The 56979-nt window shown below is 71.3% G+C and carries 50 protein-coding genes (1 of these 50 only partly in view); 29 read left to right on the forward strand and 21 right to left on the reverse strand.

What is annotated here, in order from left to right:
* Positions 1-540 precede the first annotated feature (540 nt).
* The 4 genes from ACIQZN_RS02635 to ACIQZN_RS02650 form a co-directional block, all read right to left on the reverse strand.
* The gene (locus ACIQZN_RS02635) at positions 541-1104 is read right to left on the reverse strand and encodes an SLATT domain-containing protein (RefSeq protein WP_403987413.1); all 564 of its coding nucleotides are present in this window, start codon (positions 1102-1104) and stop codon (positions 541-543) included.
* Entirely contained in the window at positions 1094-1969 is an 876-nt protein-coding gene (locus ACIQZN_RS02640; RefSeq protein WP_403987416.1) for a nucleotidyltransferase, read from the reverse strand. The genes ACIQZN_RS02635 and ACIQZN_RS02640 overlap by 11 nt, the downstream gene beginning before the upstream one ends.
* A 187-nt stretch (positions 1970-2156) precedes the next feature.
* The gene (locus ACIQZN_RS02645; protein ID WP_403987419.1) at positions 2157-2339 is read right to left on the reverse strand and encodes a DUF397 domain-containing protein; all 183 of its coding nucleotides are present in this window, start codon (positions 2337-2339) and stop codon (positions 2157-2159) included.
* Positions 2336-3190 carry a helix-turn-helix domain-containing protein gene (locus tag ACIQZN_RS02650; protein WP_403987423.1) on the reverse strand — a complete coding sequence of 285 codons (855 nt, stop codon included), beginning with the start codon at positions 3188-3190 and terminating at the stop codon, positions 2336-2338. Before ACIQZN_RS02650 ends, ACIQZN_RS02645 begins: the two co-directional genes overlap by 4 nt.
* Before the next feature lie 125 nt (positions 3191-3315).
* On the opposite strand from ACIQZN_RS02650, the gene ACIQZN_RS02655 reads away from it, so the two are divergent.
* The 4 genes from ACIQZN_RS02655 to ACIQZN_RS02670 all read left to right on the forward strand — a co-directional run bounded on the left by ACIQZN_RS02655 (position 3316) and on the right by ACIQZN_RS02670 (position 6305).
* Positions 3316-3804 (forward strand): hypothetical protein, encoded by a 489-nt coding sequence (locus ACIQZN_RS02655; RefSeq protein WP_403987426.1) that lies wholly within the window; start codon positions 3316-3318, stop codon positions 3802-3804.
* Complete coding sequence (locus tag ACIQZN_RS02660; RefSeq protein ID WP_403987429.1) at positions 3801-4331, forward strand: hypothetical protein; 531 nt, start codon at positions 3801-3803, stop codon at positions 4329-4331. Before ACIQZN_RS02655 ends, ACIQZN_RS02660 begins: the two co-directional genes overlap by 4 nt.
* A 429-nt stretch (positions 4332-4760) precedes the next feature.
* Positions 4761-5213, forward strand: coding sequence for a DUF6082 family protein (locus ACIQZN_RS02665; RefSeq protein ID WP_403987432.1), 453 nt, complete (start codon positions 4761-4763; stop codon positions 5211-5213).
* A 72-nt stretch (positions 5214-5285) separates the two neighbouring features.
* Positions 5286-6305, forward strand: coding sequence for a hypothetical protein (locus ACIQZN_RS02670; RefSeq protein WP_403987435.1), 1020 nt, complete (start codon positions 5286-5288; stop codon positions 6303-6305).
* Here the strand turns inward: ACIQZN_RS02670 and hemC (ACIQZN_RS02675) are convergent.
* Positions 6292-7224 (reverse strand): hydroxymethylbilane synthase, encoded by a 933-nt coding sequence (gene hemC / locus ACIQZN_RS02675; RefSeq protein WP_403987438.1) that lies wholly within the window; start codon positions 7222-7224, stop codon positions 6292-6294. The two genes, ACIQZN_RS02670 and hemC (ACIQZN_RS02675), sit on opposite strands and share 14 nt — an antisense overlap.
* A 98-nt stretch (positions 7225-7322) precedes the next feature.
* Between hemC (ACIQZN_RS02675) and hemC (ACIQZN_RS02680) the strand changes: the two genes are divergently transcribed.
* A complete protein-coding gene (gene hemC, locus ACIQZN_RS02680) occupies positions 7323-8237 on the forward strand; it encodes a hydroxymethylbilane synthase (RefSeq protein ID WP_403987441.1) in 915 nt (304 codons plus the stop codon).
* Positions 8238-9215: 978 nt separating this feature from the next.
* Here hemC (ACIQZN_RS02680) and ACIQZN_RS02685 read toward each other — a convergent pair.
* Positions 9216-10322, reverse strand: coding sequence for a hypothetical protein (locus ACIQZN_RS02685; protein WP_403987444.1), 1107 nt, complete (start codon positions 10320-10322; stop codon positions 9216-9218).
* Positions 10323-10775: 453 nt separating this feature from the next.
* Between ACIQZN_RS02685 and ACIQZN_RS02690 the strand changes: the two genes are divergently transcribed.
* Positions 10776-11297 (forward strand): hypothetical protein, encoded by a 522-nt coding sequence (locus ACIQZN_RS02690; protein WP_403987447.1) that lies wholly within the window; start codon positions 10776-10778, stop codon positions 11295-11297.
* Between the two features lie 44 nt (positions 11298-11341).
* Here ACIQZN_RS02690 and ACIQZN_RS02695 read toward each other — a convergent pair whose 3' ends face one another.
* The 4 genes from ACIQZN_RS02695 to ACIQZN_RS02710 all read right to left on the reverse strand — a co-directional run bounded on the left by ACIQZN_RS02695 (position 11342) and on the right by ACIQZN_RS02710 (position 15886).
* Complete coding sequence (locus tag ACIQZN_RS02695) at positions 11342-13036, reverse strand: relaxase/mobilization nuclease domain-containing protein (protein WP_403987450.1); 1695 nt, start codon at positions 13034-13036, stop codon at positions 11342-11344.
* Positions 13026-13574 (reverse strand): hypothetical protein, encoded by a 549-nt coding sequence (locus tag ACIQZN_RS02700; RefSeq protein WP_403988427.1) that lies wholly within the window; start codon positions 13572-13574, stop codon positions 13026-13028. Before ACIQZN_RS02700 ends, ACIQZN_RS02695 begins: the two co-directional genes overlap by 11 nt.
* A 315-nt stretch (positions 13575-13889) precedes the next feature.
* Positions 13890-15173 carry a DUF3631 domain-containing protein gene (locus ACIQZN_RS02705; RefSeq protein WP_403988429.1) on the reverse strand — a complete coding sequence of 428 codons (1284 nt, stop codon included), beginning with the start codon at positions 15171-15173 and terminating at the stop codon, positions 13890-13892.
* 518 nt (positions 15174-15691) lie between these two features.
* Complete coding sequence (locus tag ACIQZN_RS02710; RefSeq protein ID WP_403987453.1) at positions 15692-15886, reverse strand: helix-turn-helix domain-containing protein; 195 nt, start codon at positions 15884-15886, stop codon at positions 15692-15694.
* A gap of 121 nt (positions 15887-16007) precedes the next feature.
* Here ACIQZN_RS02710 and ACIQZN_RS02715 point away from each other — a divergent pair, with 121 nt between their 5' ends.
* Both ACIQZN_RS02715 and ACIQZN_RS02720 read left to right on the forward strand, forming a co-directional pair.
* Positions 16008-16508 (forward strand): helix-turn-helix transcriptional regulator, encoded by a 501-nt coding sequence (locus ACIQZN_RS02715; protein WP_403987456.1) that lies wholly within the window; start codon positions 16008-16010, stop codon positions 16506-16508.
* Between the two features lie 24 nt (positions 16509-16532).
* A complete protein-coding gene (locus ACIQZN_RS02720) occupies positions 16533-17687 on the forward strand; it encodes a tyrosine-type recombinase/integrase (RefSeq protein WP_403987459.1) in 1155 nt (384 codons plus the stop codon).
* 7 nt (positions 17688-17694) lie between these two features.
* On the opposite strand, the gene sodN is transcribed toward ACIQZN_RS02720, so the two are convergent.
* On the reverse strand, positions 17695-18090 hold the full coding sequence (sodN, locus tag ACIQZN_RS02725) for a superoxide dismutase, Ni (protein WP_073963998.1): 396 nt from the start codon (positions 18088-18090) through the stop codon (positions 17695-17697).
* Positions 18091-18240: 150 nt separating this feature from the next.
* Between sodN and sodX the strand changes: the two genes are divergently transcribed.
* The gene (sodX, locus tag ACIQZN_RS02730) at positions 18241-18699 is read left to right on the forward strand and encodes a nickel-type superoxide dismutase maturation protease (protein ID WP_403987464.1); all 459 of its coding nucleotides are present in this window, start codon (positions 18241-18243) and stop codon (positions 18697-18699) included.
* Here sodX and ACIQZN_RS02735 read toward each other — a convergent pair.
* Positions 18603-19232, reverse strand: coding sequence for a CGNR zinc finger domain-containing protein (locus tag ACIQZN_RS02735; RefSeq protein WP_403987467.1), 630 nt, complete (start codon positions 19230-19232; stop codon positions 18603-18605). The two genes, sodX and ACIQZN_RS02735, sit on opposite strands and share 97 nt — an antisense overlap.
* A 211-nt stretch (positions 19233-19443) precedes the next feature.
* Between ACIQZN_RS02735 and ACIQZN_RS02740 the strand changes: the two genes are divergently transcribed.
* Together ACIQZN_RS02740 and ACIQZN_RS02745 are read left to right on the forward strand one after the other, a co-directional pair.
* Positions 19444-19932, forward strand: a complete 489-nt coding sequence (locus ACIQZN_RS02740) for a SigE family RNA polymerase sigma factor (protein ID WP_403987470.1) — start codon at positions 19444-19446, stop codon at positions 19930-19932.
* Entirely contained in the window at positions 19929-20702 is a 774-nt protein-coding gene (locus ACIQZN_RS02745) for a hypothetical protein (RefSeq protein ID WP_403987473.1), read from the forward strand. The genes ACIQZN_RS02740 and ACIQZN_RS02745 overlap by 4 nt, the downstream gene beginning before the upstream one ends.
* A gap of 61 nt (positions 20703-20763) precedes the next feature.
* On the opposite strand, the gene ACIQZN_RS02750 is transcribed toward ACIQZN_RS02745, so the two are convergent.
* The 3 genes from ACIQZN_RS02750 to ACIQZN_RS02760 are packed head-to-tail and all read right to left on the reverse strand — an operon-like array spanning position 20764 to position 23478.
* Positions 20764-21516 (reverse strand): amino acid ABC transporter ATP-binding protein, encoded by a 753-nt coding sequence (locus ACIQZN_RS02750; RefSeq protein ID WP_403988431.1) that lies wholly within the window; start codon positions 21514-21516, stop codon positions 20764-20766.
* A 5-nt stretch (positions 21517-21521) separates the two neighbouring features.
* The gene (locus tag ACIQZN_RS02755; protein ID WP_403987476.1) at positions 21522-22478 is read right to left on the reverse strand and encodes an amino acid ABC transporter permease; all 957 of its coding nucleotides are present in this window, start codon (positions 22476-22478) and stop codon (positions 21522-21524) included.
* A gap of 28 nt (positions 22479-22506) precedes the next feature.
* Positions 22507-23478, reverse strand: a complete 972-nt coding sequence (locus ACIQZN_RS02760; protein WP_403987479.1) for an ABC transporter substrate-binding protein — start codon at positions 23476-23478, stop codon at positions 22507-22509.
* A 526-nt stretch (positions 23479-24004) separates the two neighbouring features.
* Here ACIQZN_RS02760 and ACIQZN_RS02765 point away from each other — a divergent pair.
* The 4 genes from ACIQZN_RS02765 (at position 24005) to ACIQZN_RS02780 (ending at position 27214) form a co-directional block, all read left to right on the forward strand.
* Positions 24005-25216 (forward strand): NADP-dependent malic enzyme, encoded by a 1212-nt coding sequence (locus tag ACIQZN_RS02765; RefSeq protein WP_403987482.1) that lies wholly within the window; start codon positions 24005-24007, stop codon positions 25214-25216.
* A gap of 207 nt (positions 25217-25423) precedes the next feature.
* Entirely contained in the window at positions 25424-26395 is a 972-nt protein-coding gene (locus ACIQZN_RS02770) for a zinc-binding dehydrogenase (RefSeq protein ID WP_403987485.1), read from the forward strand.
* Between the two features lie 31 nt (positions 26396-26426).
* Positions 26427-26636: a helix-turn-helix domain-containing protein gene (locus tag ACIQZN_RS02775; protein WP_018102716.1), complete on the forward strand. Its 210-nt coding sequence runs from the start codon at positions 26427-26429 to the stop codon at positions 26634-26636.
* A complete protein-coding gene (locus ACIQZN_RS02780) occupies positions 26636-27214 on the forward strand; it encodes a Clp protease N-terminal domain-containing protein (protein ID WP_403987489.1) in 579 nt (192 codons plus the stop codon). The genes ACIQZN_RS02775 and ACIQZN_RS02780 overlap by 1 nt, the downstream gene beginning before the upstream one ends.
* Before the next feature lie 96 nt (positions 27215-27310).
* On the opposite strand, the gene ACIQZN_RS02785 is transcribed toward ACIQZN_RS02780, so the two are convergent.
* Positions 27311-28303: a helix-turn-helix transcriptional regulator gene (locus ACIQZN_RS02785; RefSeq protein WP_403987492.1), complete on the reverse strand. Its 993-nt coding sequence runs from the start codon at positions 28301-28303 to the stop codon at positions 27311-27313.
* A gap of 1 nt (position 28304) precedes the next feature.
* A complete protein-coding gene (locus ACIQZN_RS02790; RefSeq protein ID WP_403987495.1) occupies positions 28305-29162 on the reverse strand; it encodes a DUF4097 family beta strand repeat-containing protein in 858 nt (285 codons plus the stop codon).
* A gap of 160 nt (positions 29163-29322) precedes the next feature.
* Here ACIQZN_RS02790 and ACIQZN_RS02795 point away from each other — a divergent pair, with 160 nt between their 5' ends.
* Positions 29323-30144, forward strand: a complete 822-nt coding sequence (locus ACIQZN_RS02795) for a hypothetical protein (protein ID WP_403987498.1) — start codon at positions 29323-29325, stop codon at positions 30142-30144.
* A 3-nt stretch (positions 30145-30147) separates the two neighbouring features.
* On the opposite strand, the gene ACIQZN_RS02800 is transcribed toward ACIQZN_RS02795, so the two are convergent.
* Positions 30148-30333, reverse strand: a complete 186-nt coding sequence (locus ACIQZN_RS02800; protein WP_018102711.1) for a DUF6104 family protein — start codon at positions 30331-30333, stop codon at positions 30148-30150.
* A 112-nt stretch (positions 30334-30445) separates the two neighbouring features.
* Between ACIQZN_RS02800 and ACIQZN_RS02805 the strand changes: the two genes are divergently transcribed.
* From ACIQZN_RS02805 to fxsT (ACIQZN_RS02865), 13 genes are all read left to right on the forward strand, one after another.
* On the forward strand, positions 30446-30961 hold the full coding sequence (locus ACIQZN_RS02805; RefSeq protein ID WP_403987501.1) for a CU044_2847 family protein: 516 nt from the start codon (positions 30446-30448) through the stop codon (positions 30959-30961).
* On the forward strand, positions 30958-33024 hold the full coding sequence (locus ACIQZN_RS02810; protein WP_403987504.1) for a trypsin-like peptidase domain-containing protein: 2067 nt from the start codon (positions 30958-30960) through the stop codon (positions 33022-33024). The genes ACIQZN_RS02805 and ACIQZN_RS02810 overlap by 4 nt, the downstream gene beginning before the upstream one ends.
* 130 nt (positions 33025-33154) lie before the next feature.
* Positions 33155-34180: an AAA family ATPase gene (locus ACIQZN_RS02815; protein ID WP_403987507.1), complete on the forward strand. Its 1026-nt coding sequence runs from the start codon at positions 33155-33157 to the stop codon at positions 34178-34180.
* Between the two features lie 7 nt (positions 34181-34187).
* The gene (locus tag ACIQZN_RS02820; protein ID WP_403987510.1) at positions 34188-37610 is read left to right on the forward strand and encodes an SAV_2336 N-terminal domain-related protein; all 3423 of its coding nucleotides are present in this window, start codon (positions 34188-34190) and stop codon (positions 37608-37610) included.
* Positions 37611-37761: 151 nt separating this feature from the next.
* Positions 37762-37950: an FxSxx-COOH cyclophane-containing RiPP peptide gene (gene fxsA / locus ACIQZN_RS02825; RefSeq protein WP_403987513.1), complete on the forward strand. Its 189-nt coding sequence runs from the start codon at positions 37762-37764 to the stop codon at positions 37948-37950.
* A gap of 162 nt (positions 37951-38112) precedes the next feature.
* Positions 38113-39309 carry an FxsB family cyclophane-forming radical SAM/SPASM peptide maturase gene (locus ACIQZN_RS02830; RefSeq protein WP_403987516.1) on the forward strand — a complete coding sequence of 399 codons (1197 nt, stop codon included), beginning with the start codon at positions 38113-38115 and terminating at the stop codon, positions 39307-39309.
* Positions 39306-40697: an HEXXH motif domain-containing protein gene (locus tag ACIQZN_RS02835; protein ID WP_403987519.1), complete on the forward strand. Its 1392-nt coding sequence runs from the start codon at positions 39306-39308 to the stop codon at positions 40695-40697. The genes ACIQZN_RS02830 and ACIQZN_RS02835 overlap by 4 nt, the downstream gene beginning before the upstream one ends.
* Positions 40698-40777: 80 nt before the next feature.
* The gene (gene fxsT, locus ACIQZN_RS02840; RefSeq protein WP_403987522.1) at positions 40778-43765 is read left to right on the forward strand and encodes an FxSxx-COOH system tetratricopeptide repeat protein; all 2988 of its coding nucleotides are present in this window, start codon (positions 40778-40780) and stop codon (positions 43763-43765) included.
* An 81-nt stretch (positions 43766-43846) separates the two neighbouring features.
* On the forward strand, positions 43847-44242 hold the full coding sequence (locus ACIQZN_RS02845; protein WP_403987525.1) for a CU044_2847 family protein: 396 nt from the start codon (positions 43847-43849) through the stop codon (positions 44240-44242).
* Positions 44239-45186, forward strand: coding sequence for an AAA family ATPase (locus ACIQZN_RS02850; protein ID WP_403987528.1), 948 nt, complete (start codon positions 44239-44241; stop codon positions 45184-45186). The genes ACIQZN_RS02845 and ACIQZN_RS02850 overlap by 4 nt, the downstream gene beginning before the upstream one ends.
* Before the next feature lie 13 nt (positions 45187-45199).
* Entirely contained in the window at positions 45200-47125 is a 1926-nt protein-coding gene (locus ACIQZN_RS02855) for a hypothetical protein (RefSeq protein ID WP_403987531.1), read from the forward strand.
* Entirely contained in the window at positions 47118-48389 is a 1272-nt protein-coding gene (locus tag ACIQZN_RS02860; protein ID WP_403987534.1) for a CHAT domain-containing protein, read from the forward strand. Before ACIQZN_RS02855 ends, ACIQZN_RS02860 begins: the two co-directional genes overlap by 8 nt.
* Complete coding sequence (gene fxsT, locus ACIQZN_RS02865; protein WP_403987537.1) at positions 48386-51652, forward strand: FxSxx-COOH system tetratricopeptide repeat protein; 3267 nt, start codon at positions 48386-48388, stop codon at positions 51650-51652. Before ACIQZN_RS02860 ends, fxsT (ACIQZN_RS02865) begins: the two co-directional genes overlap by 4 nt.
* Before the next feature lie 69 nt (positions 51653-51721).
* Here the strand turns inward: fxsT (ACIQZN_RS02865) and ACIQZN_RS02870 are convergent, their stop codons facing one another.
* The 3 genes from ACIQZN_RS02870 to ACIQZN_RS02880 form a co-directional block, all read right to left on the reverse strand.
* On the reverse strand, positions 51722-55552 hold the full coding sequence (locus ACIQZN_RS02870; RefSeq protein WP_403987540.1) for a multifunctional oxoglutarate decarboxylase/oxoglutarate dehydrogenase thiamine pyrophosphate-binding subunit/dihydrolipoyllysine-residue succinyltransferase subunit: 3831 nt from the start codon (positions 55550-55552) through the stop codon (positions 51722-51724).
* A gap of 257 nt (positions 55553-55809) precedes the next feature.
* Positions 55810-56886, reverse strand: a complete 1077-nt coding sequence (locus tag ACIQZN_RS02875; RefSeq protein WP_073963976.1) for a HAMP domain-containing sensor histidine kinase — start codon at positions 56884-56886, stop codon at positions 55810-55812.
* Positions 56883-56979, reverse strand: partial view of a response regulator transcription factor gene (locus tag ACIQZN_RS02880; RefSeq protein ID WP_018521091.1) — the end only. Its footprint extends 641 nt past the window's final position; 97 of the gene's 738 nt are visible here — the last part of the coding sequence; its start codon lies off the right edge, out of view — the gene reads right to left on this strand; the stop codon is at positions 56883-56885. Before ACIQZN_RS02880 ends, ACIQZN_RS02875 begins: the two co-directional genes overlap by 4 nt.

A 56979-nucleotide genomic window follows, 5' to 3' on the forward strand; every position in this document is an offset into this window, starting at 1 on the left:
CCCTTCAACTAGACCTTGCCTCCGCGGAGGGTGGTGACAGGTTTGCCTCCGCGCTCATCGCGCGCGGCACGAGGGGCAAGCCGGTGCGGATCGGCCCCCGGCCACGCGTCCGCCGTCATCACGCTGCGGAGCTACGCGCATCTGTGGCCGGGGAAAGAAGCCCGCACCCGGTCCGCCATGGACGCCGTATCGGCGGCCTGCGGACCGGGTGCGGATCGGCAGGGAGTCTGACCGCAGGGTCAGCCGGCCTAACCAGAGATCAGGCCTTCTTGGTCTCCTAGTAATGGGCCGGGTCGGCGACCTGCAGGGATTCTCCCTGCGGGGCGTTGACCTGGCCTTTTACTGTTGGCTGGCGATGGGATGCGACGGTCCTGACTGGGTGTCCTGCGGACTGTGTGCGGACTGCCGACGCGGCTGCGGATCAGGCCGAAGTCAGCGCCGCTGCCTCATTCCCGTGGGAGGCCAGAAATGAAATCCCCTTCGCGCAGTCGCGCCGGATAGGAAGCCACTCCGTGGCTTACCCGACCGAACCGAGGGGTGTCAGGACGCGCGAAGCGCTTCTGGGAGAAAGCGGTCGATCTCTGAGCTGCTGAACGTCATGTCCTCGTCGATCTGAAGGGCTCGCTGGGCTGCGCGGTAGGCGGGACTCGGTGTGTCGGGCGCCAGCCGATAGATGTGGTTCAACTTATCGAGCAGCTCGTCCCTGCGGCGCGGGATGTCTACAGCCTGTGGGTCGGTCTGTATGTCTGTGAGCAGGTGCAGATACAGCTCCCGTATGTACCAAAGCTCCTTGGCGGCGGCCCTGTGTTGCTCCGCGGCCTGTTCCGGGTTGAAGCTGAGCTGAAAGATGGTGAAGGCGAGTGCCAGGGCGGACGCAACGCTGCTGATGTATAGAAGGTTGCGCTCGTTCGTGATCACAGAGGTCAGCAGCGTTCCGGAGGTCAGCGTCAGCAGGATGATGTTGACCCACTTGGCCCGCTCAGCCTTGGTGGCCTCCAGCTCCCGGGCCTTCTCGTGCGTCTTGTGTGAGTAGACGACGCGGCCGAATGCTTCCCGGATAGCCTGGATGTTTGCCGAGTGCCCGGTGCTCGGGCTAGAACTCATACTGACCCCCGAAAATCTTGCGCCACTCCGTTGCGGCGCTGAGCGGCCTGTCGGCCAGTTCGTACTCACATGCCTTGATTGCCCGTCCGTGGGCGCTCTGCGCCTTGCTCAGCCAGGCGTCACCGTACTGCTTCTTCTCACTGGTGCCAGGAATCATGTGCCAAGAGTTGGCCTTCTTGATGAGCTCGGCGAAGAAGTCACGCACCATCCAGTCGTAGTAGGTCGTGGACGACTGGGCGTGCTCCCACTCCGTCAAGAACTCCACGCTTCGAAGTTCCAGGACCAGCGACTTGATCGGCACCGAGCAGTGTGTCTGCCACACCTTCATCATCTGGATGAGACTGCGAGTGTTGCCGTTGGTCTTGCTGTCGGAATCGGCGACAAAGGCGATCTCCGTGTTGTGGTCGACGTGCTGCCAGCTTCCGCCCTCGTGGGTATTGGGCACGATCATCCCGCCGCCTCGCTGATGCCAACCGGGCAGCACCTCTACTGTGTGTCCGGTAGCGAAGTCGACCACCACGACTTGGCCGTCGCCGCCGATTTCGGTTCGCGAGTAGCGCTGCAGGAGAAGGCGGCGGATGTCTTGCAGGAGTGCCGACTGCCCATTGCGTGTGTACCCGGTGTAACGAGCGAGCTCGTGGATGGGCATGAAGAACAGGACGTCGACGTCCCGTGGCGGCCGTACTGCCGTCCCCTTCCCGTACGAGCCAATCACCATCCGTGAGGCATCCGTGTATGGCGCGTTGCTGTAGTGCCCGTGCAGTTTGCGGGCTATAGCGTTGACGCTCGTCAGCGCTGCTGCCCGTTGATTATTCGTCACCTTGATGTTGCTCAGGAACTTGTCGAACCTGCTCGCCGTGCTCAAGGCCGCCGCCCCCTTACTCGTACCGGAGGGATGAGCGTAGAGGTCGTCACTGACAAATGGGCGGCTTTCCGGCGAGACCATCAGGTGCTATGACCAACCCTCCAGGGGCACGTGGGGTCCGTCTGCGCCCGTCGGAGCAGCAGAAAGCCCCCCTCGCACAGAGGGGGGCGTACGGGCGCTCTTGGCGTTACTTCATCGAGCTGATGAAAGCCGTCCAGGCCGGCCGGGAGGCGTTCAGCTCCGGACCGGCCGCGTCCTTGTGCTTGGAGTCGCGGACCATGACCTGAGGCAGGTTGTCTGCGACCTCCACGCACGCGTCGTTGCTGGAGCCGCTGTAGGAGGACTTGCGGTAGGTCGGCTGCTCGCTCACTTGAACCTCTTCAGTACTTCGTGGATTCGGCCGGTGGAGTCACGGGCGCTCAACGCCTCCTCGGCAAGGCGATCATAGACCCGCTGGTACTGCATGACCGTCGCTGTTTCCTCAGAGTAGCTACCCGTTCCGAAGCCTTCTGTGTACGTGGCCCGGCGGCCGCTGTTGAGGGTGAGGAGGGTGAATGATCCGCTGACGATGGCGGCTGTGAACGGCAGAACCCGGACGCTGATGTTCGGCTGCTCCTGCGCCTTCAGCAGGTGCTCGAGCTGCTCGCGGGCGACCTCGGGTTCCCCCATGTCGCAGTGCAGTACGGCCTCGTAGATGATCGCCGTCAGCCACGGCTGATGCTCTCCGCTCAGCACGCGGCGAGCGCGTTCCATGCGCTGATCCACGATGTGCTGGATACGCCGGGGGTCGCCGGCTTGTCCGGCCAGTACCAGGGCTCGGGCGTACCCGGGTGTCTGGAGAAGGCCAGGGACTATCAGGCCGAAGTCGTAGAGCATCGTTGCCTCGGGGAGGCGACGGATGTAGGGCCTGGCGTAGTCGTTGACGTTCTCCTGGTTCAGGATGCGAACCAGGTTGACGAGGGAATCGGGGTCGAGGCCCAGGGTTCCTTCGAGCTTCTGTGCCAGGTCCGTGTCGGGCGGGACCTCGCCTGTCTCCACCTCGGAGATCCGGCTCTGCGACGTGTACGTGCGCTTGGCGACGAAAGCCTGGCTCCAGGGTGCGTCCTTGAAGTCGCCCTTCTCCTTGGCCTCCTGCTGTCGCCTCAGGCGGGCGTCCTGAACCATCCTGCCGATGTACTGCTCCAGCCCCTGGCTTGGGTCTACATCCCTCGTCTTTGTCATATGCCGGATATCCCGATCGCCGCCCGGTACTCAACTCCTAGTGATCGTAGGGCTACTGGGGGCATCTTGGGAGGGCCGAAGGAAGGCAACGGAACGCCGGGACGCAGGAGAAGCCAGGAGCCGCTATGTCGCACCCCCCGAACGAGGCCCAACAGGCGCCAGCTCTGAATCCCGCAGCCGCGATCACCCTCGCTGACGAGACGCTGCGTCTCCAGCTCGGGACCACCACACTCCCCGCGATGCAAGTGCAGGTCGTGCTTCTGGTGGCGCAGATTCGCTGCTTCTTCGAGGTCGGTCTGCCCGAGGATCAGGAGGAGGCCGACGCGCAGCGCCAGGAGATCCTCCCGCTCCTTGATGAAGTGCCCGCCGGGGATGACGTGGCCTGGCGTACGTGGACGCGCATGCGGGCGCTGGGCCGCGTTCTGCGGCGGCACGTTGCCCAGTACACCAACCGGAAGCTTGGCGAGGACCGAGACCCGGGGGACGACACCCCGAGGGAAGTGCCGGCAGCTACTGGCAGGGGCGTGCCCAAGGGCGTCTACCGGGTTCCTACCGTCCTGGAGATGCGGCGTGCTCAGCAGTGGCTGAACCGTTCGGCGGGAGGGCACCAGTGATCGGGACGGCCGCCGTGGCTCGCGCGGTCAGCGACTACATGCACCGCCGCCCCGGGGAGACCCTGGCGCTCGCCCCGTTGTGGCAGACGCTCTCCCAGCACGCGAAGGCGGGGACCTGCCACCACCGGGGAACGTGCCCGATCGTGACGGCGAGCCCGATCGTGCTCAACGAGCGTCAGGAAGTGCTGGTGCTCGGGGTCGGGCGCGGCACCGTAAGGATTCCCGAGGCTCGGTTCGAGGATGGGTGGGACACCCTCGCTGAAGCGGCTTCGATGCTGGCGCGAGCCCTTGGAGTTCATGAGTTGTGGACTCAGCCGGGTTGCGAAGACCCGGTTCAACTCCACGCGGCTCGCGCGGATGCTCAAGACGGTGAGCGTATGCGGGTCGCGGCCCGTTACCTGTTTCGCACGCGTGCCGGCCTCTGCCACTTCGCTCCGGGCGCCCCTCAGACGTGGGTGCCGTTGGCTCAGGCGGACATCGAGCTGGCCACGCGTGTCCATGCCCTCGTCGCTGAGGTGCCCCTGTGAGCCGACAGGCGCCCGAGTGGACATACCTCAGCGTTCTGGCGGGCCTCACGGTTCTGCTCGTCGTCGGAATCTGGGCAAGCCGATGAACGGCAGTCATGTGCTTACGACTGTCACCGTGACCCCTGCGCAGGTTCGTGCCGGGGACCTCGTTCGCTGTGAGGGGGCGTGGCGAACGATCCGGGATCTCCGCCGCACCGGGCGCGGCGGAAGGGCTGCCGTGATCAACGGCCTACCGGGCGTCTGGAAGCTCCCCAGCACCTTCGACGTGATGCGTCCTGCCCGACGAAGTTAAGGCTCCGTCCCGGTGAGAGCGCAGCTCTCCCCGGAGGCGGTAGTCGGCCCTCGGCCCGCTCTGTCCGCCCCTCCTCCACGCGGCAGACGGATCGGGCCGAGGCCCCGACACCCTCTCCAATCGCGAAGGAAGAACGAATGAAGTCCACCATTCCCCTCGCCCTCGCCCTGGCCCTGGGTACGGCTGTCGGTGCTGCGCACCTGGTGCTCACGGCCAGGCACCACCGCGACGTGCGGCATCTCGGATTGGCGCAGATGCATGGCGAGCTGATCCGGGACACGGCCGCGAACCCGGAGTTCAACCAGATCACGAACTACCCCTACCTGGAGGACCTGGACGACTCGACTCGTGCGCGGCTCATTCACACGAACAGGTGGGTCAGCCTCTGGAGCACGATGCTCCGTCTGCGTTTCATGCCGCTCAACAGCATGCGTCAGGTGGCGGCTGAGTTCATGAGGAGCCCTGTGGGCCGCCAGTTCTGGGAACAGGCTCGCGACCATCGCCGCATCACGGCGCGCGACAAGCACGACGCGGCCTTCAACAGCCTCATGAACGAGGCGTATCAGGAGGCCCGTGCCGACGCGGCCTGACCGTCAATCTCCCGCCCGGCTGCTGCGTGACGGTCGCGGCCGGGCGGGTTCGCCCAAGCCAGAAGAGCACCGATGTCATTCGAACCGCACGACCTGGTGGGGGCCCTGACCACTGGCCCTCCCATTTCACCGCACACCCCGCAGGCCATAGGAGGAGCATTGCGCACCCCACGCTTATCGGTCCGGAACTATCTCGGTGGGCCGGGACTCACCCCCCAAGACCTCACGATGGTCTTCCTGATGCGCGAGGGCGACGACAGGGCAGCCAGCTCAATGCCCACGCGCACGGTGGGAGAGGCCGTCGAAGACGCGCAAATGATCCAGGACCTGGGCATGCGGTCCGTCAAGGTGTTCGCGGGCTCGCGTCTCCGGGACGGCCACGCCTCGCAGGCCACCTCTCCCACGGGGCTCATGGCCCGTACGATCGCGGCCGTGAAGAAGTCCGCGCCTGGGCTCGCGGTCATGGCCGAGACGTGCGTGTGCTCCCACACCGACTCGGGTGAGTGCTGGCTCGCCAACGAGCGTGACGGCGGCATGGACCTCGTGAGGACCACCGAGGTCCTTGCGGCCCAGGCAGTGATGCAAGCCGAGGCCGGCGCCGACATCGTTGGACCCGCGGCGATGATCCCGGGCTCGGTCCAGGCCGTCCGCGAAGCCCTGGACGACGCCGGGCACCGTGACGTGGCGATCATGCCGCACCTCATCTTCGAGTCCGGGCTCTACCAGGGCTACCGGGCAACGATGGGGGCCACCCCTCAGTCCGGGATGCGGGCCTTCCAGATCAATCCGCAGCGGCCGGAGATGGCCGTGCACTTCGCCCTTGAGATGGTTCGTGAGGGCGCGGACATGATCCTTACGGAACCTGCGCTGCACACCGTCGACACCCTCGTCCGCCTCAAGGACAAGGTCCCTGTGCCCGTGGTTCCGTTCTCCGTGTCGGGAGAGTACCTGCGCCTCACGGACCGCCAGCCGGACGGGGCACTCGACGTGAGCGGCCTGGTTGAGGCGTACACCGTCCTCAAGCGGGCCGGTGCCGATCGGATCATTACGTACGGTGCGATGGAAATCGCACGCAGGCTTAAAGGCTCCTGATCGCCGAGAGGATGTCGGCGGCGCCCTGGTTCAGCAGGTCTGCCGCAACAGCGAAGCCAAGCTTCTCCGGCTCGTCCGCCGGCCCAGTGGCTTCCGCGGTTACCTGCTGAGTCCCATCGGTGGACGTTACGGCGGCCGACAGGTGCAGCAGTCCGTCCTGCTCCACCCGCCCCCATGCGCCGACGGGGACGGAGCATCCGCCATGCAGATCGGCAAGCAAGGCGCGCTCCGCTCGTACGCAAGCATCGACGTCGCTGTTCCCGGTAGCAGCGAGCAGTCGTGCGGCCGGCGAGTCTGTACGGACCTGGATTCCGAGTGCGCCTTGCCCGGGTGACGGGAGGAAGAGGCGTGGGTCCAGAACCTCGTGGATCTCGGGCGTCAGCCCGAGTCGATTCAGTCCGGCAGCGGCGAGAACCACCGCGTCGAGCGAGCCCTTGGTGGTTCGGGCAAGCCGCCCTGGCACGTTTCCCCGGATCGGCACGACGTTGAGGTCGGGGCGGAGCGCGAGGAGCTGGGCCACGCGGCGGGGCGCCCCTGTGCCCACGGTCGCCCCTTCGGAGAGACCGGCCAGGGTCGCCCCGCAGAGCACATCGCGTACGTCTTCACGCGGGCCAGGCGTGGTCAGAAGGGTCGTTCCTTCGGTAACGGCCGTGGGGAGGTCTTTCAAGGAGTGCACGATCACGTCGACCTTGCCCGTGACCAAGGCTGCCTCTTGGTTGGTGGAAAAGGCGGACCCGCCGGCCGTCTTGGCGACCTCCGCGAGCGTGGGCGTGACGCGGTCCTGGTCGCCGCCTTCGAGGATGACCTCGCGCTTGAAGGCGACTTCCGGGAACCGCCCGACCAGAGGCGCCAGCCATTCGCTGACCTGCGTCCTCGCCAGCTTGCTAGCCCTGGAGCCGATGCGCACCACGTCGCCCATTCAGGTCAACTCCTCGCGATAGCAGTCCCGTTGACTCGCAATCGTACTTGCACCAGAACCATGCAGATTCCGACACTTTGTCACTAAAGGAGAAGTTTGTGAGCCTTCGCGTGGGCGCCCGCGCCTCGAAGATGTCCCTCATGCAGACGGCCCCGGTCTTATCCGCTCTCTCCGCTGCCGGCCCCACCATCCTGCGCCCCTTTACCGAAGCGGGTGGAGATCGGTCGGTGGATCGAGCCGCACTGGAGGCGGACGGGGTTTTCTCCGAGGAGATCGAATCTGCCCTGCTGACGGGCGAAATCGATGTCGCTGTTCACTGCCTCAAGGACGCGCCGGCCATCGACACTCCCGGCCTGACAATGTCCGCTTACCTGCGGCGCGACGACATCCGGGACTGCCTGGTCGCCCGCGATCCGGGTCTCACCCTGGCCACCCTCCCCGCTGGGGCGAAGGTAGCCACCGCGTCCTTGCGCCGGACCGCCGCACTGCGCATCCATCGCCCGGACATCAAGGTCGTTCCGATACGTGGGCCGGTGGACGAACGCCTCCGAGCGCTGCACGAGCCCGACAGCTGGATCGACGCGCTGGTCGTCGCCACATGCTCCATGGAACGCCTCGGCCTGCCCCACCTGATCACCGAACGGATCAGCCCGGAGGTGATCTGTCCTCCGCTCGGCGCCGCGATCATCGCCTTCCAGACACGCGAGGACGACAAGGCCACGAGCGAGGCCATCAACTTCCTCCACGACCCCGTTACCGCCACGGAGGCGGAAGCCGAGCGCCTGGTACTCCGCCGGCTGGGCGGCTTCTGCAATGCCCCGCTGGCGGGGTACTGCAGAACGAACCGGGCAACGGAGGCCACCACCTACACGGTTCGCGCCAGATCCTTCACCGTGGACGGCGGTTCCTCGGTCGATGTTCGCCGCACCAGCAGCGACGCCCGGAAGGCGGCCCTGGCCGTGAGCCACGAGCTGACGCGCCTCGGAGCCCAGGCAGTGGCCGCCAAGTCTTGAAGGAAGTACTTGGTGGCCCGGAGGCATACCTGTTCCGGGCCACCAACGAGCGAAGGCCAGGTGGTCAGCGGAAGCATCTCAGCTGACCTCCGGCAGCGGCCTCCTCCTCGGCTCGATGTCCAGTAGCAGGCTCTGGCGCACATGCCGTGGAGCAGTTAACGACCGGCAGAGCGCGCCCTGGGACGTCATCTCGGGCCGTAGCCCGCGCAGCGGCAACTAAGCGCGAATCATGAGCGCGACGCCTGTGGCCAGGGCCGCGACCCCGAGAGCGCAGAGGAGCCCGCCCCAGATCCGCAAGAGCTTCCGCTGAAGGGGCGCATAGCGGAGGAAGTCCATCCCTGGATGCTCGAATCCCAGTCGGTTGAACGTCCGCAGGAGGCCGGGATCGGCGTGGGCAGGGTTGAGGTAGGTGTCCACTGTCCGTTTCGCGATGCCGCGGTAGTCCGTCGCCAGCGCAAGCCCCGCCAGAATCATCCCGGGACCCAGCAGTAGAGGTGCCAAATACATCCGTTCCTCCGGTCCAGGGGTGCGGCAGGTGCACGGTACGCCGGGAGGGGGGAAGGGGCGTCATGCCAGATTCCGGCAATTTGGCGCCGTTCTGATTGCTGGTCAGTCACCGACGAGCAGGCTCGGCCTCTCGTCTACCGGACCGGGCGGAGTGGGCTCCGATCAACCGCCGCTTGCATTGCCTGTCTGGCGGGATGTGCGCCAAAAACCCGTCCTTGAGAGCCCAAGCCATTCTGTCTGCGAATTCGGCGGGCTTCATCACGGCTGGCTTTGTCCACGAGACCGGGCTCTGGCACAACTTCTGTGGAGCTACGCCCACCGGGCCTCTGTCTCCCTCTTGGCAAGCCCCTGACCTGCCGGTCCCCGGCATGCTCCGGCCTCGGACACCGAGCTTCGGCTCGCCACCCCAGAAGTGGTGCCAGAGCCCCAGTTGGAGGCAAGAGAGTCTGGTGCTGTTCGGCTGCCGGACGGCTAGAAGAGGCTGGCCGAGGTGCTCTGCGTGAGGTTCCTGAGGATCGTGCGCAGCCACGGGCTGCGCACGGCTGGTAGCCGGACCAAGGTGTGTTGGAACGTTCCCCGGTCGGCCCGGAACAGGTGATTGGGCAGCAGCGGAAGCGGGTAGTCGCGCAGGACGTCTTCGGCTATGCGGCCCGACGCGGGAACCGGCAAGTTCGGTTCGGGCGAGACCAGCCACAGCCACACCCCAAGCGGCAGGGGCACCAGGTATGCCGGTGTGGTCGGGTCGGCAGGGGTCCAGGTTCGGCCCGTCTGGGGATGGACGGGGGCGAGGAGGATGTCGACGCCCGCGTCCGGGGAGGGCTGCCCCGGACCGGCCAGGACGGCATGCCGCTCCCGGGTGCCTGCCGGAAGCAAGGCGTCGAGCGTGCGTTGGAATACGTCCGCGGCCAGGCCGTCCGGAACTTTCACCGGCTGCCCCTCGGAGGCAATCAGAAGGTGGGCGAGCGCCTGGCCGGCTGCCGCCTCCCACTGCGGACTCCACGACCAGTAGTGGTTCGGCCCCAGCCGTCCTCCCCACGTGGCGATCGGCTCGAACGGGGGCGTTCTCTCCCCCTTCTCTGCCAACTCCGCCCAGGACAGGGGTACGGCGTGGATACCGGCGACGGGGACGCGGTGCACGACGTCTGAGCCGAGTCTCACCATCTGCCAGAGCGAGCAATCGTCGATCCTGGTCCCCACGGGGAGGTCGCATGCCTCACAGGCCATGTTGGGCCCGTCGGTCCCGTCGAGGCCACAGCAAGCACCGCCACGCTTCTCGGGAATCAACCGGGTTCCACGGATATCACCGGGCGCGATGACACTGGCCCCGGGCGTGCCGTCGGACAGGGCATGGACCGGCGCGTAGATGCCGCGTGCCTCAGCCTCGCCCGGATCAATCTCGTCCCACAGCCGCCACGGCCCTCCCCAAGGGTCCGGGTCCACGGCAAAGGTCCCGGATTCCATGAGCACCGGAAGCTGGGCCCCGTTCCCGTACTGCTGACGAGCGTGTACCGGCAGTGAGACCTGGGACAGTGGGACGGTCAGCTCGGCGCCGCATCCCCCACACACGAAAACGAACAAACTTCCTCCGCCTGGGAAACAGACGCATCGTCGCAGCTCACCGGCGGGCGGCCAACATGTTTTCTCATCTGCTGCGGGAAGGGCACCTGCCACCGTCGCGGAGTGTCAACGCAGCGCGAGCAAATGTCAGCCGCCGCCTCGGATCCCGGCAAGCGACTCACTCGGTCTTCGCATTTCACGGTGTGCTGAGGCGCCTCCCGAGGCGGGGCTCTGGCACCACTTCTGGGGTGGCGAGTCGAAGCTCGGTGTCCGAGGCCGGAGCATGCCGGGGACCGGCAGGTCAGGGGCTTGCCAAGAGGGAGACAGAGGCCCGGTGGGCGTAGCTCCACAGAAGTTGTGCCAGAGCCCGAGACTCGACAGCACCACTAAGGGGGTGGCCGGGGCGGGCACCGAGCCCTGACGTACGTTCGAGCCCATGACGCGCGCCCTGAGAAGATCCCGACTGGTGGCCCAGTGAGCGGCTGGTGGGCCTACTTGGAGGAACGGACCTGTCGAGAGGTCGATGCTGATGTGCTGCGCGACTGCCGGCTTTCGGCGGTCAGGTCCGTCTGGGAGGCGCTGCGCCCGTTGGGGGTGGGCCTGCACGAAGCCGAGCGGGTGGTCCACGCGCGATACGAGGCTTTGGGCGACCGCGTACAGTCCACCCCGCCCGATCCGCTGGACCTCCCCTCGCTCGCAGCCCGCGCCGCGGCTCTCCCAGGCCGCGTGGCGGCAGTGGAGGCGCTCTGGGACGGCGATACGGTGCACGACTGGTTCGTGTTCTTGGTCGCGGTCCTGGACGCCCCAGATGGGGAAGGCCACCTGGCGACCGTCTACCACCGATCTGACGGCCCTCCTCCTGGTGTTGCCGCGGCCGAGGCCGGCCGGGCGCTGGCCGGCCACCTTCGCGTGCCTTTCCACTTCCCGTCTCCGGACGTCCCTGATGACGACGCCCCGCGCTGGAGGACGGTCCAACGGCTGGCGGAGGGGACGTGACTGGGGGCATGGACGGAGTGCGGCGACCCCAAGCAGAGGCGTCATCAGTGCCGACTGATTACCTCTGGCCTCGCGGCCACCGGTGTGACCGAGGGGCGTGGGGTGGCGGACGTGGGCGATGTTCCGCTGATCGTGCTTCGACTGCGAGCCGCTTGTGTCCGTCGGTTCGGCTGAGCTGCGATGCGCCAGTTGAGGACCTCGGCGGGGCGCTCCGCACTGTCCAGTTCCCGCTCGGTGCCCACTGTTGCTAGGAGGCGTCGGGGGCTGTGGCCGGCGGTTTCGGCTTGGGCGAGGGTGGTGGTCAGGGCGGTCCAGTTGGGGTCGGTGAGGATCCGGTCGGCGTGGTTGGGGAGTGCCGCGCGCACGTCTTGCTCGTAGCGGTGGGCGGTTGTGGCTCGTGGTGCCCGGCGGGCCAAGTCCGCGAGGACGGGTGTGGCGGCCTGCTGGTATGCCGACTGGAGGTGGCGGAAGGCTTCTTCGGCTGCTGCCGCCTGTTGTTCGTGGCCGCGCTGCTCGTGCCACCTGGTGGCGGCGCGGGCCAGGTGCACGGTGGCGAAGAGCAGCGCGATGGCGAGGCCGCCAGGCTGGTTGGAGGCGTAGGCGAGTTCCTTGGCGGCCTCGCGCAGGGCGGTGGCGGCCTGGTGGTCGGCGCGGGTGGCGGAGCGGCGGGCGCGGTTGAACGCCATTGCCGCCGCTTGTAGTTCTGCCCGGTGGGGGCGGGGTGTGGTGCTGGCGATGTTGTAGAGGGCGTCGCCGAAGGCGGCCAGGTGGCCTTGGGCGGCGGCATCGTCGCCGGAGTCGAGGACGGTGTGCGCCGCGTCTATGGCGGTGGTGGTGTGCCGCCATGGGGCGGTGGAGTCCGCGACGTGCCGGGGGCGGTCCGCCACTTCCTGGTCGGGGAGGCGTTCGCGTAGGCGGTTGATGGAGAGGTCGGGGGCGAGTTTGGAGCCGCCGTACCAAACGGGTTCGCCGGCTGCGTTGGTGTCGCCGGGGGCGGCGAGGCTGTAGCCAATGACGTCGCCGGTCTCGGGGCCGAGGCGTGTTTTGACCTTGATGCCGAGGGACTGGAGCACGGTGAAGTAGTCGGCTTCGTTGCGTACGGCGGCGGCGACCGCGTACGCCTGCTCACGCAGCCAGTGCCGTGCGGTGACCGTCTGGCCCTGGCGTTCGGCCTTGGCGCGTTCGGCGCCGGTGGGGGTGCGGGGCGCGGTGAGGTCGCCGGACTTCAGGCGATGCAGGCCGAACTCGGCTTCGATCTTGCGGCATTCGGCTTGGGCGCGCTGGCCGTCGTGGTGGTTGCGTGGGCGGCGTCCGTCGGCGCGGACGGTGGCGGCCATGATGTGGATGTGGTCGTCGGCGTGGCGTACCGCGATCCACCGGCATGCCTTCTCGTCGCCGTCGGGGGCGATGCCGGTGGCGTGGACGATGCGGCGGGCGACTTCGGCCCACTCGGTGTCGGTGAGGTAGCGGTCGCCGGGCGCGGTACGGACCGGGCAGTGCCAGACGTGCTGGGATGGTTTCTTGCCGCCCAGTTCGCGGGTGCGCAGGTCGACATGGGTGTCGAGGCGCTTGGCGAGCTGGGTGTAGGTGGTCTCGGGGACGCGGCCGGGGTCCGGGGCGCCGGCCATGTCCCAGGCGGCGACGATGTGAGGGTCGGTGTGTTCGTCGCGTCGGCCGGGGCCGAAGAGGTAGGCGATCAGTCCGCGGGTGTCGGAGCCGGTGGAGACGTCAGGAACCATGCGCGGTGCCCTCCGCCAGGAGCTGGTCGATCAGTCGGTAGCTGTTCTCGGCGGCTTGCTCGACGCGGTCCAGCACCGCCTCGGCGCGCTCGGGCACGGTTCCTCGGTGGATGGCCGCGGTGATCTGGTTGAGGTTGCGGCCGATGCGGTCGAGCGCGACGGTGTGTGCCTCGACAGCCGCGATCACTGGGCGGAGGGGATCGTCCTCCGGGCTGCCGACCAGCCCTGCCTTGCCCTGGGCGACGGCGAGGGCGGCGTCACCGACGAATCCGGCGAACTTCTGACCGCGCTGGTGAGCGGCGGCGCTGATCACACCGACCGCTGTCCGCGTGAAGCGGATGGTCTTCTCTTGGTCGCGCTTCTCCACCGTGCGCTTGCGGTTCATCAGCGCGGGTAGGGCGGGGGCGTCGAGATCCCGCCAGGAGGGCAGCTCGACTGACGGGTGGGCGACGGAGTCGGGCACCTGGGGGCAGCTGGTCTCCGCTGCGGCATCCTCCAGCTCGGGCGCCCCCTGGCGCCCGGCCTTCTCCTCCGCCACCCCTGGGGCGGGGGCAAGCGCGGACGAAGCCTCGTTAGAGGCTCGTTCGCTCCAGCTTGCTGCTGATCGGCGGGTCAGGCCGAAGAACCCCTTGCGGCGGCGGGTGGGAGCGTTGTCGGTGCTCGGTTCGGGCATGGCGGTGCTCCGGTGGTCGTGTGCGGTGGGGCTTCGTCACGTCCGTCGCATCCGTCCCGTAGCTGGTCAGCACAGGTACGGAGACCGTTGCAGGTACGGAGTGATCCGTATCGGCGAGGAACTCCGTCCCCGCGCTGACCTGCGCGGGGACGGATGCGACGGATGGATACGGAGCTGGGGTCAGCGAGTGCGCCGGGGGCCGGCAGGCCCGCCGGGCGGGCCGATGGGCGGCGTCCCGGACGGAGAGATCGGTGGCTTGCCCTGGGCCCGACGCGCGAGGGCGTTCTCGTCGGCTGCGGGGGCCGGTGGGGCGGGGTCGGGGCAGTAGCGGGCCCAGGCATCGAGGAACTGGTTGCGGGCGTACGCCTTGGCTTGCCTGCCGTTCTCGAAGCGGTGGTTGGCCGGGCTGATGCCGAAGTCGCGCAGCAGATTGGCGAGGTGGTAGGCGTTCAACCCCTTGGTGCCGTACTCGGCCCACGGCGCCTCGGCGTCCTGGACCAAGGCGGCGAGCAGGTCGTGGCTGCGCATGGCCCCAATGTCGCCCTGCTGCTCGAACACGCGGCGGATATCCCGGAGCAACCGAGTCTTCAGCGTCGTCTGCTCGTCCTGCACCACCTCGTTCCTGGTCATCGCCAGGCAGGCTGCACGGGCCCGGGAAGGCCAGTGCCCGCCGGCCAGGTCGGCGACGATCACCAGCGGCTCCCAAGTATCGGCAGCGCGGTCCTCGACCGGCATCCAGGGAACCAGGCCCCCAGCGGTGCTCCGCAGCGGGGCCAGCCAGGCGGTCAGCCGGTCCCGCAGCGCGTTCAGTTCCGGAACCGAGTACCGCGAGCGGAACGGGGCGATGCGTTCGCCCGGCTTGCGCTTCTGCATACGGAGCACGACCGCCCGGTCCATGATCGTGTCCGGCAGGTCGCCGATCCCCGCGAGCGCTGCCATGGCGAAGGTGGGAAACGCCGTCGGCTTGTGCTCCGGACCGGAGATCCGCCAGGCCGGGCGGTTGCGCTGGTGCCCGGCGTTCAGCAGACCGCGCAGGTCCTCCTTGTCCCCGGCCTTGGGGCCGAAGATGGTGTCGGCCTCGTCCACCAGCAGCGTCGGCGGGTTCTTGCCGATCACGCGGAAGACCACCGCAGGGGAGGTGTTCACCGTCATCATCGGCTGATGGACGGTTTCGTGGAGCACGTCCAGGACGCGGGACTTGCCGCAACCCTTGGTCGGCCCCACCACCGCCAGGCGCGGCGCATGCTGGAGAGCGGGCTGAACATGGGAGGCCGCCACCCACAACGTGACCGCCGACAGCGCCTCCTCGCTCGGCAGCACCACATACCGGCCGATCGCCGCCCGCAGATCGTCCAGTACGACGGCCCCTTCCTGGTCCCCGCCTGCTGTGAGTCCGGCACCCTCACGGCCCCCGGTCCCCGGTCCGGGTTCGCGGAGCGTCCCCGGAGCACCGTGGTCCGCCAGGACCGTTGGTCCGGGTTCGCCAGCCGACTGACCAGAACTCTTCGCCCGGTCCCCGGCTTCCGGAACGGGTTTATGGTCCGGGTTCCCGGTCCGGTCCGACAGGCCGCTGAGCTGCGCGTTCTCCGTCGGTCCGGGTCCCTGGTCCGGGTTGCCCGAAACCTCGGTCCGGGTCTCGGTCGCGGACCGGTCCAGTTCCGGACCGACCGGACCAGCGGCACGGACCGGTCGGTCGCCGGTCTCCGAAGACGGGGACCGGCTGTCCGCTCGGTCCGGACGGTGCCACGGGATGCCCTGGCCGGGGACCGCAGCGGCAGGCCAGACGACCTTGTGGGATGTGTTCGAGGTGGCGGGGGACGTAGAGTCCTCCATCGACGTTCCTCTCAGGTGAGGGACGGGACGGGCAAGGTCCCGCCTTTCACCGGTTCGTTTCGTTCAGGGATGGACGATGGGCAGGGGAATCTCCGGCCCTCGGCGTTGGCGCGCCGGGGGCCGTTGCTGTGTCCGGGACTGCCTGCGGCTCATGAGGCCAGGCCCCACTCGTCTCCGCCATTGGCCAGCGCGCGCTCGTAGCGCAGCAGTTCGGTCCCGGGGTAGAGCACCCGCTTGCCGACCTTGATGCCACGCGGCCCCTTTCCGATGTGGCGCCAGTAGCGGACGGTGCTCTCGGCTGTGCGGTAGCGCTCGGCGACCTCGGCGGTGGTCAGGTATCGCATGCATTCCCATTCGACTAGGTGGTGATTCGATGTGCATAAAGTTGTACCCCAGGATCGGCGGTTACCCAAATCGGGAAGTGCATGTTTCAATTGGGATAGCGATAGTCGTGATGGAGGTTCGATGGCAGGCGAGAAGGCTGAGGGCGGCGAGGTGCCGCTCCTCTACAGCGAAGGCAACGTGGCCGGACGCGTTGCCCTGGAGCGCGAGGTCAGGGGGTGGAGCACGACCGAGCTGGCAGAGCGCGTGACCAGAGCCGGCGTGAAGATGAACCAGACGGCTGTCTGGCGCATCGAGAACGGATCACCCCGAAGGCGGATCAACCTCGATGAGGCGCTCGCCTTCTCCCGGGTCTTCGAGCTACCCCTCGAAGAGCTGATGTCCCCGCCCCTCGAAGGGCTCGACATCGACAGTCGGCGGCTAGTCCAGGAAGCCGTCGAGGCGTTCTACGAGACCCGCGACGCCCGCGACCGCCTGCACCGCGCCGTGGTCGCCGTCGCCGACCACATCAAGGCCCATCCGGACAGCTCGCGGGCGATCCACGAGCAGTGCCTCCGCCTCATGGGCGACGAGCGGGACGCCCGTGTCCTCAGTGGCGACATCGAGGACGGCGGCCACTACTGACAACCGAGACGAAGGAGAGGCCACTTGGCCAACGTTCAGAAGCGCCCCACCGGCAAGTGGCGGGCCCGATACCGCGACCTTGACGGCAAGGAGCACGCACGCCACTTCGACCGGAAGCTCGACGCCCAGCGCTGGCTCGACGAGGTCACGACCAGCATGGTCACCGGCCAGTACGTCGACCCCCGCGCCGGCCGCGTCACCTTCGAGAAGTACGCCGAGAGGTGGCAGGGCTCGCTCATCGCGAGCGAGGCGGGTGAGCGCATCACCGACAACGCGCTGCGGCTCCACCTCGTACCCGCGCTCGGCGCCCGCTCCATGGCGGCGATACGCCGCAACGACATACAGGTGCTCTTCAAGCACCTGTCCGACCAGCTTGGCCCCGGCAGCGTGCGGAACGTCTACGACGTCCTCGTGCGCGTCATGACGGCGGCCGTGGACGACAAGGTCATCGCTTCCAGCCCGTGCCGCCGGATCACCCTTCCGGTCATGTCGGACGAGGAGGTCACTCCGCCCACCGTCGCCCAGGTCGAGGCCATGGCGCGGGTGATGCCGCCGTACATCCGTGCAGCCGTCGTCACGCTCGCCGGATCAGGTCTGCGAATAGGAGAGTTGCTCGGTCTCAAGGTGGCGGACGTCGACTTCAAGGCCGGCACCGTCCGCGTCGAGCGGCAGCGGCTTCAGTCCGGGAAGATCGGCGCGCCGAAGACCGCCAAGTCCCGGCGCACGGTCCCGGTCGGCGAGGTCGTCACCGACGCGCTCCTCGCGCATCTCGCCGCACGGCCCTCCAAGGAGTGGCTGTTCACCATGGAGGAGGGGGAGCCGCTCAACTACCGGCGGTGGAAGACCGAGTGGAACTGCGCCCGCAGGGCGCTACAAGCGGAGGAGAGCAAGGCGGCCAAGTGTGACGGCCGCAAGCCCGTCGAGCTGCCGCACATGGTGACCCACGACCTGCGGCACTTCTACGCCTCCGCGCTCATCGCGGGCGGCGCGAGCGTCAAGCAGGTGCAGGTGGTCCTCGGCCACGCGTCCGCCGTCATCACGCTGCGGATCTACGCGCACCTGTGGCCGGGCGAAGAAGACCGCACCCGGTCCGTGATGGACGCCGTGCTCGGCGGCCTGCGGACCGGGTGCGGACAGGTAGGCGACGTGACCAGCGAAACCGCAGGTCAGACGGCCTAACCAGAGATCAGGCCTTCTTGGTCTCCCAGAAGATCTTGTCGATCTCCGCGATCAGGTCCAGCGCCTTCTGGCCCGTGGCCGGGTCGTTCGAGCCCTTGGCGGCCGAGAGGGCCTTCAGGGTGTCGTTGACCAGCTGGTGCAGCTCCGGGTACTTCTCGAAGTGCGGGGGCTTGAAGTAGTCGCTCCACAGGACCGAGACGTGGTGCTTCGCGAGCTCGGCGCGCTGCTCCTTGATCAGGACCGCGCGCGTGCGGAAGTCCGCGTCCTCGTTGGCCTGGTACTTCTCCTGGACGGCCTTGACGGACTCCGCCTCGATGCGGGCCTGGGCCGGGTCGTACACGCCGCAGGGGAGGTCGCAGTGGGCGCTGACCTTCACCTTGGGGGCAAACAGGCGGGAAAGCATTGAGCTGTCCTTCCTCGTGATCGTCTTCTCAGGTGGGACATTACTCCGTGAGAACCCTGTTTCAGCGAGTGCCCCCGGGGGCTTAGGCCAAAAGTCCGGGATGAGTGTGGGTCCAGTGGCCGAATGTACGAAACCCTGTGAGGAACGGAGATGAGGGAGGTGCCGGACGTGCCGGAACCGGCCGAGGAGCAGCCCGCGCGAGGGCTGGCGGGGCGGGTGCCGTTCCAGGTGGTGGAGGTGACCGGGCCCTCGATGGTGCCCACGCTCCATCACGGGGACTGGCTGCTCGTGCAGTACGGGGCGCCGGTGCGCCCCGGTGACGTGGTGATCCTGCGCCATCCGTTCCAGCAGGACCTGCTGGTGGTGAAGCGGGCCGTGGAGCGGCGGACCGGGGGCTGGTGGGTGCTGGGGGACAACAGTTACGCGGGCGGGGACAGCACGGACTACGGGACCGTGCCCGAGGAGCTGGTGCTGGCCCGGGTCCGGGCCCGGTACCGGCCGCTGACGAAGGATCAGCGCTCGGTGCGCGGAGTGGTGGCCTGGGCGGTCTCCGCGCTGCGCCCGGTGTCGGCGGCGCGCTCCGTCTCCAGGCGCTTGCGGGCCCGGTAGGCCGCCACGTTCGCCCGGGTCGCGCAGCGGTCCGAGCAGTAGCGGCGGGAACGGTTGGTCGAGGTGTCGAGGTACGCGTTGCGGCACGGCGCGGCCTCGCACAGCCCGAGCCGGTCCACGCCGTACGAGGTGAGGTGGAAGGCCAGGCCCATGGAGGCGATCGCGGCGTATCCCGCGGTCGCGTTGGACGGGTGGTCCGCCAGATGCATGTGCCAGTCCGGCCTGCCGTCCTCGTCGCGCTCCTCGTGCCCGGAGATCTGCGGGCTGACCGGGAACTCCATCAGCAGCGAGTTCAGCCGGTCCACCGCGAGCCGCTCGTCCCCGGTGTCCGCCGCCTCGAACACCGCGCGCAGCCGGGCCCGTACCGAACGGAACCGGGTCACGTCCGCGTCGGTCGCCCGCCGGGCCGCCTGGCCGCTCGGGCCGAACAGCTCCCGGACCGCGTCGACCGAGGTGAGGGCGTCCGTGTTCCGGGCCGGGTGCTCGGTGTTGACCAGGCGCACGGCGTAGTCCGCGTAATAGGCCAGTTCCACGAGGTGTCCTTACGGCGTCGGTCCAGGGGCGGTGCGAAGCGGGCGTAATGGGTCGCTCAGCGTACAGGGTATTACGGAGGAGGGGCGGGGTGTCCGGGAGGTCGCGGCGCCGCCCGAAAATACCTCCGTACACGCCGCAACCCGCCGTGCCTGCCGGCGCACTGGAAGGGTGAGACGGTCCGCACCCGCGGGCCGGGGGAAGGACAACCGGATGCGGAGCGATGACCACGCCGCGCTGCACGCCTTCGTGGAGGGCAGGCGCACCGCCCTGTTCCGCAGCGCGTTCCTGCTCTGCGGCGACCGCCACGAGGCCGAGGACCTGGTCCAGACGACCCTGGTCAAGGTGGTGCTGGGCGGCCGGCGGCACGGGCGGCTCGACAACATCGAGGCGTACGCACGCAAGACCCTGGTCAACACCTTCATCGCGAGCCGCCGCCGGTTCTGGCGCCGCGAGCAGGCGTACGGGGAGCTGCCCGAGCGGGCCGTCGAGGCACCCGACACCGACACCGGCCTGGCGGTACGGGCGGCTCTCGCCCGGCTCACGCCCAGGCAGCGGGCGGTCCTGGTGCTGCGCTACTGGGAGGACCTGAGCGTCGAGGCCACGGCCGCGACGCTCGGGATGCGGGAGAACACGGTCAAGAGCCACACGGCTCGGGGGTTGGCGGCGCTGCGCGCCGAGATGGCGGAGGTATTGGTATGAACGACGTGCGTGAGCTGCTGGGGAGGGCCGCCGATGACGCCGGACGGCCCGTCATCAGCACCGAGGCGGTGTACGCGAAGGCCGGGCGGGTCCGGAGGCAGCGGCGGGCCGCGGTGTCGGCGACGGCGGTGTGCGCGGTGGCGGCGGGGGCGTTCCTCGTACCCCAGCTCACCTCCTCCCCGGCCACCCCGCAGACCTCGTCCGTGGCCTCGTCGGCCAAGGCGCCCGCCGCCACCGAGCGGGACGCCCGGCTGGCCGCGCTGCTGCCGGAGGGGGTCGGCACGGTCGAGGAGGTGTCGTTCGCCGACATCATCAAGCACGCCTCGCCCCTGCCGCCCGAGCCCCCCAGGACCGGGCCGCTGGACGGGCAGTACGCGGTCCGCCGGGACGGCGGCGTCGGCTACCTGACCATCGACGTCATGGACGCGAAGGCCGTGGCGAAGAAGCTCGGTGGCGGGTCGCCCGTCGTGAACCTGTGCAAGCCGACGAACGGCGAGCCGGCCCCCGACAACTGCGTGCGCGAGGAGCTGTCCGGCGGGCGGGTGCTCACCATCTGGAGCGACGAGATGAACTACGGCGACGGCACCCCGCAGTGGGGGCCGGAGCTGGCAGCCCGGCTCACCCTGGCGGACGGTTCGCTGGTGGGCGTACGCGACAGCACCGGCTTCGAGGCCGATGTCGTCCAGGGACCGCTGCTGAAGTCCCCGCCGCTCACCCGCGCGCAGCTGCGCGAACTGGTGTTGCGTCCGGAGCTGCTGCCGAAGCGGTGACCCCGTACGGAAGAAGGGCGGTACGGACCCCGGGGTCCGTACCGCCCTTCTTCCGTACCGCCTAGAGCACCTTCGACAGGAACGACTTCGTCCGGTCGTGCTGCGGATTGCCCAGGACGTCGCGCGGGTGGCCCGACTCGACCACCACGCCGTCGTCCATGAAGACCAGCGCGTCGCCGACCTCGCGGGCGAAGCCCATCTCGTGCGTGACGACGATCATCGTCATGCCGTCCTCGGCGAGGCCCCGCATCACGTCGAGCACATCACCGACGAGCTCGGGGTCGAGCGCCGAGGTGGGCTCGTCGAAGAGCATCAGCTTCGGCTCCATGGCCAGCGCCCGGGCGATGGCCACCCGCTGCTGCTGCCCGCCGGAGAGCTGCGAGGGGTAGTTCCCGGCCTTGCCGCGGAGGCCGACCCGGTCGAGCAGCCGCTCGGCACGGGCCCGGGCGACCGCCTTGGCCTCGCGGCGCACCTGGACGGGCGCCTCCATGACGTTCTCCAGCGCCGTCATGTGCGGGAACAGGTTGAAGCGCTGGAAGACCATGCCGATGTCCCGGCGCTTCAGGGCGACTTCGCTGTCCTTGAGCTCGTAGAGCTTGTCGCCCTTCTGGCGGTAGCCGACCAGCTCGCCGTCGACGTACAGCCGTCCGGCGCTGATCTGCTCCAGGTGGTTGATGCACCGCAGGAACGTCGACTTGCCGGAACCGGACGGGCCGATCAGGCAGAAGACCTCCTGCGGGGCGACCTCCAGGTCGATGCCCTTGAGGATGTGCGCGGCGCCGAAGGACTTGTGGACGCCCTCGGCCTTCACCATCGCGGTCATGCGATGCCTCCCTTCGGGCGGCCCACCGAGAGCACGGTGGCCCTCAGCTTCTGGAACGGGGTCGGCGGCAGGCTGCGACTCGATCCCCGCGCGTAGTACCGCTCCAGGTAGTACTGCCCGACGCTCAGCACCGAGGTCATGATCAGATACCAGGCGGCGGCGAGGAAGTACATCTCCACCGGCGACCCGGAACCGCTCCCGATGTCCTGGGCGTTCTTGAAGAGTTCGTAGAACTGCACCGCCGCCACGAGTGAGGTCGTCTTCAGCATGTTGATGACCTCGTTGCCCGTGGGCGGCACGATCACCCGCATGGCCTGCGGGATCACGACGCGCCGGAGGGTCTTGGCGTGGCTCATGCCCAGCGCGTGCGACGCCTCGGTCTGGCCCTCGTCCACCGAGAGCAGACCGGCCCGGCAGATCTCCGCCATGTACGCGGCCTCGTTGAGGCCGAGCCCGAGCAGCGCCGTGAGCAGCGGCGTCATGAAGCTGGACCAGTAGTCCTTGTAGATCGGCCCGAGGTTGATGTACTCGAAGACCAGACCCAGGTTGAACCACACGAACAGCTGCACCAGGACGGGCGTGCCCCGGAAGAACCAGATGTAGAACCACGCGATGGACGAGGTCACCGGGTTCTTCGACAGCCGCATCACGGCGAGCAGGACGCCGCCGACCACACCGATCAGCATCGACAGGGCGGTGAGCAGCAGGGTCTGGCCCACGCCGTCGATGATGCGGTCGTCGAAGAAGTAGTCCGGGATCGCGCCCCAGTTGATCTTGCCCTGGCTGAAGGCGTAGACGATGGAGGCGAGCAGGGCGATGGCGACCAGCGCCGAGACGTACCGGCCGTAGTGCCGGACCGGGATGGCCCGGATGGCCTCCGGTGCGGGTGCCGCCGCCGTGGCGGAGGATGCGGGCGGCTCGTCGGCCGGTCCCGTCTTCTTGATGTCAGTCACGGCTGATGCCTTTCAGTGCCGGATCGGGTCAGGACCCGCCGTTCACCTTGGCCTCGGTGACCGCACCGGCCTCGACGCCCCACTTGGCGATGATCTTGTCGTACTCGCCGCTCTTGATGATCTCGTCCATGGCCGCCTTGATGGCCTGGGTGAGCTTGTCGTTGCCCTTGGCGATCGCGATGCCGTACGGGGCCGCCTCGACCTGGTCGCCGACGATCTGGAAGTCCTTGCCGCCGCCCGAGGTCTTCACCGCGTACGCGGCGACCGGGAAGTCGGAGGAGCCGGCGTCGGCGCCGCCCGAGCGGATACGGGTCTGGGCCTCCAGGTCCGTGTCGTACGCCTCGATGGCGATCTTCTTGCCGCCGGCGCACTTCTTCGACTCGTCCTTGGCCAGGTCGTGCGAGACGGTGTTGCGCTGGACCGCGATCTTCTTGCCGCAGAGGTCGGACCAGGTCTTGATGCCCTGGTCGTCGCCCTTCTTGGTGTAGATCGAGACACCGGCGGTGAAGTAGTCGACGAAGTCGACGCCCTCGCCGACCTTCTTCTTCGTCTCGGGGTCGATGCCCTCCTGGCGCTCCTTGCTGTCCGTCATCGCCGACATCGCGACGTCGTACCGCTTGGCGCGCAGGCCGGTGACCAGGGTGTCGAACGTGCCGTTCTCGAACTTGAACTCGACACCCAGCACCTTGCCGAGCGCGTCGCCGAGGTCGGGGTCGATGCCCGCGGTGGTGCCGGACTTGTCCTTGAACTCGACCGGCGGGTAGGCGATGTCGGAGCCGACGCGGATGACGCCCTTGGACTTGATGTCCGCGGGGAGCAGGTCGGCGGGGGAGGCCGTGCCGGCGGAGGCGCCGGTGCTCGCCTTGGTCGATCCGTCGCCGTCGTTGTTCTTCGTCTGGTCACCACAGGCGGTCAGCAGCATGGTGCCCGCGACCGCGAGGGCGCCGACCGCGGCGATGCGGGTGGTCGCGGCCGTACGACGGGTGAAGCGTGCGGTCATGTTCGGGTTCCTCCGGCAGGTGGGGGTGGTTCGCCAGGGCGGTAATGAAACACGGCATCGGGTATCGCCGCCTTGTGTGATTACGGCATGTTGCCATGTGGATTAGCCCGAACAGGGGGCCCGGCATGTCAAAATCGGGTAACGGGTGATCCCCGAACCTCTTGAGGCCGGTACACCAAGGCCGGACCTTTTATGGGGTTTGCTTCTCATGACCGGAGGATCTGCGGCGCGTCTCGCGTGCCGGACTCAGCTCCGGCACAAGGCTGACCTGTTGAAATGGCAGCCCACTATGAGTCATGTCACGGAGCGCATATGGACTCGTCCGTGACCAGGTCCGTCCGGTAAGAAAGACCTTTACACCCCTCATCCGGGGCTCAGGGCGCGTGTGCGGCGCGCCCGCGCGTACGTACCTCCCCCTGCCGGGGCGGGCCAACCGCCAGGCGCAGGGCACGTACGCGGGTCCGCCCACCCCTCCTCAACCAGGAGTGGCCACCCTCAAACGATGAAGACTTAAGGGGTCAACACCATGGCAGCGGAGATCGTCAATCCTCGCAGCGACAGCAGTACCGACAGCACCACCGACGAGCCGTTCGATCCGGCCTTCGCGCTCCACCGGGGCGGGAAGATGGCCGTGCAGTCCACCGTCCCGATCCGGGACCGGGACGACCTGTCCCTCGCGTACACGCCGGGCGTGGCGAAGGTGTGCAGCGCGATCGCGGAGCAGCCGGAGCTCGTCCACGACTACACCTGGAAGTCGCAGGTCGTCGCCGTCGTCACGGACGGCACGGCGGTGCTCGGCCTCGGCGACATCGGTCCCGAGGCGTCCCTCCCCGTGATGGAGGGCAAGGCCATCCTCTTCAAGCAGTTCGGCGGGGTGGACGCGGTGCCGATCGCGCTCGCGACCACCGACGCGGACGAGATCGTGGAGACGGTCGTCCGGCTCGCGCCCTCCTTCGGTGGGGTGAACCTGGAGGACATCTCGGCGCCGCGCTGCTTCGAGATCGAGCGCAAGCTCCAGGAGCGGCTGGACATTCCGGTCTTCCACGACGACCAGCACGGCACGGCCGTCGTCACGCTGGCCGCTCTGCGCAACGCCGCGAAGCTGTCCGGGCGCAGCCTGGGCGACCTGCGCGCGGTGATCTCCGGCGCGGGTGCGGCGGGCGTGGCCATCGCGAAGTTCCTGCTGGAGGCGGGGCTCGGCGATGTGGCCGTCGCGGACCGCAAGGGCATCGTGAGCCGGGACCGCGAGGACCTGACCGACGTCAAGCGGGAGCTGGCGGAGCTCACCAACCGGGCGGGCATCTCCGGCCCCCTGGAGGTGGCGCTCGCCGGCGCCGACGTCTTCATCGGCGTTTCCGGCGGTACGGTGCCGGAGGCGGCGGTCGCCTCGATGGCGCCGGGGGCCTTCGTCTTCGCGATGGCCAACCCCAACCCGGAGGTCCACCCGGACATCGCCCACAAGTACGCGGCCGTCGTCGCGACGGGGCGGTCGGACTACCCGAACCAGATCAACAACGTGCTGGCGTTCCCGGGGATCTTCGCGGGGGCGTTGCAGGTGCGGGCGTCCCGGATCACGGAGGGCATGAAGATCGCTGCGGCCAACGCGTTGGCCGACGTGGTCGGCGATGAGCTGGCGGCGGATTACGTGATCCCGTCGCCGTTCGACGAGCGGGTGGCCCCGGCGGTGACGGCCGCGGTGGCGGCGGCGGCGCGTGCGGAGGGCGTGGCCCGGCGCTGAGGCGGTACGGGGGCGCTGCCCCCGTACCCCCGCTCCTCAATCGCCGGAGGGGCTTGATTGTGGCCGCGCGGCCACTTCCAGCCTCGCCGGCGTTTGAGGCGCGGGGGCCGGGGAGGAGCGGGCCCGCCGCAGGCGCCCCCGACGCGCGGTGCGGGTCACAGTCGCAGGCGGTTACGTGTCGGTACGGTGACGCCTATCGTCGGCGGCATGTTCGCCGCCTACGCAGCCACCCTGGACCCCGCCCACCCCCTCAACGGTCTGGAGCTGGGCGACCGCCCGGCCCCGCAGGACCGGCCGGGATGGACCACCGTCGACGTCCGGGCCGCCTCCCTCAACCACCACGACCTCTGGTCCCTGCGCGGCGTCGGCCTCGCCGAGGACAAGCTGCCGATGATCCTCGGGTGCGACGCCGCCGGGATCGACCAGGACGGCAACGAGGTCGTCCTGCACTCCGTCATCGGCCAGACCGGGCACGGGGTCGGGCCCGACGAGCCCCGGTCCATCCTCACCGAGCGCTACCAGGGCACGTTCGCGGAGCGGGTCACCGTTCCCACGTACAACGTGCTGCCGAAGCCCAAGGAGCTGAGCTTCGAGCAGGCCGCCTGCCTGCCGACCGCCTGGCTCACCGCGTACCGGATGCTGTTCACCAACGCCGGGGTGCGCCCCGGGGACTCCGTGCTCGTGCAGGGCGCCGGCGGCGGGGTCGCGACCGCCGCGATCGTGCTCGGCCGGGCGGCCGGGCTGCGGGTCTACGCCACCAGCCGCGACGAGGCCAAGCGCAGGCGGGCCGTCGAGCTGGGCGCCGTCGAGGCGTTCGAGGCGGGCGCCCGGCTGCCGCACCGGGTGGACGCCGTCATCGAGACGGTCGGCGCCGCCACCTGGTCCCACTCCGTCAAGTCGCTGCGCCCCGGCGGCACCCTGGTCATCTCCGGCGCCACCAGCGGCGACCGCCCCTCGCACGCCGAGCTGACCCGGATCTTCTTCCTGGAGCTGAAGGTCGTCGGCTCGACCATGGGCTCCAAGGACGAGCTGGAGGACCTGCTCGCCTTCTGCGCCACCACCGGCGTGCGTCCCGTGATCGACGAGGTGCTGCCCCTGGACCGTGCCCGGGAGGGCTTCGAACGCCTCGCGGCGGGCGACCAGTTCGGGAAGATCGTGCTCACTGTCAACAGCGGTTGACAAGGCTGTGATGTCAACGTAAGTTGACATCATGACCGAAGCAACGGATCTCGCCGAGCGGGCGGGCGACCGCGACCCCCGGGTGGGGCTGCGGTCGGTCGCCGCGCTGCGGCGGCTGCTGGAGCAACTGGAAGCCGTACAAGTCAGAAGCGCCCGCGCCAAGGGCTGGTCGTGGCAGGAGATCGCGGCCGAACTGGGCGTCAGCAGGCAGGCCGTGCACAAGAAGTACGGGAGGCATTGATGTTCGAGCGATTCACCAAGGACGCCCGCGCCACGGTGAGCGGCGCCGTGGAACACGCCGGGCGGACCGGAGCCGCCACGGTCACCGGAGAACATCTGCTGCTCGCCCTCCTCGACCAGGAAGGCGGCCGGGCCGCGTTCGCGCTCACCGCGCTGGGCCTCGTGGACCGCAGGGAGTCCGTGGACGCCGCGCTCGCCGAGGCCCGCAGGCGCGGCGGCATGAGCAGGGCCGACGCCGACGCCCTCGCGGACATCGGCATCGACCTGGGCGCCGTCGTCTCGCGCATCGAGGAGGCGCACGGCGAGGGGGCCCTACGGGTCGACGGCGGTCGCCGGCGCCGGGCGGGCCGCCCGGCCTTCTCCCGGGAGGCCAAGAAGATCCTGGAGAAGTCGCTGCGCGTGGCCCTCGGGCGCGGCGACCGGTTCATCGGCGGGGAACACCTCCTGCTGGCCCTCACCGCGACCCCCGGCCCGGTCGCCGACGTGCTCGCCGACCACGGGGCGACGTACGCCTCGGCCGAACGCGCGCTGTACGGCGACGGGGCCGGCGGCGCGGACGGCCACCGCAAGGCGGGCTGACCCGAGGGGCACGGGCGCCCCGGCGGGGGCGAGGCCGGCTGACCGGGGAGAGCGACGGGCAGACGGGTGCGGGGGCCGGGCGACCGGCCCCCGCACCTACTTCTCCCCGTCCCCCCGCAGCACCGCGCCCACATGCGCCGCCGCCGTCCCCAAGTGGCGGCGGACCTCCGCGAGCTGGGCCTCCGTCACCCCGTGGTCCCGCGCCGCATCGCGGATCTCGTCGCGGAAGCGGTCGAGCAGCCGGTCCAGATCGCGGGCCGGGTCGCCCGTGCCGCCCGCGTCCTGGCCCCACTCGGGGGCGGTCCCGGCGGCGTCCGGCTTGACGTACGGCCCCCAGCTCCCCGTACCGGCGAAGCCGCCCAGCCGGCCGGTGATCTCGGCCAGGCCCTCGCGGACCCCGGCCGGCCAGTCGCCCCGGGCGAAGTGCTCCTGGACCTGGCGGGCGGCCTGCTGCATCTGCTCGCGCGCCCGGTCCTGGGCCTCCTTCGCCTGGCGGCGGGCCTGCTGGGCGTCCTGGCGGGCGCGCCGGGACTCGTCCTTCGCGCGGCGGGCCTGCTCCTTCCACTCCTGCTTGGCCTTGCGCAGCTCGTCCTTGGCGTTACGCCACGTCTCGTGGTCACCGAAGTCACCGAGCCCGCCGAACGGCTCCCTGCCGCCCGAAGCGCCGCCCGAAGCTGTGCCCGGTGCGGCGCCCGGCGTGTGGCGCGACTCGTCGGCCGCCGCCCGCATCTCGCTGCGCAGCTTGCCCGCGGCCCCGCGCACGTCGTCGCGCATCTCGGCGGCCAGCTCGGAGACGGACTCGCGGATCTCCAGTTCCAGATCGGCCAGCTCGCCGGTGCGGTCGGCGAGTTCGGCGCGGCCGGCGTCGGTGATCGAGTAGACCTTGCGGCCGCCCTCCGTGGCGTGCGTGACGAGGCCCTCGGCCTCCAGCTTGGCCAGCCGGGGGTAGACCGTGCCGGCCGAGGGGGCGTACAGACCCTGGAAGCGCTCCTCCAGCAGGCGGATCACCTCGTAGCCGTGCCGGGGCGCCTCGTCCAGCAGCTTGAGGAGGTACAGCCGCAGGCGGCCGTGGGCGAATACGGGGGGCATGTCAGAGCACCTTTCCGGTCGGCTCGGCCTCGTACGGTTCCTCGTCGGCCGGCGGGCGGCGCAGGAGCGCGATCGACCCCGATACGGTCGTCGCCCTCAGGGTGCCGGTGCCGGAGCCCAGGGTGCCGGTGATCTTCTTCGCGCCCCACTGGCCGCTGACCCGCAGGTCCTCGAAGCCGTTGGAGACGGAACCGCTCGCGGTGTTCGCCTCCACCCGGGCGTCGGCGGGGTGCGGCAGCCGGATGGCGATCTCGCCGGAGACCGTGGTCAGCCGGATGTCCGTGGGCTTCCCGGTCGGGTCCAGGTCGAGCACCATGCCGCCGCTGACGGACTCCGCCTTCACGGAGGCGCCCGCGCCCTCGACGACCGTCAGCTCGCCGGAGACCGACTTGAAGCGCAGGTCGCCGGTGACGGACTGGGCCTCGATGCTGCCCGACACGGTCTCCGCGCCGACCGGCCCGGAGAGCTTGACGAGCGTGGTGTCACCGGTGACGCCGCGGACCTCCGTACGGCCCCGGACGCCGGAGACGAAGGCCCCGGCGCCGACCACGCCGACCTCCACCGAGGCGCCGGCCGGGACGGCGAGCGAGACGACCGCGGTGCGGCGCCACTCCTTGCGGTCGAACCACTTCAGCAGGTTCTGCCAGGCCAGGTCCTCGTACGCCACGGTCAGGACGCCGTCCTCCTGCGTCACGACCAGCGGCGGGCCCTCGATGGCGGAGACCTCCAGGCGCGCGGTCGGCTCGTCGGTGCCGACCACGTTGACCGTGCCGTTGACGACGCGCACCTTCAGCGCGGTCACGGGCTCCTCGAAGGCCAGTTTCCGAGGCTCGGCGACGGCCCACGTCGAGACAGGCATGGATCTGACCTCCCGGTAGCACTGGTGACGCAACATATCGCGTCTCTTGAAGAACACGATATATCGCGGCTTCGGGAAGTCAAGAAAAGGGACTGGAGTACGGATGGACGGGGTGCACAAAACCCCACAAGCAGGGGCAAGATGTCCTACGGTGTGAGGCATGGACGCGACCTCCCCCGTGGGTGCCCTGCTGCTGTGCCGGACCGTGCCGGACGCCGTGCGCCCGGTCGCGCAGCTGCTGCGCGAACCGCTGCTGCTCGCACCGGCCGGACCGGGCTGGAGCGTTCTCGTACCGGAGGGGGAGCCCTGGCAGGGCGGCCGCCGGGCCAGGGCCGGGGAGGGGGAGCGGGCCGAACCCGTCGACCGGGTGCTGGGCGGCTGGGCCACCGCGCTCGCCGTCGGCTCCACCTGGCCGGTGCTCGCGCTGTGGTGGGACGGCGACCGGGCCGGATACACGCTGGCCTCGGGCTTCCGCCGCCCCGTGGGCTACGTCTGGCTCGCGGACGGCACACCCGCCGGTGAGGACGAGGCCATGCGTACGTTCGCCGACCGGCTCGGGCTCGACCCCGTACTGGACGTGCAGTCGCTCGAAGCGCTCACCCGCCCCGACCCGGACGCCGACGCCCGGGCCCGGCTGCGCGGGCTGCTCGCCGTGCTCACCCGCACCGGCCTCGCGCTCCCGGCCGGGCTCGACGCGGGCGAGGACTGGGAGAACGCCGAACGCGTCGAGTGGCCCGGCTGGCGCGACGCGGTCCGGGTCGACCTGGGCGCGGTGGAGAGCAGCCGGCTCGGACCGTGGGTGCGGGGCCCGCGTGCGCGGGCGCTGGCGGGGGCCCAGCTCGCGGCCGGACTGCCGCTCGCCCTGTGGGGAGCGGCCCGGCGCAGCGGCGGCTGGGCCTTCGCAGGGGTGTTGCTGATGGCGCACGGGGCGCTGGGACTCGCGTACGACCGCGTACGCGAGGGCCGCCCCGGCGGGGAGTGACCCCTACTCGTCCTCGTCCTCGTCGTCGTCCAGACGGGCCAGCCAGGTCGCGAGGCGCTCGACCGGCACCTCGAAGTCGGGGTTGAGATCGACGAACGTACGAAGCTGCTCGGCGAGCCACTCGAAAGTGACCTCCTCCTCGCCTCGCCGCTTCTCCAGCTCCTCGATACCGCGGTCGGTGAAGTACATGGTTCAAGTCTAGAGGCGCCTTCACGCACCTCAGGCCGCCTCCTCGTCGATCCACCCCGCATCCGCCGACTACGGCCGTTAATGTGCGGGTAGTTGGCGAGCGGGGGGTGTCATGGGTGACAGTGGGTCCCGTATTACGCGCATTGAGCTGCCGGACGGTACGCCGGTCTGGGCCAGGATCTCCGGGGCCGAGGAGCTGACCGGGCCGGCGCCCGGCGGGGGGCCGACCTATACGGACACCGGGTTCGGGGACTTCGCGGACCAGGTGCAGGCCCGGGTCGAGAGTCTGCACTCCGTGGTGACCGGGGTCGCGCGCTCGCTGGCCGTGCCGTTGCGGGCGGTGCGGCCGGACGAGGTCAGCGTCGAGTTCGGCATCGAGCTCACCGCCAAGGCCGGGAAGATCGTCGGGCTGCTCGCGGACGGCGAGGCCAAGGGCGCCATCACGGTGACGCTGACCTGGAACGGCGGCGGGCCGCCCATCGACGCGCCCCCGCCCGCCCCCGTACCGGCGCAGACGGCCCCGCCGCCGGGCGCCGGCGCACCTCCCGGCTTCCCGCCCGCCGGGGCACCCCCCGGCGCACCGGCACACCCCGGCGGTGCGGACGACACCGACGGCGGCGGGGCATGACCTTCGGGGAACAGGGGGGCGCAGAGGGGGCCCTCGGCCCCGCTCAGGCCGCCCTCATGGACCTCGTCCAGGACGCCACCGTACGCATCCATCGCCCGCCGTCCGGGTATGCCCAGGACGAGCCGGAAGGGGACTTCCTGGGCAGCGGATTCTTCGTCGCACCCAGCTGGGTCCTCACGTGTGCGCACGTGGCGATGCGGGGGGAGGGGGGCATGGTGGGCGTGTGGTTCAAGGAGGACCGCTACAGCGCGGAACTGACCGAGGTGCCGGGCCGGGTCGTCGCCGCCCTGCCCGGCACCCGGCCCCCCGGCCCGGGCGGCTGGCCCGCCCCCGACCTCGCGCTCATCCAGCTCCAGCGCCCCGTCGAGCACCCCTGCGTGTACGTCACCGAGCGGTCCGAGGCGATGCTCCGCAGCCGCGAGGTCCGCTGTGTGGGCTGGGCGCCCGTCCAGGGCGGCGGACTCCGGAACCGCAGCGGTGTCTGCGTCGTCAAGGGCTCGTACGGGGGATCGGGCGAGGCCGAACAGGTCGTCAGGATCGACGGCGACTGGGTGGAGCTCGGCATGTCCGGCGGCCCGCTGGTCGACCTGGCCCGGGGCGAGGTCGTCGGCGTCATCAAGTCGCAGATCAACGGCCACCAGGGCGGCACCGCCGTCGGTGTCGAGCGGCTGCGCACCCTGGAGGTGCCGGCCGGTCCCGTCGAGACCGAGACCGACGACATATACCAGTCCGTCTTCCACGCCCACGACCGCTACCACGCCGACCGGCACACCAGCTCCGCCGGCGCCGAGCGGACCTGGACCGACGCGCAGAGCGAGCTGCCCGACCCGCCCGGCGGCATCCTCGGCCCCAAGCTGCGCGCCGAACTCCTCGGCCGGCTCGCCGAGCTGTCGCCCCCGGCCAGCACCCGTTCGCTGCTGACCCTGCTCGACCGGCTGCCGGGGGTGTACGCCCGCGATCACCGCCCGGCCCCGCGCGGCTGGCGCGACGGGCTCGGCGCGCTCTACGACGCCCGCGCCCGCGACCGCGAGGCCCGGTTCGAACTGATCGTCCGCTACTGCATGGGCGTCCTCGCGGCCGACCGCCCCTGCGGCCAGCTCTCCGTGCGCAACGCCAAGGCGCTCTGGGGCTGGGTCAAGCGCATCGCCGACACCGAACTCCCCCGCGACCTGCGCCGGCAGCTCGATATGGAGTGGGCCGCGATCCGGCTCCGCCTGGAACAGAACCGCCAGCGGGCCGCCCGCGCCCCGGCGGGCGAACCCGTCCTCTACGGCGAACGCGACTGCGTCGTGCTCCACGTGGACCTCCAGGGCTGGGCCCGCGACCAGTACGACTGGCGGGTCGCCGTGGACCGCCGGGCCGGGGAGGCGGAGCCCGTGGACGAGGACAGCCGCGGCGTCCCGCTCGGCACCGTGCCGGACCGGCTCGCCGCCGCGCTGACCGAGGCGTTCCGCCGGTGCGACGAACCGGACAGCCCCGCCATGCTCCAGGTCGTCGTCGCGCCCGCGCTCTTCGGCCTCCCGGTGGACGACTGGGTGCTGCCGCCGTCCGGGATGCGGCTCGGAGCCGTACGACCGGTGGTGCTGCGCAGCCCGTACCAGGGGGCGGCCGAGGAGCGGCCCGCCCGGTGGGACGCGGGTCTCGCGGCCGCGATCCGGGCCGAGGTGGTCGACTGTGAGGACGAATTGCGGGTATGTGTACCGGAGTCGGCGCGGCTGCGCACCCTGGCCCACGGGACCGTGCCGGTCCTGTGCCGCTACGGAAGCCTGCCGGACCCCGACGTGACGGCCGGGGTGCTGCGGCTGCTCGACAGCGGCTTCGGCGTGGCGCTGCTCCAGCGGCGCACGGCGGAGGGCGACACGGTCTGCAAGGAGTTCCACCGGCGCGTGGCCGAGGCGGTGTCGGACACCCGCACCCACGACCGGCTGCCGTGGAAGATCCACGAACTGAGACGCGGGGTGAGCGCGGGGCGGACGGAGACGTACTGGTCCGCCGGCGCCGCCCTCTACTACGACGATCCACACCGTCCGCTGCCGGGTTCCGACTTCCTGGAGGCGCCGTGAGCGACCACGCAAAGCGTCAGTCGTGTAAGCGAACTGGCCTTCCTCTTACGGGTGTTGGACCGGATCGATACGGTAGGGCACGTCCGACGCAGGCCGCCCCTGGCGGACGGGTGACAACGAGGGACACGCTATGAGTGAACCGAGCGAGTGGCTCATCTACCGGGGCATCGGCGAACCGCACGACGAGGTGCCCCAGCTGCCGCCCCCGCCGCCCTGGCGCGACTTCGCCGGAGGCCGCGGGCCCGCCGGGGCGGACGGCGGCGAGTCCGCCGACCGCAGGCTCGGCATCCCCGGGCGCGTCGCCGAGGAGCACCGGCCCGGCGCCGAGGAACTGGAGATGATCAACGCCGCGCTGTACCTGCGGCGCCCCCTGCTCGTCACCGGGGACCCGGGCGCCGGCAAGAGCACCCTGGCCCACTCCGTGGCGCGGGAGCTCGAACTCGGCAAGGTGCTGCGCTGGCCCGTGGTCAGCCGCACCACCCTCCAGGACGGCCTCTACCACTACGACGCCATCGCCAGGCTCCAGGACGTCCAGATCGCCTCGCACGCGGCGGCCGGCGGCGCCGCCGGGGCCGACGCGGCACAGAGCGTGGGCAGTTACATCCGGCTGGGGCCGCTCGGCACCGCGCTGCTGCCCTCGGACCGGCCGCGCGTCCTGCTCATCGACGAGTTGGACAAGAGCGACATCGACCTGCCCAACGACCTGCTGAACGTCCTGGAGGAGGGCGAGTTCGCCATCCCCGAACTGGAGCGGATCGCCGACCGGCTGCCCGACGGCGAGGCGGACGTGCTCGACCACGACGGCAACAAGGTCCGCATCAAGGGCGGCCGGGTGCAGTGCCGGGCCTTCCCCTTCGTCGTGCTCACCAGCAACGGCGAACGGGACTTCCCGGCCCCGCTGATGCGCCGCTGCATCCACCTGGAACTCGGCCGCCCCGACCACAAGCGCCTCGCCTCCTTCGTCAAGGCCCACCTCGGCGAGGAGGCCGCCCGAGCCAGCGACGACCTGATCGCCCACTTCCTGGAACGGTCCCGCACCGAACTCCTCGCCACCGACCAGCTGCTGAACGCCATATACCTCACGCACGCCGCGTCACCGGCGGGCCGCGACCGGCTCGCCGACCTGCTCATCCAGCGACTCGACCGGCCGAGGTGAGGCTCTGATGTCCGGTGCGGCGGACAGGACCGACGGCGGCGGTGCCCCGGAACCCCACGACGGCGGCCTACTGCCCGAACTGGTCGCGCGGCTGCGCGGCGCCGGGCTCGACCCGGACGTCGAACAGCTCTGCGACGCCCTCTGGCTGGCCCGGTGGACCCGGAGCACGCCCGCGCCCGAGGACGAAGGCGCCCCGGACCCCGCGCACCGCCCCGGCCACCGCCCCTCCGAGGAGCGCCCCGACCCCCGCCGCACCGCGACCCCGGACGTCCGCACCCCGGACGAGGACCGGGACGCCCGGCGCGAGGAGACGCCCGCACCGGGCGACGGCGAGCGGATCTCCCTGCACCCCGTCCCCGGCCGCACACGGCCCGGCGACCCGGACGCCGCACCGGACCCGGCGGACATCCGGCCCGGCGCGGACGCCCACGCCACCGTGCTGCCCCTCGGCGTGCCCGCCGCGCCCGTGCTGCCCGCCCCCCTCGAACTGACCCGCGCACTGCGCCCGTTGCAGCGCTACCGCCCCGCCTCCGCGCCGCTGCGCCGGGTCCTGGACGAGACGGCGACCGCCGAACGCAGCGCCCGTGCCGGGGGCATGGTCATGCCCGTCTTCCGGGGGGTCCGGCGCGGCGACGCCGTCGTGCAGTGCGTGCTGGACGCCTCCTCGTCGATGCTGGTCTGGGACCGGCTGTTCGAGGAGCTCCAGCAGATCTTCGCCCGGATCGGCGCGTTCCGGGACGTGCAGATGCGCTACCTGCACCCCGGTCCCGACGGCGGCTGCACGGTCAGCCGCAGCCCCGACCCCACCGCAGCCCCGCTGCACTCGGCGGACCGGCTCAGCGACCCCACCGGCCGCCGGGTGACCGTCGTGGTCAGCGACTGCGCGGGCCCCCTCTGGCGCACCGGGCACGCCCACCGGCTGCTGCACCAGCTCGCCAGGATCGCCCCCGTCGCCGTGCTCCAGCCGCTGCCGCAGCGCATGTGGAACCGGACCCGGCTGCCGGTCACCTTCGGCTCGCTCACCCGGGGCGAGGGCCCGGCCGGGGCCACCCTCCTCAAGGTCACCGGCGACGCCGGAACGGGCCCCGCCCACCCCGGCGCCCTCGCCGTCCCCGTGCTGCCGCCGGTCGCGGACGCGCTCGCCGCCTGGGCCCGGCTGCTCTCCGGCACCGGCGCGGCCTCGGTGCCGGGCGCGGTCGGATGGGTCCGGGCCGACCAGCCGGCGGCCCCGGCCCGCCGTCCGGGCGACACGCTGTCCTCGCTGCAACTGGTCAGCCGGTTCCGCTCGACGGCCTCCCCGGCGGCCGGACAGCTCGCCGTCTACCTCGCCGCGGCCCCCCTCTACCTCCCCGTCATGCAGCTCGTCCAGCGCACGATGCTGCCCCACTCCGGACCCTCCGAACTCGCCGAGGTCCTGCTGAGCGGACTCCTCAAGCGGCAGGAGGGCGGCACCGGACGCGGACAGTGGTACGTCTTCGAGCCCGACGTCCAGGAAGCACTGCTCGGGCCCCTCGGCCGCGACGAGGCCCTGCTCGTACTCAAGCACTGTTCGCAATACATAGAGCAGCGGTTCGGCAAGGGCGGGCCCAACTTCCCGGCCCTGGCCTACGCCCAGCTCGGCGACGGCACCACCCGCGACGCCGCGCACGGCACCCCCTGGCCCCTCCCCGGCACGGACCCCGCGTCCCGGGCCGCCGGCGGGGACACGGAGGACGCCGACGACAGTGAGGAGAACGACGGGAACGGGGGGAACGAGAGACCCGGGGGTCCGCGCGTCCCCCACGCCTTTGCCGAAGTCGCAGCCCGCGTACTGGAGCGATTCATGCCCGTACCGCCACGATTCGTCACCCGGGAGCCCAAGACTCCCGGCAACCCCCAGGCCGCCGGCCTCGCCGTGCGCCGCGCGCGGGAACTCGTGCGCCACTTCGAGACCGACAAGATGGTGCAGCGCCTGATCGACGCCGTCCAGCTGCTCAGGGGCGCCGCCGAGCACGGCCCGGCCCCCGCCGACGACACCGAGCTCTGGGCGGAGTACGCGCGCTGCGTGCTGCGCCTGTGGGAGGTCCAGGGCGGCGCCGACCTCCTCGAAGAGGCCGAACGCGCTGCCGAACGGGCCGCCGCCCGCCCCGGCGCCGTACGGGAGCGCGCGGTGCTCGCCAAGGTCCTCCACGCGGCCGCCGACGACCGGCGCAGGCGCGGCGACCGGCGCGGCGCGCTGGAGCTCCTGCGGCGCGCCGACCGCGAGTACACCGCGGCCTGCGCCAGCCCCGGCCTGGAGCCCGGCGAGGCACTGCGCCTCACCCTGGAACGGGTCCGGGCCCTGGAGGCGCAGTGGCGGCTCGACGGCGACACCGCGCTGCTCCAGAGCGCCTGCGGGATGCTGGAGGCCTTCGCCGACGCCTGGCCCGACCAGGAGAACCGCCCCGCCGTCCTGCCCCTCCAGCACGGCCGCACCCTCCTGAAGCTGGCCCGCGCCACCCAGGACGGCGAACAGTCCCGCGAGTACGCCCGCCAGTCGGCCCGGTCGCTGCGCACGGCGTTCGCCCAGAGCGCCGGGCAGACCATGGGCACCGAGGTCCGCATCGTCCTGGACCTGGTCGACGCGCTGCTCGCCTCGGGCGCCGAGCCGGAGGAGGCCGCCACTCTCACCGCCCAGTCGCTGGAGACCGTACGCGACCAGCGCCAGCGCGCCCAGCTCCAGACCCGGGCCGGACGCGTCCGGGTCGCCCGCTACGAACACACCGGCGACCCCGCAGAACTCGTCGCCGCCACCGAGTGGTTCGCCCGCGCGGCCCGGGGCATCCCCCGCGACTCCCGCGCCCACACCGACCTGCTCGCCGAATGGGGCGCCACCCTGCTGCGCCGCGCCGAACTCCCGGACGGCCGCGCCCACATCGGTGCGGCGGTCCGGGTGCTGCGCGACTGCCGCTCCGAGATGCCGGCCGGCGGCGCCCAGCAGTCCGAGCGCCTGCTGATGCTGGGCCGCGCCCTGATGCTGCGCCACCGCGCCACGGCGGACCGGGTCGACCTGCGGGAGGCCGAGTACCTCTTCAAGCTGGCGGCCGAGGAGGCAACCGCCCCGCTCACCGCCGCCCGCTGCTGGCTGGAGCTGGGCCGGGCCCTCCTCCAGGCGGCCGGCATCCTCGACCGCCCGGCCCGCCGCGACGAGGCGGCGGAGGCGTTCCGGTCGGCCGCCGACGCGGCCGGCGAGGCGCAAACGGAGCAGGAAAGTCCACAACATCTCCAGGAAGCAGTGGAGTTGGCCGCTACAGCCAACCACTGGCGGGGTATGACGTACGAGAGGGCAGGCCGCCCCCGGGCCGCGCGCGACGCGTACCGGGCGGCCCGCCAGGAGTGGCGCAAACTGCCGGACAACGGCGGCGCGGCGGGTGAGGCGACCGCCGAGCGGCTGGCGGAGCTGGAGCGGTGAGAGCGGCGCGCTCGACGGCGAGCGCGCCCGGGCCCCGGCGCACACGCAAGGCAGAGGACGACAGGGCAGGTCAGGGATGCGGGACCGGCGGGACATGCTCAAGGGCGAGCGGGTCACCGGCCGGCCCGGTGCTGCGGTACGGGGAGGCGTGATGAGCGAGTCGACACGGTACGAGGGAACGGGCACGGCCGGCGCGGGAGAACTGCCGGACCTGCTGGGCCTGGACCTGGCGGCCCTGCGCACGATGGACCACCCGGTGCTGTCCGAGGTGGTGGCGGATCTGCGCGGGCGGGCGGAGCAGCCGAAGGAGATGCTCTGGGGGTTCACCAACGCGTTCTGAGCCATGGCCGTGCCGGTGGGGCCGGCGCTCGATTCCGGCCCGTGGTGCACCCGATTGAGACATCATCGCCCGGGTGCTGCCTGGCCCTGTCCCTCACCGGGAACACTCGCCCCGGGCCGGTACGGGGACGCCCCGGCCGGCGTACAGCACGGGGGTGCGTGAGTGGCTGGACGGACGACACCGCGGGGGCGGCACACGGGCGCCCCGGGCGCCGAGCCCGTGCCCTTCGGGCAGTTCATCGTGAAGGTGCACGGCCGCTGCAACCTGGCCTGCCGCTACTGCTACCTGTACGAGGGCCCCGACCGCACCTGGCGCGACCGCCCGTCCGCCGCGTCGCCCGCCGTCCTCGACCGCACCGCCGCCCGCATCGCCGAGCACGCCGCGGCCCACGGGCTGGAGAGCGTCGCCCTCGTCCTGCACGGCGGCGAACCCCTGCTCGCCGGACCGGGCAGGCTGGCGGCGCTCGCCGACGCGGTGCGCGAACGGGTGCCGGCCGGGTGCTCCGTACGCACCACCGTGCAGACCAACGCCACGCTGCTCACGGACGCCGGCATCGACACGCTCGCCCGGCACGGCATCCGCGTCGGCATCAGCCTCGACGGCGGGCTCGCCGCGCACAACACCCTGCGCACCGACCACGCGGGCCGCCCCTCCTGGCCCGCCGCATCGCGGGGCGCCCGGCTCCTCGCCGACCGCCACCCCGAGGCGTACGCGGGCATCCTCACCGTCGTGGACCCGCGCACCGACCCGGTGGAGATGTACGAGTCACTGCTCGCCCTGCGCCCTCCGGCCCTGGACCTCCTGCTCCCGCACGGCAACTGGTCCAGCCCGCCGCCCGGCCTTTCCGCCGCTCCCGGCCCGGGGCGCCCCACCCCGTACGGCGACTGGCTGTGCACGGTCTTCGACCGCTGGTGGGGGGCGCCCCGGCGGGAGACCCGGATCCGGCTGTTCGAGGAGTGCTTCGCGCTGCTCCTCGGGCTGCCCGCCGCGACCGAATCCCTCGGTCTGGACCCGCTCGACGCGGTCGTGGTCGAGACGGACGGCTCCATCGAGCAGGTCGACTCGCTCAAGTCCGCGTACGACGGCGCGGCCGCCACCGGCCTCGACGTCTTCCACCACACCTTCGACGAGGCGCTGCGCCACCCGGGCGTGGCCGCCCGCCAGGCGGGGGCCGGCGCGCTCGCCGACGCCTGCCGCGCCTGCCCGCTGCTGACCGTGTGCGGGGGCGGCCACTACGCACACCGCTACCGCGCAGACAACGGCTTCCGGAACCCCTCCGTCTACTGCGCCGACCTCGAACGGCTGATCCGCCACCTCGCGGACCGGCTCGCCGAAGCAACCGCTGGAGACCCCCCATGAGTTCTGCCGTCCCCGACCACGTCCTGCGCGCACTCGGCCGCACCGAGGGCGACGCCGCGTCGCTGGGCCTGCTCGTCCGCGACCAGGACACCCGCCGCCTCGTCCTCCTGCGCGCGGTGCTCGACGCGGCGGAGGCCGCCCCGGCCACCGTCTGCCCGCCACCGCTGCTGGACCGGCTCCGGGAGGACTGGGCCCTCCTCGAAGCCGCCGAACACGCGGACCGGGGGGCGGTGCGAAGCGTTCTGTTCCACCCGTTGGTGGGGCCGTGGGCCGGGCGGCTGCTGGGCGGGCTCACCTCGGGGGCGCCGGGCGGGCCGGACCTGCTGGCCGACCTGGCCCACCTGACGGCCCTGGCGGCCGTGGCGGGCGTGCGGGCGGGGGTCGGGTTCCGGGTGCGGATCGGTCCCCGGGGCGGACGCCTGTCGCTGCCCACGCTGGGAGCCGTGCGCGCGGACACCGGACCGGTCGAACTCCACGGCCGCGAAGGGGAGCTGTCGGTACGGCCGGCCGACGGCGCGCCCTTCACCGTCCGGGTCCAGCGGGACGGGGCCACGAGCTCGGCGGACCCGCGCTGGGTGCCCCTGGTCATGCTGCCCGCCGTGGTGCCGGGGGCGGAACCCGTGGTGCTGGACGACCTCGACCCGTACCGGACGCGGGGCGGCGGAGCCGAGACCCACGGCCTTGGGGACGCCGCCCAGATCGACGACTGGGAGCGCAAGGCGTGGGTCGAGTCCTGGTCCGGGGTCGAGCCGCTGCTGCGCCTGGGCGGCGAGCACCGGCTCACCGAGGCGTCCGTCCTGCTGCGCTGCATGGTCCCGCTCGGGCCGCCGCCCGGCTCGGGGCCCACCGGCCGCAGCGCGGCGCATTGCAGCGGCACCCGGCGTGAGGCGTTCGGCGCGGTCCTCAGCAGCAAACCCGCCACCGCCGCGTACTTCGCCTCCACCCTCGTGCACGAGCTCCAGCACACCAAGCTCGCCGCCCTCTGCGCCCTCGTCCCGCTGCACCACGAGGACGCGGCACCCCGGCACTTCGCGCCCTGGCGCCCCGACCCCCGGCCCTTCGACGGGCTGCTCCAGGGCGCCTATTCGCACCTCGCGCTCGCCGACTACTGGCAGCGGTTCGCGCTGTGGGCCGGGCGCGTGACGCACCGGGATCTGGCCTGGGCCGAGCACGCGCGCTGCCGGCAGCAGGTCGGGGCCGTACTGCCGGTACTGGCCGGCTCGGCTGCGCTCACGCCCGAAGGGCGGACGGTCGTCAACGAGATGATCTCGGTCTACCACCGTCTGGAGGATTCGCCGCCTCCCTCGGGGCACGTCGCCCGCGCGGAGGCGTATGTGACCACCGCCAAAGTGATATGGCAGCAGAGGAACGGCTCGCGAAGGCAGTGAACATCGCCCGGATTCCAGTCGGAGCGACCATGCTCCGGGGTATGTTGAGAAGGCTCGTATCGAGGCAGGGAGACGGTTGAATGCCCGGAACGCGTAAGCCAGTTGGAGTAACCGGGGCGAACACCGTCACGATCAGTTTCGCCGGTTTCAACCGCGCCTGGGCGGCGTGGATCGCGGACCGTCTGGAGCGGCGTGGTGTGGAGGTCGTCCAGCAGCGGTGGGACCCGCCGGTCTCGATCCCGCTGGAGGAGTCGCTGCGGGACCTGACGCTCGCACGCGGCCGCGTCCTGGTGATCCTCAGCGACTGGTACTTCCAGCTCGGCCCCCGCAGCCACGAGGAGTGGAACCGGGCCCTGCGCTCCGAAGTCGCCCCCGATCCAGACCGGTTCGCGGCTGTATGCGTCACCACGTCCGCCCTGCCCGGAGCCACCTCCGCACTGGGTGCCGCCGACCTCACCAACGTCGGCGCCGAGGAGGCGGAGCGACGGCTCCTCGTCCGGCTGGGGCTGCCCACCGACCCGCTGCCCGACGGCACCCCCACAGGCCCGCGCTTCCCGTCCGACACCCCGCAGGTGTGGGGCGGGGTGCCGCGCCGCAACATCCGCTTCACCGGACGCGAGCAACTGCTCTCCGACGCCTACCGGGCGCTCCAGGAATCCGGACCGGGCGCCGGCGTCGTGACCCTGCACGGCATGTCCGGCGTCGGCAAGACCCAGCTGGCGGCGGAGTACGTCTACCGCTTCGGCTCCGAGTACGACGTGGTGTGGTGGGTGCAGGCCGACCGGCGCGCCCTCTACCGCCAGAAGCTCGCCGAACTCGCCCCGGAACTGGGCCTGTCCACCGGTCCCGAGTACGGCGAGCGGCTCCGCGCCGTCCGCGACTCGCTGCGCCGGGGCGACCCGCACTCCCACTGGCTGCTGATCCTGGACGGCGCCGACGAACCGGACCAGATCTGGGACCTGGTACCCACCGGACCGGGGCATGTGCTCATCACCTCCCGCAACCCGGAGTGGAGCGAGCACAACAGCAACCTCGTCGAGGTGCCCGTCTACCGGCGCGACGAGTCCGTGGCCTTCATCCGCCGCCGCGCCCCCCGCCTGACCCCGGCCGAGGCCGACCAGCTGGCCGAGGCCCTCGAAGACCTGCCGCTGCTCCTCGACCAGACCGCGGGCTGGCTCAACGACTCGGACCTGTCCGTGGAGGAGTACATCGAACTCCTCGAAGGCGGCATCGACCAGGACGTCGTCAAGGTCTCCGCCGACTTCCCCCTCGCCTTCCAGACCGCCTGGTCGATACTGCTGAACAAGCTCCGGGACACCGTCCCCGAGTCCGTCGACCTGCTGCGCCTGTGCAGCTTCTTCGCGCCCGGCTCCATCCCCGTAAAGCTTCTGAAGGACATGCCACCGGGGGACCTGCCGGAACAGGTCGCCGGGCTGATGAACGACCCCCTGCTGTGGAACAAGGCGATCAACCAGCTCCGTCAGTACTCCGTGGTCCGGCTGGAATCCCACGAGTCGGGGGTCGACGCGGCCTCCGCCGGTGAATCCATCTACATGCACCGCATGGTCCACCAGATCGTCGGCCACGACATGCCGGAGGAGAACCGCCAGGAGTTCATCGACGTCGTCCGGCGCGCCCTCGCGGCGGCGGACCCGGGCCGCCCCAACGACACCCGCCTGTGGCCCGCGTACGCCGAGATCACCCCGCACCTCAAGTGGGCCGACGTACTGAAGAGCACCGATCCCGCAGTCCAGACTCTCGTCCTCAACTGCCTGCGCTACATGTATGTGTCGGGGGAATACCGGGCCGGCATCAAGCTGGGCGAGCGCGCGCTGGCCGCCTGGCGGGAGCTGTTCGGCGAGGACCACCCGAGGATCTGGGAGCTCAGCTACCACCACGCCAATCTGCTCAGGTCCGTCGGTGACTATGCGGCCACCGAGGCCATCGAACGCGCGGCGGTGGAGCATCTGCGCACCGAGCGCGGGACCCATGACCTCGAACACCTGCGAGCCGCCACCGGACTGGCCGCCGACCTGCGTGGCCTCGGGCGGTACGACGAGGCGCTGGCGATCTCGGACTCGGTGCTGGCCGAATACCAGGAACTGCTGGGGGACCAGGATTCGCGCACCCTCGATGCGCAGAACAACCTGGCCGTGACGTTGCGGCTGCTGGGCAGGTACAAGGAGTGCCTCGAACTCGACGGGAGAACGCTTGAAGCCCGTCGTCAATTCCTGCGTCAGCGCCACCAGTGGACCCTCTACTCCGAGATCAACTACTCCACCGACCTGAGGCTTCTCGGTCGTTACAAGGAGGCGTTCTCCCTTCAGAACCAGAGCGCCGACGTCCACCGGCGAATCCTGGGGCCGGACAACCCGCAGACCCTGCGCGCCGAGCACAACCTCGCGCTGTGCCACTACCGCAACGGCGAACGCGCCCAGGCGGCGGAGCTGTTCAGCCGCGTCCTTGAGCGGTGTGAGCGCGCTCTGGGTGAGAGCGACCCGCTCACGATGATGTTCGCCACCAGCCAGAGTTTCTTCGCGCGTGAAGACGGCGCCATCGACCAGGCCAGGGCCATAAGCGAGAAGGTCGTCCAGGGTTACGTGGACATGCTCGGTGAGGAACATCCGTACGTGGCGGGCACCCGCGGCAACCACGCCCTGATCCTCCGCAGCGTCGGCGAGCGCCAGCAGGCGTACCACCTGATGGAGGAAGCGCTCGACGGCATGGAGCGGGCCGTCGGCGCTCACCACCCCTGGACGCTGGGCTGCGCCATCAACGCCTCGGCCACCCGCAATCTGATCGGTGACGTGGACGCGGCCGTGGCCCTGACGGACTCCGTGGTCACGCGCGCCATCGAGGTCCTGGGACGCACCCACCCCCTGACGCTTTCCGCCCGCATCGCCCACGCCGCCGACCTGCGCGGAATCCGGGACAGGCAGCGGGCGGACAAGGTCGAGACGGAGGCGCTGGACGACCTGGTGGCGACGCTTGGCATGAAGCACGTGCACACCGTGTCGGCGCGCTCCAGGAACCGGCCGTACTGGGACTTCGAGCCCCAGATGATCTGACGGCATGGCGTTGTTGATGCCCTATCAGTAACCTTGTTCTACAAGGCAGTTGGGCGACTGGGGGCATCAATGGCGGTAGTAGTGGGATCACCCGCACCGGGCGAGGACGCCCCCATCCCGGTGGTCGTGGACGCGGAGGCGTTCGCCGCCACCGGGCTGTCCGTCACCGACGCGGACTCCCTCTACGGGAGCGAGGAGACCCGGGACAACGCCGGCCGCCGGGCGCTCGGCGCGGCGCAGGATCTCTACGGGGACGGCCTCGACCTCGCCCGGCGCTGCGCCTCCCAGGCGATGCGCAGGCTGGGCGACCTCGGGGACGGGCTGCGGCCCGACGAGGTCGAGCTCCAGGTCGGCATCACCTTCGAGGCGGGGATGGCCGCCGTGGTCAAGGCAGGGGCGGAGGCACAGATCCAGGTCACCTTCCGCTGGCAGCCCGGACGCGAGGAGCGGGTGTCCACGGCGGTGGCGCCCTCGTGAGCGAGGCGGCGGCCGAGGCGTTACCGGCGCCGATCCTCCCGTACAGCCGCATCGTCGGGCAGGACGAGCTGAAGCTGGCCCTGGAGCTGAACTTCATCGCGCCGGCCATCGGCGGCGTCCTCATCGCCGGCCGGCGCGGCACCGCCAAGTCCACCGTGGTGCGGGCCTTCGCGCTGATGACCGGTGGCCGCCTGCCCGTCACCCTGCCGATCAACGCGACCGACGACCGGGTGCTCGGCGGCTGGGAGCTGGACGCCCTGATGCACGGGGAGGCGCGACGGCAGCCCGGCCTCCTGGAGGAGGCGCACCACAAGGGCCTGCTGTACGTGGACGAGGTCAACCTCCTGGACGACCACATCGTCAACATCATCCTCGACGTCGTCTCCACCGGGGTCCTGTCCGTGCAGCGCGAGGGCATCGACACCGAGGCCCATGTCTCGTTCGGGCTCGTCGGCACGATGAACCCCGAGGAGGGTAGCCTGCGGGCCCAACTGCTGGACCGGTTCGGGCTGATGGTGACGGCAGCCGACCTGGACATCGAGGAGCGGCACCGGATGATCACCACCGTGCTCGCCTTCGAGGAGGAACGCCTCGTCGCGGACTCCGCCTGGTTGCGGGAGGCCGAGGAGGACAACAAGCGCCTGCGGGACGGCCTGCTCGACGCCCGGAAACGGCTGGCGGCGGTCCGGCTGGATCCGGACATCAGCAGGCTCTGCGCCGAGGCCGCCGCCCGCACCGGCGCCGTCGGCCAGCGGGGCGACCTGCTGGTGGCCAAGGCGGCCCGCGCGCTCGCCGCACGGGACGGCGCCCGGGCCGTGGAGCGTGCCCACGTACGCCGGGTGGTGCCGCTCGCCCTGCGCCACCGCAGGCCCGATTCGGTGCACGGACCCGAGCCGGTCTGGGGGCCTGAAGAGGAATCCAGGCTGGACGAGCTCTTCGGCTGACATGGGGACACCGGTGCGACCGACAGGGGACCAGGGGGACGACCGGGACCTCCGGCGCCTGCTCACCGTGCTCGTCTCCGCCGCGCTGGAACCCTCGCTCGCCGGCGTCCTGCTCTTCGACCTCCCGCCCGAGCACCTGCCCGCCGTCTCCCGGACGTTCGCCCACCTGCTCGGCCGCTCGCCCGGCCGCCCCGCGCCCCGGACCGTGCTGGACTCCGCCACGGTGGACGAGGACCTGTGGATACGCCCCCGAGTGCGCCGGGGCACGGAAGGCATCGGGTTCACCTTCGGCCCCGGGCCGCTGGCCGAGCCGGACGGCGGCCCCCGGCTCGTCGTCGTCCCCGACCTCGCCCGGCTCAGCGTCCCCGGCCTGCGCGCCGCCGTCCAGCTGCTCGGCTCGGACACCGCGACCCTGGAGCACTCCGGCATCCGGCACCACTGGCGGCCCCGCGCCCGGTGGCTGGCGTGCTGCCGGTCCGAGGACGCCGCGCTCCTCTCCCCGCACCTCCTGGACCGCTTCGCCCTGCGCCTCGCCGCCCCGGCCCTGCGCCCGCACCCCGGCCCCGACCCGCTCGGCCCGCTCCCCGCCGACTGGGCGACGGCCCTCGCCCCGGACACCCCCCGGCCCCGCGTCACGCTCACCGACGAGGCCGCCTCCGCCGTGCTGGACCTCCTGGACGAGCAGGAGGGCGGCGGCGGCAACCGGCGCGCGCTCGCCCTGGCCCGCATCGCCCGCGCCCTGGCCCGGCTGGACGGCCCGGCGGACGCGGCGGAAACCCCGCACGGCACCCCGCAGGACGGCCTGCCCGCCACCCCCCTCCCCGTCACCCCCGCCCACGTCGACCGCGCCGCCCGGCTCATCCGGCTCCGCACCCCGCACCGTCCGGAAGCGCGGCCGGAGCACGCCCTGGACCGGGAGCTGCCCGAGCCGCCGGGTGCGGGCCGCCCGCTGCCGCGACCGGAGTTGCCGCGCGGCGCGGAGCAGGAGGCCGAAGCGGGTGTCCCCGTGCACGGACCGGAATCCGCGCAGCCGCTCGGCCCGGCGGCGGCCCCCGGGGAACCGCCACCGGCCGCCGACCTCCCCTACCCGGAGGACGCGGCCGGCCCGGGGCGCGGCGAGGCCACGCTGCGGGTGCCGGCCCGGCGCGATACGGGGGCGCGCGCCTCCCGGGGGCCGGTCATCGGGGTGCGGCGCGCCCGCGACCTGTGGGATCTGGCCCCGGTCCGCACCGCGATGGAGGCCGCGAAGTACCGGGCCGTCCGCGGCGGTACGGGGGGCCCGCTGGTGATCGCCCCGGCGGACCTGCGCGGCTATGTCCGGGCCCCGGAACCCGTACGGATGCTGACCGTCGTCCTCGACCACACCTGCCGGGGCGGCTGGGACTGGTACCCGGCCCTCGAACCGTTCCTGCGCTGGGCGTACGTCACCCGGGCCTCCGTCCATGTGGTCGAGGTCGGCGCCGGCGGCGAGCCGGACGAGCTCCGGGCGCGCGCGTTCACCGCCCGCTCCACCCGGGACCCGCGCATCGCCGCCGCGCTGGCCCGGCACCCCGGACGGGCCACCCCGCTCGCCCACGGGCTCGACCTGGCCGGGCAGGCGCTGCGCCGGGCGTTCCGGCACCACAGCGCCGGACTGGTCGAAGCGCTCCTGGTCGTCGCCACCGACGGCCGGGGCAACGTTCCGCTCGCCGTGAGCCGCAGCGGCCGGCCGGTCCACGGCCCGGTGCGCCGTACCGGCGTGGACGACGCCGTGGCCGTGGCGGCGCACATCCGCGCCCTGGGCCGCAGCCGCCTCCGCAGCGTCGTCGTGGACCCCGGCCGGCCCCCGTACACCCGCCTCCCGGCCGCCCTGGCCGAGGCCCTGGGCGGCGGGGTCGTCGCAGGGGCCGGCGAGGAGGCCGCCCCCGGCACCCCGGACCGGGGGGCGCGCCATGGCTGACGGCCGGCTCCGGCAGATCCGGAGCATGGTCGCCTCCGCCGCCCAGGCGCTGCCCGGCCAGCGCCCGCCGGTACCCGGCCCCCCGGAGCCACGCGGCCTGGGCGCCGCGCCCGTGGACGCCGCCCGCCCGCCGGACACGGCGTACGCCCGCATCCGGGTCGCGCGCCACCACACCGGGGCCGGCGCCCCCGACGCGTTCGGGATCGAGGCGTGGTGCGCGGGCGTGGACCGCCTCCCGTACACCACGGGACCCGACCAGCTCCGGCCCGGGGACATCGGATTCGGCCACGCGCGCCGGGGCGGCATCCCGCCTTCCGAGCTCTTCCGGTCCATCCGGCGCTGGTCGACGTACCAGCACCGGCTGACGGACTGGATCAACCGGTGCCGGCGGGTCCACGGCGACGCCCTCCAGATCGTCGTCCTGGACCAGACCGGCTTCGAACTGCCCTGGGAGGCACTGGACCTGCCCCCGGAACCGGGCGCCGGGCTGCGCGGCGGGCCGCTCGGCGCGCTCGTGGACGTGGCGCGCTGGCTGGACGACTTCCCGGACCGGGCGGTCGCCCCCGACGGCCGGGTCCTCAGCTTCTTCCACGCCGACATGACCCGCGACCAGGAGTTCTTCGACCCGTACGAACACCGCCCGCACTTCGGCATCGAGAGCTTCCTGAACAACCTGGACGACCTCGCCGAGCAGCGCACCGGCCTGGTGTACATGGGCTGCCACGGCACCTTCGACCAGGAACTCAGCAAGCTCACCCTGGGCGGCGGCACCTGGGCCGACTACCACGACCTCGACATGCGGCTCCTGGGCCGCGACGACTCCCTGGTCTGTCTCAACGCCTGCCACTCCGGGCGCTTCCTCGACTACGGCGGCGACGGCAGGCAGTATCTGCGCGGGTTCACCCAGATCTTCCTGCGCAACGGCGCGGGCGGTTGCATCGTCTCGGCGGGCGCGGTCGGCGACCCCGAGGCCCGGGTGATGATCCGCCGCATCGTCGACACCGTGGCCGAGGACTCCGGCCGGCCCGTCGCCGGTGCGCTCCGGGCCTTCCGCGCGGAGGTCTACGACACCTTCCTCGCGGGCGGCGGGGTCCCGATGATGGTCACGGACGACGGCACCTTCGACAGGGACCGGCAGCAGAACGTGCTGCGCCTGCTGTACAGCCTGATGTTCCAGTACTACGGGCATCCGCTCAGCACCCTGCGCCTCACCGCCCGCCACCGCGGCGCCCCCGTACCGACCGAGGCGGGTGGGCGGCCGTGACCCCCGACGAACGCCCACTGCTGATCGAGCCCGTCGTGGGCTGGCTCCCCGAGGTGGAACCGGGCCTCGTCCAGTGCGTCAGCGTCGACCTGCGCGGCCCGCTCGACGCCCACGGGGACACGGACGGCGACGCCTGGCCGTACGAGGAGGAGGAGCTGACGTTCAGCGTCGCCCTGGAAGGCGCGCCGCACTTCGTCTGCGAGGCGATCGAGGACCCCGGTCTCGTCCTGCACCGCTTCGGCGGTACGTACGGACCTGCGACGTTCCTCGTCACCGCGGGACCCTCGGCCGGTCCCGGGGTGCTGCGGCTGACCATCTTCAACCAGTGGGGCGCCTCGGTCCGCAAGGCCGAACTGCCCTGCGCCATCACGGAGTCGGCCCGGCCCGGCGCGGTGGTACGGGGCGTGACCGCGCCCCGCCCGGGCCCGCCCGCCCCGCGCCCCGACGCGAGCGTCACCATCAGCTCCGCCGGATACGACCGGGCCTGGGCGGCATGGATCGGGGACCGTCTTGAGCGGCGCGGGGTGCGGGTGGTCCACCGGGACTGGGACCCGGCGCCGGAAACGCCGTTGGAGGAGGCCCTCGGGGACCTCGCCCGCGCCCCGGGCCGCGTCCTGCTGCTGCTCAGCGACCCCTACTTCCAGTGGGGCACCCGCAGCCACGACGACTGGAACCAGGCCCTCCGCGACGTCGTCGCCCATGCCCCGGACCGGTTCGCCGCGGTGACCCTCACGGAATCCGCGCCGCCCGGCGCCGCCTCGGCCCTGGGCGCGGCGGACCTCACCCGGGTCGGCGCGGACACGGCCGAGTCACGACTGCTCCGGCGGCTGGGACTGCCCACGGGCCCCCTTCCCCACGGGTCCACGGAGTCGACGGGGCCCCGCTTCCCGTTGGAGCCGCCCGCTGTATGGAGCGGCGTCCCCCGTCGCAACACCCGCTTCACCGGCCGCGACGCGTCGCTGATGGCCGTGTACGACATGCTCCACGCCGCCGGGGCACGGCACGGCCGGGTCGTCCTGCACGGCATGTCCGGGATCGGCAAGACACAGCTCGCGGCGGAGTACGCACACCTCTTCGGCGCCGAATACGACGTAGTGTGGTGGGTGCCGGCCGAACGGCGCGCCTCCTTCCGGCAGCAACTCGCCGGCCTCGCCCCGGAGCTGGGGCTCTCCACCGGTGCCGAGTACGGCGAACGCCTGCGCGCCGTACGGGACGCGCTGCGTCGCGGCGAGCCGTACGCGCGCTGGCTGCTCGTCCTGGACGGCGCGGACGAGCCCGAGCAGATCCAGGACCTCGTGCCCACCGGACCCGGCCATGTCCTGATCACCTCCCGCAACCCCGAGTGGACCGAGCACGGCTGCACCGCCCTCGACGTCCCCCCGTACACGACACAGGAGTCGGTCGCCTTCGTACGCCGACGAGCCCCGCGTCTCACCAAGGAGGAGGCCGCCCGGCTGGCCGGGGCCCTGGACGGTCTTCCGCTCCTGCTCGACCAGGCGGCGGGCTGGTTGAGCGAGGCCGCCATGCCGGTCGACGAGTACATCCGACTGCTCGACGAAGGCGCCGGCCAGGACGTCGTCAGGGTCTCGGCCGACTTCCCGCTCGCCTTCCGGACCGCCTGGTCGATCCTGCTGAACCGGCTCCGCGAGACCGCCCCGGAAGCTGTGGAACTGCTGCACCTCTGCTGCTTCTTCGCACCCGGCGCCGTCCCCGTACAGCTGCTCAGGGCCGTACCGCCGGAGGCGCTGCCCGAGGGGCTCGCCCGGCTGGTGCGCGATCCGGCGCTGTGGAACAGCGCGATCCGCCACCTGCGCGCGTTCTCCGTGATCCGCGTGGAGTCCCGGGGGACCGACGAGTCGGTCCACCTGCACCGCATGGTCCACCAGATCATCCGCAAGGACATCCCGGAGCGCGAGCGGTGGGCGCTCGCCGAGGGGGCCTCCCGGGCGCTCGCCGCCGCCGACCCGGACGACCCCTCGGACCCGCGCCACTGGCCCGCGTACGCCGCACTCACCACCCACCTCGAATGGGCGGAGGTCCTGGAGAGCACGGACCCACAGGTGCGCCGGCTGGTCCTCAACTGCCTGCGCTACATGTATCTCTCCGGCGAGTACGGCAGCGGCATCCGGTTCGCCGAGGCGGCGACGGGCTCCTGGGAGAGCGCGCTCGGCCCCGCCGACCCCCGGACCTGGGCCCTGCGCCACCACTACGCCAATCTGCTGCGGGCCCTCGGCGACTACCGCAACAGCGAGCGGGTCGAGCGCGCCACCGCGGACTTCCTGGCGGCCGAGCGCGGCGAACTGGACCTGGACCACCTGCGGGCCGCCGGCGGACTCGCCGCCGATCTGCGCGGGCTCGGCCGGTACCAGGAGGCGGCGGAGCTGTCCGCGTCGATCCTGGAGCGCGACCGCCGGATCCTCGGCCCGGAGGACCCGCGCACCCTCAACGCGGAGAACAACCTCGCCGTCTCCCTGCGGCTCCTCGGGCGGTACGGGGACGCCCTCGCCCTGGACGAGCGCTGCCTGGAACTCCGGCGGGCGGTGCTGTCGCCGGACGCGCCGGCGGCGCTGTACTCGGAGATCAACCTCGCCATGGACCTGCGGCTCCTCGGCCGGTACCGGGAGGCGGAACACGCGCTGCGGGAAACGGTCGACCACCATCTCCGGGTGCTCGGGGGCAACGCCCCGCAGACCCTGCGCGGCCGGTACCACCTGGCGCTCTGCCAGTACGCGACCAGGGGCGCCCCGGCCGTGCTCGCGGACCTGGACCGCATCCGGCGGGACGCCCTGCGCACCCTGGGCGAGTACACCCCGCTCACCCTCCTGATCAGCACCGGCACCGCCTCCGTGCGACGCGAGGCGGGCGACCCCCGCGAGGCCCTGGACCTCCACGAGCAGGTGGTGGCCGGCTACCGCAGCATGCTGGGCGACGAACACCCGTACACCATCGGGACGCGGGGGAACCTGGGGCTGATGCGGTGGACGGCCGGCGACCGGGACCGGGGGGCCGAGGGCATCGAGCGGGCCGTCGTCCGGATGGCGCGGGCCGTCGGCGACGACCACCCCTGGGCGATCGGCTGGGCGCTGAACGCGGCGCTGGTGCGGCCCGCCGACCGGCGGCTGCCGGGGCGTACGAACAGCGCCCGGGCCGACGCGGTGCTGGGGCCCCTCCACCCGCTGGCCATGGCCTGCCGTGAGGTGGTCACCGCCGGTCCGACAGACACGCCTCCCCGGTTCTGGCCCTTCGAACCGCTCGTCACCTGAGCCGTCACGGCCGAGGGGCCCGCCTCGCGCGTGTGCGCGGGACGGGCCCCTCGGGCGTAAGGCTGTCGGTCAGGCCTCGAAGACCTCGTTGACCAGCTGGGTCTGCTCCGCCTGGTGGCGCTTGGCCGAGCCGACCGCCGGGGACGAGCCGTGCGGGCGCGAGATGCGGCGCAGGCGCTCGCCGTGCGGGACGTCCGCGCCGACGGCCAGGTCCAGGTGGTCGATCAGGTTCAGGGCGATGAACGGCCAGGCACCCTGGTTGGCCGGCTCCTCCTGGGCCCACAGGTACTTCGCGGCGTTCGGGTACTTGGCGATCTCGGCCTGGATCTCGGCACCCGGCAGCGGGTACAGGCGCTCCAGACGGATGATCGCGGTGTCCGTGACGCCCCGCTTCTCGCGCTCGGCCTCCAGGTCGTAGTAGACCTTGCCGGCGCAGAAGACGACCTTGCGGACGGCGCTCGGCTCGACCGTGTCGTCGCCGATGACCGGGCGGAAGCCGCCGGTCGTGAACTCCTCCGCCTTCGACGCCGCCGCCTTGAGGCGGAGCATCGACTTCGGGGTGAAGACGATCAGCGGCTTGTGGTGCGGGTTGTGCACCTGCCACCGCAGGAGGTGGAAGTAGTTCGACGGCAGGGTCGGCATCGCGACCGTCATGTTGTCCTGCGCGCACATCTGGAGGAAGCGCTCCGGGCGGGCGGACGAGTGGTCCGGGCCCTGGCCCTCGTAACCGTGCGGCAGGAGCAGCGTGACGCCGGAGGTCTGGCCCCACTTCTGCTCGGCCGAGGAGATGAACTCGTCCACGACGGTCTGCGCGCCGTTGACGAAGTCACCGAACTGGGCCTCCCAGATGACCAGCGACTCCGGACGGGCCAGCGAGTACCCGTACTCGAAGCCCATCGCCGCGTACTCGCTGAGGAGCGAGTCGTAGACGTTGTAACGGGCCTGGTCGTCCGTCAGGTAGAGGAGCGGGGTGTAGTCCTCGCCCGTGACTTGGTCCACCAGCACCGCGTGGCGCTGGCCGAAGGTGCCGCGGCGGCTGTCCTGGCCGGCGAGCCGGACCGGGGTGCCCTCCATCAGCAGCGAACCGATGGCCAGGGTCTCGCCCATGCCCCAGTCGATCGTGCCGTTCTCCACCGAGGCGGCACGGCGCTGCATCTGCGGCATGAGCCGCGGGTGCACGGTGATCGACTCGGGGATGTTGACCTGCGACTCGGCGATCCGCTTGACGACCTCGGCGGAGACCGCGGTGTTCACGGCGACCGGGAAGTGGGCCTGCGGGTCGGAGACGTGCGGCTGCGCGGGCTGCGAGGTGGCCTCGCGGACCTCGGCGAACACCTTCTCCAGCTGGCCCTGGAAGTCCTGGAGCGCCTGCTCCGCCTCTTCCAGGGTGATGTCGCCGCGACCGATGAGGGACTCGGTGTAGAGCTTGCGCACCGAGCGCTTCTTGTCGATCAGGGTGTACATCTGCGGGTTGGTGAACTCCGGGTTGTCGCCCTCGTTGTGACCGCGGCGGCGGTAGCAGATGAGGTCGATCACGACGTCCTTGTTGAACGCCTGGCGGAACTCGAACGCGAGCCGGGCGACCCGGACGACGGCCTCGGGGTCGTCGCCGTTGACGTGGATGATCGGCGCCTCGATCATGCGCGCCACGTCGGTGGCGTACATCGAGGAGCGCGAGGACTCCGGGGCGGCGGTGAAGCCGACCTGGTTGTTGATCACCACGTGCACGGTGCCGCCGGTGCGGTAGCCGCGCAGCTGCGACATGTTGAGCGTCTCGGCGACGACGCCCTGGCCCGCGAAGGCCGCGTCGCCGTGGAGCGCGATGGGCAGGACGGTGAAGTCCGTGCCGCCCTTGTTGATGATGTCCTGCTTGGCGCGGGCGATGCCCTCCAGGACCGGGTCGACCGCCTCCAGGTGCGAGGGGTTGGCTGCCAGCGAGACCTTGATCTGCTCGCCGTCCAGACCGGTGAAGGTGCCCTCGGCGCCCAGGTGGTACTTCACGTCGCCGGAGCCGTGCATCGAGCGCGGGTCGAGGTTGCCCTCGAACTCGCGGAAGATCTGGGCGTACGACTTGCCCACGATGTTCGCCAGGACGTTCAGGCGGCCGCGGTGGGCCATGCCGATGACGACCTCGTCGAGGCGGGCCTCGGCGGCGGAGTCGATGACCGCGTCGAGCAGCGGGATGACGGACTCGCCGCCCTCCAGCGAGAACCGCTTCTGGCCGACGTACTTGGTCTGCAGGAACGTCTCGAACGCCTCGGCGGCGTTGAGGCGGCGCAGGATGCGCAGCTGCTCCTCGCGCTCCGGCTTGGGGCGCGGACGCTCCACCCGGTCCTGGAGCCACTTGCGCTGCTTCGGGTCCTGGATGTGCATGAACTCGATGCCGGTGGTGCGGCAGTACGACTCACGCAGGACGCCGAGGATGTCGCGGAGCTTCATCATCGACTTGCCGGCGAACCCGCCGACCGCGAAGTCCCGCTCCAGGTCCCACAGGGTGAGGCCGTGCTCGGTGATGTCCAGGTCGGGGTGCTTGCGCTGGTGGTACTCCAGCGGGTCGGTGTCGGCCATGACGTGGCCCCGGACCCGGTAGGAGTGGATCAGCTCGAAGACCCGCGCGGCCTTGGTGACGTCGTCGTCGTGCGAGGCGTCGATGTCCTTGAGCCAGCGGACCGGCTCGTAGGGGATGCGCAGCGCCTTGAAGATCTCGTCGTAGAACTCGTTCTCGCCGAGCAGCAGCTGGGAGAGGACGCGCAGGAACTCGCCGGAGGCGGCGCCCTGGATGACCCGGTGGTCGTACGTGGAGGTCAGGGTCATGACCTTGGAGATGCCCAGCTTGTTCAGGGTGTCCTGCGAGGTGCCCTGGAACTCGGCCGGGTAGTCCATCGCGCCGACGCCCATGATGAGGCCCTGTCCGGGCATCAGGCGGGGCACCGAGTGGACGGTGCCGATGCCGCCGGGGTTGGTCAGCGAGGCGGTGACGCCGGTGAAGTCGTCCATCCCGAGCTTGCCGTTGCGGGCGCGCCGGACGATGTCCTCGTAGGCCTGCCAGAACTCGAAGAAGTTGAGCGTCTCGGCCTTCTTGATGGCCGCGACGACCAGCTGGCGGTCGCCGTTCGGCTTCACCAGGTCGATGGCGAGGCCGAGGTTGACGTGCTCCGGCTTGACCAGGGTCGGCTTGCCGTCCTTCTCCGCGAAGGAGTAGTTCATGGCCGGCATGGCCTTGAGCGCCTGCACCATCGCGTACCCGATGAGGTGCGTGAAGGAGATCTTCCCGCCCCGGGCGCGCTTGAGGTGGTTGTTGATGACGATGCGGTTGTCGAAGAGCAGCTTCACCGGGACGGCGCGCACGGACGTGGCCGTGGGCAGCTCCAGCGAGGCGTTCATGTTCTTCGCGACCGCGGCGGACGGGCCGCGCAGCGTCACGTACTCCGGTCCGGCCGGCGCCTCGGTGTCCGCGGCGGCCTTGGCCTTCGCGGCGGGGGCCTTGGCGGCCGGAGCCGGGGCGGCCTTCGCCGGAGCCTTGGGCGCGGCGGGCGCGGCGGGCGCGGCGGGTGCAGCCGGAGCGGCCTGGGCCGGGGCGGCGGGTGCCGCCGGGGCCTGGGCGGCGGGCTCGGCCGGAGCGGCCGGGGCCGCCGGTGCGGTGGTGGGGGCGGCCGGGGCCGCGGGCGCTGCAGCCCCCGCGGCTGCGGCTCCGGTCTTGTCCGCCGTGCCGGTCTTGCCCGGCTTGTAGTCGGCGAAGAAGTCCCACCAGGCACGATCGACCGAATTGGGGTCCTGGAGGTACTGCTGGTAGATCTCGTCGACGAGCCACTCATTGGCGCCGAATGCCGCGGCCGGGTTGGTGCCCGGGCCGGCCTGGTCGGTCGAGATGCTCGAGTTACTGGGGGACTGAGACGACACGGCGGTGACCGCCCTCTTCCGCTTCGCAAGGTGATGGACAGCGGGAATCAAGGCTACGCCTCCGTGGCCGTTCCTTGCAGGCCGGGGAGGTCTTCGTCGTGCAAGTCACATCGGAAGCCGGGTTTCGGCACTGGAAATGGCGGGAAACAAGCATGGTTCCGCTTCGCTCCGGGTACGCGAGGCCGCCGCAGCGGCCTCCTCGACCGTATCCCGTTACCGGAACACGTAGAACGCGGCCTTCCGGTTCGAACCCTATGTCAACCTCGCGGTTGCGGAATCCCCGGAAGAGTGACGCGGATCCGGCAGCCCCGAGCAGATTCGGCCACTCCGATCCGGCCGCCGTGGAGATCCACCGCCCAGCGGGCGATCGCCAGCCCCAGGCCCGTACCGCCGTCGCTGCCCGGGCCGTGCGGCGAGGCCACCTCGCCCCGGTTGAAGCGCTCGAAGACCCGGTGGCGCTCGGACTCCGGAATGCCCGGACCCTCGTCCACGACCTCCAGGTGCAGGGACTCCGGCTGGGGGCCGCGCCGGGCCAGCACCGTGACCCGGCCGTGCGGCGGGCTGTGCTTGACGGCGTTGTCGATGAGATTGGCCACCACCTGGTGCAGCCGCTCCGCGTCCGCGTGCGCGGTCAGCTCCGGCGGTGACACGTCCAGGTGCAGATGGACGTCCGTACGGGAGTGGTTGCCGGAGCCGGAGGAGAGCCGGCGGTGCGCGGCGGCGAGGTTCGCCTCCTTCAGCACCCCGGACAGATAGGGCCACACCTCGAAGCGGTTGGCCTTCAGCGGGACGACGCCGTTGTCCAGCCGGGACAGGTCGAGCAGCGTCTCCACCAGGCGGCCCAGACGCTCCGTCTGCTTCAGCGCGGTGCGCATCGTCTCCGGGTCCGCCGAGGACACCCCGTCCACGACGTTCTCCAGGACGGCTCTCAGCGCCGCGATGGGCGTGCGCAGCTCATGCGAGACATTCGCCACCAGCTCCTTGCGGTGCCGGTCCACGGCCGCCAGGTCGTCGGCCATCAGATTGATGGTCTGCGCCAGGTCGCCGAGCTCGTCGCGCCGGTCCGCGCCGTTGACCCGCCGCGTGTAGTCGCCGTGCGAGATCGACCGGGCCACCGCGCGCATCTCGTCCAGCGGCGCGGTCAGGCCGTGCGCCACGAACTGGGTGATCAGCAGGGTCGCGATGACCGAGAACACGGTGATGAACCGCAGCTCGGTCCGCGTACGGAAGGCCACCATGATCAGCCCGGTGGTGATGAACACCGAGACCACCACCAGGGTGCCCAGCTTGGCCTTGATCGAGAACGGCCGCAGCCCCGGTCCGGGCGAGGTCATGGCGCGGGGGTCTCCAGCGCGTAGCCGACGCCGTGCACGGTACGGATGCGCTCCGCGCCGATCTTCCGGCGCAGCGCCTTGATGTGACTGTCG

It is taken from the genome of Streptomyces sp. NPDC097595 (genome assembly GCF_044761525.1).
Taxonomy (GTDB): domain Bacteria; phylum Actinomycetota; class Actinomycetes; order Streptomycetales; family Streptomycetaceae; genus Streptomyces; species Streptomyces drozdowiczii_A.

Coding starts and splice junctions, on each gene's coding strand:
- ACIQZN_RS02635 (WP_403987413.1), bottom strand. CDS start 1,104: ATGAGTTCTAGCCCGAGCACCGGGCACTCGGCAAACATCCAGGCTATC.
- ACIQZN_RS02650 (WP_403987423.1), bottom strand. CDS start 3,190: ATGACAAAGACGAGGGATGTAGACCCAAGCCAGGGGCTGGAGCAGTAC.
- ACIQZN_RS02655 (WP_403987426.1), top strand. CDS start 3,316: ATGTCGCACCCCCCGAACGAGGCCCAACAGGCGCCAGCTCTGAATCCC.
- ACIQZN_RS02665 (WP_403987432.1), top strand. CDS start 4,761: ATGAAGTCCACCATTCCCCTCGCCCTCGCCCTGGCCCTGGGTACGGCT.
- ACIQZN_RS02670 (WP_403987435.1), top strand. CDS start 5,286: ATGTCATTCGAACCGCACGACCTGGTGGGGGCCCTGACCACTGGCCCT.
- hemC (WP_403987438.1), bottom strand. CDS start 7,224: ATGGGCGACGTGGTGCGCATCGGCTCCAGGGCTAGCAAGCTGGCGAGG.
- ACIQZN_RS02695 (WP_403987450.1), bottom strand. CDS start 13,036: ATGGTTCCTGACGTCTCCACCGGCTCCGACACCCGCGGACTGATCGCC.
- ACIQZN_RS02710 (WP_403987453.1), bottom strand. CDS start 15,886: ATGCGATACCTGACCACCGCCGAGGTCGCCGAGCGCTACCGCACAGCC.
- ACIQZN_RS02715 (WP_403987456.1), top strand. CDS start 16,008: ATGGCAGGCGAGAAGGCTGAGGGCGGCGAGGTGCCGCTCCTCTACAGC.
- sodN (WP_073963998.1), bottom strand. CDS start 18,090: ATGCTTTCCCGCCTGTTTGCCCCCAAGGTGAAGGTCAGCGCCCACTGC.
- sodX (WP_403987464.1), top strand. CDS start 18,241: ATGAGGGAGGTGCCGGACGTGCCGGAACCGGCCGAGGAGCAGCCCGCG.
- ACIQZN_RS02740 (WP_403987470.1), top strand. CDS start 19,444: ATGCGGAGCGATGACCACGCCGCGCTGCACGCCTTCGTGGAGGGCAGG.
- ACIQZN_RS02745 (WP_403987473.1), top strand. CDS start 19,929: ATGAACGACGTGCGTGAGCTGCTGGGGAGGGCCGCCGATGACGCCGGA.
- ACIQZN_RS02750 (WP_403988431.1), bottom strand. CDS start 21,516: ATGGTGAAGGCCGAGGGCGTCCACAAGTCCTTCGGCGCCGCGCACATC.
- ACIQZN_RS02760 (WP_403987479.1), bottom strand. CDS start 23,478: ATGACCGCACGCTTCACCCGTCGTACGGCCGCGACCACCCGCATCGCC.
- ACIQZN_RS02765 (WP_403987482.1), top strand. CDS start 24,005: ATGGCAGCGGAGATCGTCAATCCTCGCAGCGACAGCAGTACCGACAGC.
- ACIQZN_RS02770 (WP_403987485.1), top strand. CDS start 25,424: ATGTTCGCCGCCTACGCAGCCACCCTGGACCCCGCCCACCCCCTCAAC.
- ACIQZN_RS02775 (WP_018102716.1), top strand. CDS start 26,427: ATGACCGAAGCAACGGATCTCGCCGAGCGGGCGGGCGACCGCGACCCC.
- ACIQZN_RS02780 (WP_403987489.1), top strand. CDS start 26,636: ATGTTCGAGCGATTCACCAAGGACGCCCGCGCCACGGTGAGCGGCGCC.
- ACIQZN_RS02785 (WP_403987492.1), bottom strand. CDS start 28,303: ATGCCCCCCGTATTCGCCCACGGCCGCCTGCGGCTGTACCTCCTCAAG.
- ACIQZN_RS02790 (WP_403987495.1), bottom strand. CDS start 29,162: ATGCCTGTCTCGACGTGGGCCGTCGCCGAGCCTCGGAAACTGGCCTTC.
- ACIQZN_RS02795 (WP_403987498.1), top strand. CDS start 29,323: ATGGACGCGACCTCCCCCGTGGGTGCCCTGCTGCTGTGCCGGACCGTG.
- ACIQZN_RS02800 (WP_018102711.1), bottom strand. CDS start 30,333: ATGTACTTCACCGACCGCGGTATCGAGGAGCTGGAGAAGCGGCGAGGC.
- ACIQZN_RS02805 (WP_403987501.1), top strand. CDS start 30,446: ATGGGTGACAGTGGGTCCCGTATTACGCGCATTGAGCTGCCGGACGGT.
- ACIQZN_RS02810 (WP_403987504.1), top strand. CDS start 30,958: ATGACCTTCGGGGAACAGGGGGGCGCAGAGGGGGCCCTCGGCCCCGCT.
- ACIQZN_RS02815 (WP_403987507.1), top strand. CDS start 33,155: ATGAGTGAACCGAGCGAGTGGCTCATCTACCGGGGCATCGGCGAACCG.
- ACIQZN_RS02820 (WP_403987510.1), top strand. CDS start 34,188: ATGTCCGGTGCGGCGGACAGGACCGACGGCGGCGGTGCCCCGGAACCC.
- fxsA (WP_403987513.1), top strand. CDS start 37,762: ATGAGCGAGTCGACACGGTACGAGGGAACGGGCACGGCCGGCGCGGGA.
- ACIQZN_RS02835 (WP_403987519.1), top strand. CDS start 39,306: ATGAGTTCTGCCGTCCCCGACCACGTCCTGCGCGCACTCGGCCGCACC.
- fxsT (WP_403987522.1), top strand. CDS start 40,778: ATGCCCGGAACGCGTAAGCCAGTTGGAGTAACCGGGGCGAACACCGTC.
- ACIQZN_RS02860 (WP_403987534.1), top strand. CDS start 47,118: ATGGCTGACGGCCGGCTCCGGCAGATCCGGAGCATGGTCGCCTCCGCC.
- ACIQZN_RS02875 (WP_073963976.1), bottom strand. CDS start 56,886: ATGACCTCGCCCGGACCGGGGCTGCGGCCGTTCTCGATCAAGGCCAAG.